Consider the following 57,671-nt stretch of genomic DNA (forward strand, 5'->3'; position numbering starts at 1 on the left):
AGGTATTTTGAGTGTGTGGTTACCTCATAAATAACCTATTTTTAAGGGGGTGGCAAGTTTTTTTGTGTTAAAACGCATAAAAACAATGAAAACACAGGTTTTTACTAAGAAACTTTTGACAATACGTTTTAGTATTAGGAGGTCATTTTATGAGTAAAGGCGTTAAAATTGTCACGATAGGGGGAGGATCAAGCTATACTCCGGAGTTAGTCGAAGGGTTTATTAAGCGGTATGATAGTTTGCCAGTTCGTGAGCTTTGGCTAGTCGATATCCCGGAAGGACAAGAGAAACTGGAAATCGTTGGTGGCTTAGCTAAGCGAATGATTAAAGAAGCTGGATTGCCAATCGATGTACATCTTACTTTAGACCGCCGGGAGGCATTGAAAAATGCAGACTTTGTAACAACCCAGTTACGTGTCGGTTTACTGGAAGCACGTGCGAAAGATGAACGTATTCCTTTAAAATATGGTGTAATTGGACAAGAAACTAATGGGCCAGGTGGACTATTCAAAGGTTTAAGGACGATTCCAGTTATTTTAGATATCGTTAAAGATATGGAAGAACTCTGTCCGAACGCATGGCTAATTAACTTCACCAACCCAGCAGGAATGGTGACGGAAGCAGTTCTTCGCCATAGTAATTGGAAGAAAATCATCGGTCTATGTAATGTCCCAGTCGGAATGAAAATGGGGATTGCCGATCAATTAGGTGTTGAGCCTGAACGAATTCAAATTGATTTTGCAGGATTGAACCACATGATTTACGGATTAAATGTCTACCTGGACGGGGAAGTTTATACCGATCAGTATATTGAAAAGATTGCTTCAGGTGATGTGTCAAGTGGGACGATGAGAAATATTGTCGACTTAAAATGGGAACCAGACTTCCTGAAAGCACTTCAAGCGATTCCTTGTCCGTATCACCGTTATTACTACAAGACCAGTAAGATGTTTGAAGAAGAAAGTAAAGCAGCGGCGGAAGAAGGGACGAGAGCAGAAGTTGTCCAAAAGTTGGAAAAAGAATTATTTGAGTTATATAAAGATGAAGATTTAACAATCAAACCACCTCAATTAGAAGAAAGAGGCGGTGCTTACTATAGTGATGCAGCATGTAGCTTAATTGATTCTATCTATAATGATCGCAGGGACATTCAGCCTGTTAATACGATTAATAACGGAGCAATTGCAAGCATTCCAGATAACTCAGCTGTTGAAATCAATTCTGTTATTACAAAAGATGGTCCAAAGCCAATCGCAATTGGTGATTTACCTGTAGCGACAAGAGGTCTTGTACAGCAAATTAAATCATTCGAAAGAGTGGCAGCTGAGGCCGCTGTAACCGGTAACTATCAAACAGCGCTTCTAGCAATGACGATCAACCCACTCGTTCCATCTGACACAGTAGCAAAAGAAATTCTTGATGAAATGCTGGAAGCACATAAAGAACATCTACCACAGTTTCAGAATAATTAATGATGAATGAGAAAACATAATAGTTAACGAGGTGTTGGGCAAAGAGTTGATTTTCTTTCATTGCCCGTCCCATACACTTACCACGTTATGATTAGAATTAATAAAATATTATTCAGGTGTGGGTAAAATGAAAATCAAAAAAATATTAAATAACAATGTGGCGCTAACTTATAATGAGAGGAATCAAGAAGTCGTCGTCATGGGTTTAGGATTAGCTTTTCAGAAAAAGGAAGGGTCTACCATTGATCCCGATAAAATTGAAAAGACATTTATTCTGGAAAATAAAGGAGTTTCCAATAAGATTGCGGAGCTGTTAAAGGAAATTCCGGAGATATATTTAGATTTAACTTATCAAATTATCGAATTGGCCAAGTCGCGGCTCCCCTATCAATTAGATGATTATTTATATGTTGCTTTGATTGATCACTTGAGTTTTGCAGTGGAGAGACATAAACAAGGTTTCGATTTAAAAAATGCTTTGCTATGGGAAATTCAGAAGTACTATAAACAAGAATACAAGTTAGCTTTAGAGGCCCTAGAAATTATTAACAAAAAACTAGATATAGAATTACCGGAAGATGAAGCTGCCTCCATCGCGTTGCATTTTGTTAATAGTCAACTTTCTGGAGATAATATGACAAAGACCGTGCAGATGACTGAAATGGTTAATGATATATTAAATATAGTAAAGTATTACTTTCAAATGGAATTAGATGAAGATTCGGTTAATTACGAGAGATTTTTAACACATCTGCGCTTTTTTGCCCTACGATTTATTCGAAAAGAAAAACTGGAAGATACGTATGATGAATTCTTATTTGAACAAGTGAAAGGAAAATATAATAAAGCCTTTCAATGTGCGGAAAGAATTGCGTCGTATATAAAAAAAGACTATAACTGGTCCATTTCACATGATGAAATTTTATATTTAACTTTGCATATTCATCGGTTAACCAATCGAATTTAGGTAGGATTATTTAAAAAACTTTAATGAATAAACTTAATAGCATTTATAAAAAATGTTAGGGAATGTAACCTTTATTGGGCATAACCCGAATGTTTTGTAAAAAGGGGATTTTGTACTTTACACAAGCGAAGAAAAGTGACTTTCCGAGCTGTAACAAAAGTGCAAACAAACATGTATGGAATCATATTTACCCTTGTTTGCAAAAACATTCGGGTTTTTATTTTAAAAAAATAGATTGAAATTGGAGGGTTTAAGATGAAGTATGAGCAGTTAGCGAAAGACATAATTGAGAATGTCGGCGGTAAAGAAAACGTTAACAGTGTAGTCCATTGTATTACCCGCTTACGCTTTAAACTAAAGGATGAAGGAAAAGCGAATACAGAAGTGTTGGAAAACATGGATGGCGTCGTTACGGTTAGACAAAGCGGCGGGCAGTATCAAGTTGTAATTGGGAACCATGTACCTGATGTTTATAAAGCGGTTGTCGCTGAAGGCGGTTTCGAATCGAATAGCCCGGTTGATGACCCGGATGATAATGGAGATAAGGGTAGCTTATTAGACCGCTTTATCGATATGATTTCTGGAATTTTCCAGCCAATCTTAGCTGTATTAGTAGCTTCAGGTATGATCAAAGGGTTTAACGCGTTATTTATTGCGATGGGATGGTTGAATGAAGCGGGTGGAACCTACCAGATTTTAAATGCGATTGGAGATGCATTGTTCTACTTCCTGCCAATATTCCTAGGATATACAGCAATGAAGAAATTTGGTGGAACTCCTTTCTTAGGGATGTTGATAGCAGGTGCACTAGTTTATCCAGCGCTTGATCCAGCTGCTCAAGCAGGTGAACCTTTATACACGTTATTTGCAGGCACTTTATTTGAATCACCGGTTTATATTGAATTCTTTGGTATTCCTATTATTTTAATGACGTATGCGATGTCGGTTATTCCAATTATTTTATCTGCATTTTTCGCTGCAAAGCTGGAAAATTATTTTGCGAAAGTGATTCCAGACGTCGTAAAAACGTTTGTCGTTCCGATGTTGACAGTACTGATCATTGTTCCATTAACTTTTATGGTCATTGGTCCAATTGCCACGTGGGCAAGTCAGTTGCTCGGGGCAGGAACCACTTGGTTATATGAACTGACTCCTGTAATTGCCGGGGCAGTGGTAGGGGCTTTCTGGTTAGTATTCGTTATGTTTGGACTGCACTGGGGACTTGTCCCGATTGGAATCAACAATATTGTCAGTCAAGGATGGGACCCAATCTTAGCATTAATGTTTGTCCATTCCTTTGCACTAGCTGGTGCTCTTACAGCAATCTGGATGAGAACGAAAAAACAAAAATTGAAAACATTAAGCCCTCCCGCTATCATATCAGCCATATTCGGGGTTACAGAGCCTGGTATGTATGGGATCGCTTTACCACTTAAAAAACCATTTATTTTCACACTGATCGCATCAGGTATTGGCGGTGCATTATTGGGGCTATTTGGTACGGTTGGTCATAACATGGGTGGACTTGGAATATTCCAAATACCTAGCTTTATCCATCCAGAAGAAGGTATGAATGCCGCATTCTTCGGTGCTCTTATCGCTGCTGCCATTGGAACGGTGTTATCTTTTGTACTGACATACTTCTTTGGTAGCGTAAATAAAGACCAGGAAGAATCAGATCAACCAGCTCCCCAAGCGAAAGATGAAACGAAACCAAGTGTCGCAAGTGAAGTAATTGAAAGTCCATTAAATGGTGAAGCTATTAAGTTAGCTGACATTTCCGATTCAGCTTTTGCATCAGGTGCATTAGGAAAAGGTATAGCAATCAAGCCCTCGGAAGGAAAGTTAATTTCACCTGTAGCTGGTACGGTTTCGGCTTTATTTGATACACAGCATGCGATTGGTATTGTAACAGAGCATGGCGCAGAATTATTAATCCATATTGGAATGGATACGGTTCAATTGGAAGGACAGTTCTTTAACGCACATGTTGCGCAGGGAGACAAAATAGAAAAAGGACAATTGCTTATTGAGTTTGATATAGAGGCAATTGAAAAAGCTGGCTATGATATTGTTACTCCCGTAGTTATTACAAACTTTGATCAATATACGTCCATTGAAACTGCAGAAGAAGGAACGATCCAGGTAGGAAAGCAAATTATATTTTTAGATAAATAAAGTAAAGCTTCTATGGTAATGCAAGAAAAGATGCACAATTAAATGCAGTAGACTTGTTATAAAAACATAGGAGAGACTAAAATGTTTTGTATCACTGTTTGAATAAAGTGTGTTATCCAAGCGTTGGGAAAAACAGCTTGGATGACGATATTAATGAAGGAGGTCATTAACATGACAAAAAATACGAGATTTCCAGAAGGATTTTTATGGGGAGGAGCAACGGCTGCGAACCAATTAGAAGGTGGCTTTGGTGAAGGGAATAAAGGATTGAATATTGCCGATGTTTTGCCAGGTGGTAAAGAAAGGCTTAAAATATTAAGTGAACCAGGATTTGACTGGGAGATTGACAAAGATAAATATTACTACCCGAACCATTTAGGTATTGATTTTTACCACCGGTATGAAGAAGATATCGCCTTATTCGCTGAAATGGGATTCAAAACATATCGCTTATCCATCGCATGGTCCAGAATTTTCCCTAATGGAGATGAGCTGGAGCCAAATGAAGAAGGACTAGCATTTTATGACCGTGTCTTTGATGAATTGGCAAAATATAATATTGAACCGTTAGTCACGTTATCGCACTATGAAATGCCATTAAACTTAGTGAAAAATTATGGTGGTTGGAGAAATCGCGAGGTTATCACATTTTTCGAAAGATATGTTGAAACGGTACTAAATCGTTATAAAGATAAAGTGAAATATTGGTTAACATTTAATGAAATAAATAGTGGATTCATGATGCCAATCATGGGATTAGGATTTTCGATTCAAAAAGAAGAAGATAGGTATCAACCAACATTTCAAGCGCTGCATCATCAATTTGTCGCAAGTGCACTTGCTGTTAAAGCGGCACATCGAATTATTCCAGAATCTCAAGTAGGCTGTATGATCATTTATGCCCCGGTTTATGCCTATGATTCCAATCCGGAAAACGTCATGTATGCACTTGAAGAAAGCCGTTTATTTAATAATTTCTGTACAGATGTTCAAGTCCGTGGGAAATATCCTGCTTTCATTAATCGCTATTTCAAAGAACATGATATCCATCTCGAAATGGAAGACGGCGATTTAGAACTAATTAAAGAAGGAACGGTTGACTTTATTTCTTTAAGTTACTATATGTCCCGTACAGAAAGAAAAGAAAAAACTGCAGATGAAGTTGGTAGGGGTAATATGATTGGCGGCGTTAAAAATCCATTCCTTGAAGCAAGTGACTGGGGATGGGAAATTGACCCAACAGGTTTACGTGTTACACTTAATGAGCTTTATGACCGTTATGAAGTACCATTATTTGTAGTGGAAAATGGTTTAGGCGCTTATGACAAAGTAGAAGAAGATGGCAGTATCCAGGATGACTATCGTATCGATTACTTAAGAGAACATATTGATGCGATTGGGGAAGCCATTGAAGATGGTGTGGAAGTAATGGGCTATACTTCTTGGGGATGTATCGACCTTGTCAGTGCATCAACGGGCGAAATGTCTAAGCGTTATGGCTTTATCTATGTAGACCTGGATAATGAAGGCAATGGTACATTAGAACGTAAAAAGAAAAAATCATTCTATTGGTATAAAGATGTTATTGCAACGAATGGGGAAAAGCTTTAATCTAGAAGAAAATCTCAATTATATGTAATTGTTGCCTCCAATTGTCAGGTACTCTGGGATAATTGGAGGTTATTTTTAACGTAGGATAAAGAGAAACTTCATTCAGTGGGGTGTCCTTCCCCCCCACTGAATGTTAGTTGAACAGAATCAGGTATTTACGGACTGTATATCCCCACTCTCACATATTGGTTTTCCCTCATGTTTAGAAGTGGGGGTATTACAGACCGTTAATACGTGATAAATGTAGTACAGGAGTTGAATGGTTTGAAGAAAATTATTTTTTTGGATATTGATGGGACACTCGTTAATGATAATGGAGTGGTCCCTGAATCAGCAAAGACTGCGGTGCAAAAAGCGAGGGAGAATGGTCATCTCGTTTTTATTTGCACAGGGCGATCAAGAGCGGAACTATATGATGATATCCTGGACATAGGATTCGATGGCATTATTGGCGCAGCAGGAGGATACATCGAAGTCGAGCAGGAAGTTATCCTGCATGAAACAGTGGATCCAGAAGATGTCCAACATCTGATTGATTACTTTAATCAGCATAGCATTGATTTTTATTTGGAGTCCAATGGGGGGTTATTTGCTAGTAAGCACTGCAAAAAGCATATACGTTCCATCATTGATAAAGTAATCGAAGCAAATCCTGAGGTAAAGGAAGAAGCGGAAAAGGGAATCCTTCCTTTCCATGATGCGCTGATTGAAGGAGAAAGTTTGCTAAGAGATGATATTAATAAGATTTCCTTTTTAGGATCAGACATACCGATCGAGAAAATAAGTGAAGAATTTGGAGCCAAGTTCAATGTTATCCCTAGCACGGTACCTATCTTCGGTGAAAACAGTGGGGAATTATCTGTTCCGGGAATTCATAAGGCGACAGCTATTGTCAAGCTGTTAGAGCATTTGAACATGGATAGAAAGAATACATTTGCTTATGGGGATGGGATGAATGATTTGGAAATGATTCAATATGTTCAGCATGGAATTGCTATGGGGAATGCTAAAGAAGCATTGAAGCTAGCAGCTGATGATATTACGGATACTCCTGATGGAAATGGGATATTTAATAGTTTTAGGAAGTATGAGTTGATATAAAAAGAAAATAATGCTTGATCGAACGGGTTTTGATACTATAAAGTCCTGCTAGAAGGCTAGAGGACTTTATAGCATAATCTGCAGTTCCGCATAAACGGCATGGAAAAATCATCCCTCTAAAGAGAATGGATGATTTTCGTGTTTTTATTACTTCAATCATCTTCGCAAATAATACAAAGCAAACTCCAAATCAGCCTTCAAATGATCTTCAATCAATCTCTCTGCTTTTTCTCCATCCCGATCTTTCATTGCTAACACAATCTCCTTATGTTCATCAATTAACCCGGGGCGTTTCTGATATAGAACGGTCTTACGGAACAAATAAATAATCGATTGCATTTGATTAAACGTCTCTATCATGAAATTATTTTTCGTGGCATTGACGATTTTTTCATGGAATAATTTGTTCGCCTCCATAACTTCTTCGCTATCGCCTGTGTAACCAATTTCCACTAAATCTTCCATGATCTTTATATCATCGTCCGTAAAAAATTGAGTAGCTTTTACAATCGCGTATTTTTCAATTAGAATTCGCAACTCGAAAATATCTTGATAATCTTGATCGGTTGGATTGGAAATTTGATTGTTACGAATTAGCTTTTCCTGTTCCAATCGCTTGATTGCCTCTCGCAACGGCGTACGACTTACTCCAAGTTGTTCCGCAAGTCTTGTTTCTACTATTTTTTCCCCATTTGTTAGTTTTCCGGTAAATATCATATCTCTAATCATTTCATAAGTTTTTTCATATATTGTTAACTTTTTGTTTGTCATTTCTATTTCCCTCTTCCTTCACTCTACTAGTAACGTATGTTTACTCTATTATACAATATAAACTGTTTAAGAAAAAACGCATTATGAATACATTTAAAATAAAAATGTATACAAATAAAATTAAATGGTGTACAATGTAAAAGGTAAACGTTTGCAAGGGGGTATTTATTATGAAAATTGGGTTTATCGGATTAGGTATTATGGGAAAACCGATGGCTAGTCATTTGATAAAAGAGGGATTTGAAACTTATCTATTGGATTTAAACAAGGATGCAGTCAATGAATTGACAGATTTAGGTGGGTATCCATGTGAATCAAATAAAGAAATTGCAGAAAAAGCAGATGTCATCATTACGATGCTTCCATCGGCAGCACATGTATCACATGTATTATTTGCAAAGGATGGAATTGCTAAAAATGGTAAGCCGAATACGATTATTATCGATATGAGTTCTGTCTCACCAGAAGAAGCAATTGAAATATCTACGAAGCTTAAAGCTTATGATATGTATAGTTTAGACGCACCGGTTAGTGGTGGTGAACCGATGGCCATTGAAGGAAAACTGGCAATCATGGCTGGAGGTGCGGAGGAACATTTTAATAAGGTTCGGCCGCTTTTTGAAGCAATGGGGGAAAACATTGTCTATGTAGGTGACAATGGTGCTGGAGCGACAGTGAAATTGGCAAATCAAATTATTGTTAACGTAAATATAGCTGCACTATCCGAAGCGGTTGTTTTGGCAAGTAAGTCAGGCGTCGATTTAAATAAAATGTTTGAAGCGATCCGTGGGGGACTAGCTGGCAGTGCCGTAATGGATGCAAAAATGCCAAAGATTATTGAAAGGGATTTCGTGCCAGGTGGAAGAATCGATATTAACTTTAAAGACTTGAATAATGTCTTATCATCTGCAAGCAAGGTCGGTGTTCCACTGCCAATTACAAGCCAAGTTAGAGAGATATTTCGTTCAGAAGTAGTGCACAACAATGCAGATAAAGATCACTCTTTTATTCTTGATTACTTTGAAAAATTAGCAAATCACGAAACACCACAAGGAGGTAAAAATTAAGATGAGGCTAGATATTCTTAATAATTATCCCGATTATGACTTAAAACAGTTAAATGAGTTATATGATCAAGCAATGAACGACTTCGATCACAAAATTGTTGTACTTGATGACGATCCAACAGGAATTCAAAAAGTTCATGGTATTCATGTGTATACAAATTGGGATGAAGCGTCGATATTAGATGGTTTCCAATCGGATGAGAAAATGTTTTTTATTTTAACGAATTCACGGGCATTTTCAAAAGAGAAGACGGAGCAGGTCCATAAAGATATTACGAATCGGGTTCAAAGAGTATCGAAGCAATTGGATAAGCCTTTTCTTATTATTAGTAGAAGTGATTCTACGCTTCGGGGACATTTCCCGCTTGAAACAGAAACGATTAATGCAACACTTGGAAACAGCGCTGATGGTGAAATTATCATTCCGTTCTTCAAAGAAGGTGGACGATATACGATTGAGAACATTCACTACGTGGAGAAAGACGGTGCATTAGTTCCGGCTGCTGAAACTGAATTTGCAAAGGATCGGACATTTGGCTTTACGAAAAGTCATCTTGGCGAATATGTGGAAGAAAAATCTCAAGGCCGATTTAAACAGAAAGATGTAACCTATATCGCACTTGACGATTTACGCGCAGTAGATATTGAAAAAATCACAGAACAATTAATGGGAATTGAAGGTTTTAATAAAGTTATTGTTAATGCTATTTCTGATGATGATTTAAAGGTATTTTCAATTGCACTTATAAAAGCAATTGAAAACGGTAAGCAATTTTTATATCGGACGGCAGCATCCTTTACAAAAATAATTGGGCATATTTCAGATAAAGATTTATTGTCCAGTGAGCAGATGATCCTTGGAAGCAAGAAATCAGGTGGATTAATTATCGTCGGTTCCCATGTAAATAAAACAACTCAGCAACTGAATGAATTATTAAAATTAGATGCTGTTAGGCCGATTGAATTTAATAGTGATCTTGTTTTAGATGAAGAGAAATTTGAAGCAGAAATTCAAGCTAGAATTCAAGAGTTGGACGAGGACATAAGAAATGGGCAAACTTGTGCGATTTATACGAAGAGAGAGCGTTTAGATCTTGGGGAAGGTATGGCAGAGAAGGAATTAGAGCTTTCTGTAAAGATTTCTGATGGTCTAACAAGGATTATCAAGTCCTTAACTTCAGTACCAAAGTATATTATTGCCAAGGGTGGCATCACCTCTTCTGAAATCGGCACAACAGCACTTGGGGTTAGAAAGGCTGTTGTGCTAGGGCAAGCTTTACCTGGGATTCCAGTGTGGAGAACGGATCGTGGCAGCAAGTATCCAAACATGCCGTATATCATTTTTCCTGGGAATGTCGGAGCAGTTAGAGACCTTTATACAATTGCAAAAAGTCTTGAGTAGATAGAAATACAGGGGGGAATATTCATGATTACTGGGAATTTATTAATCGTAGTTTTTGTCGCAGCATTGCTGTTATTGTTTTTCTTAATATTAAAATTAAAATTGGAACCATTCGTTTCATTAATAGGGGTTGCACTTTTAACCGCACTAGTAGTGGGATTCCCTATTACAGAAATATCGGATATAGTGGCTAATGGATTCGGAAGCACATTAACCAGTGTAGGTATTTTGATTGGACTAGGGATTATTTTTGGTCAATTTCTGTCCGCATCTGGTGCCGTCGAAAAAATAGCACAGGCCATTTTAAACGTTTTCGGTATAAAAAAATCACCGCTTGGAATCGGTTTGACCGGGACAGCTGTGTCGATACCTGTGTTCTTTGATGCAGCATTTGTTATTCTTAGTGGTTTAATAAAAAGTTTATCAAAGAAAACAAAAATTGTTTCCGTTTCATTTGTTACTGCCTTATCTGTTGGATTAATCGTATCCCATAGTATGGTTATTCCTACGCCGGGACCTATGATTGTTGCGGAAAATACGGGATCGGATGTAGGATTGTTCATTGTTTATGGAATTATCATTGCAATTGTTGCAACGATTGTAGGCGGTTACTACTATGGTATGTTTATCGGAAAGAGAATGGAAGCCAAGGGTGAAGTTTCATTGGCGGACGAAGTAGTAGAAGTCGAGCAACAAACGTACAAGAAAGAAATTTCAACCGGCCTTTCCTTCTTTATGTTAGGGCTTCCAATTATCTTGATTGTTGGAAACACCGTAACACAAATGATTGCACCTGGTTCGTTCTTTGGAACAATGTTCTCCTTTGTTGGTGATAAGAATGTAGCATTATTCATTAGTGTAATTGTTGCTATTATCGTGCTCAAACCTTATATTTCTAAAGGTTATGATCAGATGTTTAATGAGGCAGTTGATTCAGCCGGAGCTATTCTATTAATCACTGGTGCGGGAGGGGCATTCGGTGCTGTCATCAATGAGAGTGGAATCGGTGATCACTTGATTGGTGTTATGCAAGGCTGGAGTATTCATATCTTCTTACTTGCATTTATATTTACTCAAATATTGCGTGCTTCCCTAGGTTCGGCAACCGTTGCCTTAGTTACAACCTCAAGTATTTTAGGCCCACAAGTGGCTGCGTTAGGCGTATCACCTGTTTTACTTGGTCTAGCAATTTGTGCCGGGGCAATCGGATTATCTCTACCTAATGATTCTGGATTCTGGGTAGTTAATAAATTTGGGAAACTAACAATACCACAAACATTGAAAGCTTGGTCACTAGGAGGCTTTGTTGCCGGACTGACAGCGTTAGGTATGGTTTATGTTCTTTATCTATTAGCTCCGATTTTACCAGGATTATAGTCTCTACGTTATAACTCGAGCATGAATATTAAAGATGCAAAAGAAAATAATTATGCTGTTGGACATTTTTATATGAAAATGAAGCGATAAGTGAAGTAGTGAGTGGGACCGGGGTATAGATCTAGTGAGTAACTTTATTATGTTAAAGTAAATCACATAGGAAGGATGTTAAAGATAAAGCATCCTTCCTATTTTTTATACTCTCTACTGTAAATGAGTATAAGGTCTTTTCGATTTGATTGCAGGCAGGTATTGGTTATAAACCCTCAATGCTAGTAATAAAATGAATGCATTTTTATTAACTCTTTGTTCCAGTCATTGAGCCTCCTAAATTGTCTATATGCTCATCTACCTGTGTTTTATCTTTATTCGATTTATTGGTTAAAGATAATTCCTATTGGGATGCTAAAGAAACATTGAAGCTACTAAAAGTAAAACCCAACCATGATGAAACTTTTATTTTCTCTAATCCTTAAATTAAGAAATTTTTGTTTGCACCTGATTTTCCAGTTCTTTCCTCTCTTGTTTCTTGATAACAAAGGGAGAGGCAAATAATACTGCCATTAATACAAGACCAAGATATCCAATAAGTGGATAGAAGTATGCTACAAGATCAGTAAATCCAATAAAGCTAGCTATATACCCCGCAGCCAATATAATCGTGAGCGCGATTTTGAATTTCTTTGTTTCCATGTCCACAAAACGAGCCGTAAATGAGAAGAACATACCAATCGCTGTGTTGAAAATCATACCAAAAATTACGATAGACATAAGCAAACCTAAAAGTGGTGAAAGTTCACTAACAATTCCAAGTAGCGGCATGTCCAATCCACCAACAGTTTCAACTTGTGAGAAGATGGCAAGATGGCTTAATATGATTAGAATACCTAGAGCTAGTCCGCCGAAGAGTCCGCCTAATGCTGCTTGTTTCTCGTTCCTTTCTACTCCACCCATTACAATGGCCATTGCCGCTCCAACAGCAACATTAAAGGATACATAGTTAATAGCGGAAACAAACCAGTTAGGCAATGTAGTTGGGACCGCTTTTGCTGTTTCGTTAAGGGAAGCGAACGTTCCATCCATTGTGATAAAACTATAAATAGAGATAATGATTATGAATAAAACTAGAAACGGTGTAATACTACCAATAACTGTAACAACACGATCTACTTTTAACATACCTACTGCAAGCACTAGAAGCGTCATTAATGTCGTGCCAACAATAACCGGTAATCCGAATTGTTGATTAAGATTCGAGCCTGCTCCAGCAATCATGACGACACCTACACCAAACAATGTAAAAATGATAATATAATCAATTATAGTCCCTAAGACACGGCCGCCAATTCGATAGATGACATCGCGATGTGATTTTGTTTTTGTATGACTTCCTAGCCAAACAAGGATCATCCCTATGGAGGCGAAGAGAGCAGTCGCCACGACCGCACCGATTATTCCTAAAAGACCAAAACTTGTAAAATATTGAAGAACCTCCTGCCCAGAAGCAAATCCTGCTCCTACGATTACGCCAACAAAGGCGCTTGCAATTTTGATTATACTTTTCATCCATATTCCCCCTTGTCCGAATGCAACATACAAAGAATTCCGAAAGTTCAACCTGTAAACGAAATCTACTACCTAGAAACGCAATACAACAATATTCTTATTCTATCCCAATCATTACAAGATTCGATTGTGCTACTTAATAGAGGCTTCTATTTTCCTGTTTGGTTGCGCTTTCAAAATTAATCTTACAAGATTCTTACAACTTTCTCTACCATTATAGCAAAGGTCTAATAAATATCAATTGTAAAATATAACAAAAGGTGACAAAAATGTTGTTTAAAGACAAAGACAATGCGGCATTGAAAGCTGGTTTAAATGTAGTAGATGGTAAAGTTACATTTGAAGCAGCCGCACATGACCTTGGCTATGAATATGTTTCCGCAGACGAAGCATTGGCGGCACAAAACCACTAATATTAATTTTCTTGTAAAAATGCCCCTTTCATAATAATTATAGAAGAGCATTTTTTAAACAAATGGTAAATTGGGAGAAGTATTATGAATCATGCAAGTTTTCGAGGGGCATGGGTTGAAATATCATTAGATGCGATAAAGGATAATGTGAAGAAAACGCCAATTAGACATTGTTGCAATAGTGCGGCAACCATTGCATTCCCTTAAAAACATTTAGATATGTCGGTGCTCTATTTTTTTGATTTTGTGCTCCATAAGCTGAATGAAATACATTCGTATATACTTTCATTTCATCTTCATGTACGGTCCATTAGCGGTCATTGACACTAAATAAACTTCCGCCTATAATATAAAATATTCTAAATATAATAACCGTCTGTCTATTCAATTTAACGGTTGCATACAATGGTTTCTAGACACAGTATTGAATAGAATTTGTAGGCGGTTTCTGCACGTCATATTTTGATTCTGTAAGAGGGGATGAGGACTTGTTATATTCAATTATTCAACCAGATGATACATGGGTTCTATGGGGATTTCTAGCAGGTTGGGCTGCAATTAGTATTTATTTAGAACAAAGATATAAATGGGCCTCCAAACTATCAGGAGCAATCATTGCTCTTGTTGGTGCGCTTATTTTAGCTAACTTAAATATTATTCCTACTGACTCACCTGTCTACGATACGGTATGGGCATATGTTGTTCCACTAGCTATCCCGCTATTACTGTTTCGTTCTAATATTCTAAAGATCTGGAATGAAAGTGGAAGATTACTCATTATCTTCTTAATAAGTTCAATTGGTACGATTTCTGGAGCAATTATTGGGTTTTACCTGTTAAAAGATCATATTCCGTTACTCGATAAAATTAGTGCTATGATGACGGGTTCTTATATTGGAGGGGGCATCAACTTTGCTGCGATGTCGGCACGATTTGATGTCCCTGGAGAAACGGTTTCAGCTACAGTTGTAGCAGATAATTTACTAATGGCTATTTACTTTCTTGTCCTAATTTTAATACCAACACTGAACTTTTTCCGAAATAAATTTAAGACACCATACATGGACGAGCTGGAAAAGAAAGCGGGTGGCAATGAAAATGAGGCTGCATCTTACTGGAAAAGAGAAGACATGTCATTAAAGGACATTGCACTCGCAGTAGGTACAGCATTTGCAATTGTTGCCATATCTTTTAAACTAGCTGAAATCTTTAATGATATGATACCTTCAGGGGAGAATGTTAATGTCTTCTTAAATATTCTAAACGGAATTTTCGGTGATGAATACTTGATGTTAACAACGCTTACGATGTTATCTGTTACTTTCTTCCCGCGTTATTTCGAAAGTATAAATGGGGCGCAGGAAATCGGTACATATCTCATTTATATATTCTTTGTTGTAATTGGGGTTCCTGCTTCGATTCCACTTATTTTACAGCATGCTCCATTAATATTAGTATTTGTAACGATTATGGTGTTTATTAATATGGTAATATCCTTTACTGTTGGAAAAGTCTTTAAGTTCTCTTTAGAAGAAATTATTCTTGCAAGTAATGCAAACATTGGCGGTCCAACAACTGCCGCAGCAATGGCAATCTCAAGAGGATGGACAAAATTAGTTGGTCCCATTCTACTAGTTGGAACTCTAGGGTATATTATCGGCAACTATGCTGGTACATTTATCGGAGTCTGGTTTAGTAATTTATAAAGTTGTTAGGAGGCTTTGTTGCCGGATTGACGGCATTAGCTTGGTTTATGTTCTTTATCTATTAGCTCCGATCTTACCAGGTTTATAGTCTCTGTATTTTATAAAGTGAAACTCATTCAGTGGTGGTATCCTTACCTCCCTCACCGAATGTTAGTTGAACAGAATCAGGGATTTACGGACTGTTTATCCCAGCCTTCAAATATTGGGTTTCCCTTATGTTTAGAGGAGGGGGTATTACAGACCGTTAATACGTGATAAATCAAACATGAAAACTATTTTTAAATCGGCATATGAAGCGATAAGTAAAGTAATGAGTAAACCGTGAAAAAAGTAGTAGAATAACAAAAAACGAATCCTAACAAATGTTAAGATTCGTTTTTTCATCTATTCTCCAATCATCTTAGCCGCAATATTATTAATAATATCACCACGGCTAAGCACGCCAACTACTCTGCCAGCATCATCTACGACTGGAAGCTTTTTAAAATGGTGTTTTGATAATATGCGTATGGCTGTTTCAAAATTCTCGTCTGGCGAGACCTTTACAATATTGCGCTTCCTCATAATTGCTTTGACCTTTGTTTGTAATTTTTCCCGGAGAACATCTTCCATTTTTCCGTCTTCTATAATATAGACAAGATCAGCAAGGCCGGCTACGGGGTTAGGGGATAGGTAACGCAATACATCTCCATCAGAAATGATGCCGATTAAATGATTGTCATCATCTACAACAGGCACACCGCCAATTTGATTTTTTTGCAATATAACGAGTAGATCTTTGATGGAATTAGTTGGATTTACGGTATATACTTTTCTGATCATAAAATCCTTTACTTGCATAGTTTGCACCTCTCTTTATAGATACATGCATATAAGTCTATTTTACCACATCTTTGTTTTTCATATGTGTAAAAAAGTTCATCGTGCTATTGCTGCAAACCCAAAAAGAGGGGCCACTCCACCGAATGTATTCAGATCAGGCACTCTACCAGATGAAAAGGCTCCTTATAAGAATATTTTTCCAAATATACGGTTTACAGACATTTGGTTTCCTAAAATCATCGGCAAAACTTGAATTAGTTTGGGTAGCAGTAAGGTTCTGTTTGGAAAATATTCGATAAAAAACATAATAGCGCTTACAATTCAGTTGTGTTATGATGATAATAAAATTTTCTGTTAATAATGAGGGGGATAAATATGGAAGTACCATTAATTCTGACTCAATTTCTAGATCGAGCTGTCAAACTTTACGGGGATAAGAAAGCAATCATTAATGATGATCGTGTATATACCTATCGCGAACTAAATGAACGTGTCAATCAATTATCACGTGGTCTTAGCGATCTTGGAGTGACAAAGGGTGACAAAGTGGCATATCTTGCACCGAATACGGTTGAGATGTTGGAAGGATTTTATGGGGTTTTCCAGCTTGGAGCAGTTATGGTACCTCTAAATATCCGTTTAACATCAGAAGATTACCTATATATACTAAATCATAGTGAATCTAAGATATTATTCATTGATCAGGAATTATATCATTTAATTGCACCAATCAAAGGTCAACTGGATACCGTAGAAGATATTATTGTTCATTATCATGACGGAAGCTGTGACGAACGGGACTATGAGGAGTTTTTACGTTCTTATTCAACAAGGGAATTTGAGCGGGAATACTTAGAGGAAACGGATATCTGCAGCTTGCTTTATACGAGCGGGACTACTGGTAATCCAAAGGGAGTGATGTTAACCCATCGCAATAATTATCTTCACGCTTTAACGAGTATGCATCATTTAAGGGTTGACGATGAGGACGTGCTGGCTCATGTGTTACCAATGTTTCATGTAAATGGTTGGGGCTCTCCTTTTTATTATACAGCAAACGGTGCAACCCAAGTTTGTTTGAGAAAGGCGTCTCCTGTAAGTATTGTTGAAGCGATTGAAAGGCATGGGGTTACCGTGATGCATATGGCACCGACAGTCTTAAATTCCTTGTTGCAGTATTATGAGAACAATACTCCAATATTTAACCAGAATATACGGGTGGTTATTGCTGGCTCTGCGCCTCCACCATCGTTTGTTACAAGGGTAGAAGAGGAATTGGGCTGGGAGTTTATTCAAGTCTACGGTATGACGGAATCCACTCCTTTAACTACTATCTCAACGATTCGTTCTCATTTTCAAGATCTTCCACAAGAAGAACAATACCGGATAAAAGCGAAGTCTGGTGTTCAAATGATTGGAACAGAGGTAAGGGTTGTTAATGAATTAGGTGAAGAAGTTGCTTGGAATGCTGAGGAAGTCGGTGAACTTATTGTTCGAGGCAACGGGGTGATGAAAGGTTACTGGAAAAATGAAGAAGCGACAAGAGAAACGATACGTGACGGGTGGTTATATACTGGGGATATGGCCAATGTAGATGAAGAAGGAAATATCGAAATCATTGATCGGAAAAAAGATGTCATTATTTCTGGTGGGGAAAATATTTCTTCAATAGAAGTAGAAGGAGCCTTATATGAACATCCGATGGTTTTAGAAGCGGCTGTCATTGCTGTTCCACATGAAAAATGGGGCGAAACACCCCACGCATTTGTGGTATCGCGAGAGGGAGCAGAAGTTACGGAAGAAGAATTGATTCAATTTTCTAGAGCTAAACTTGCTCATTTTAAAGCAATTACAGGTGTCACCTTTGTAGATGAGCTTCCTAAAACTGCATCAGGTAAAATTCAAAAAGTCCGGCTGCGGCATGATTATTGGGAGTCAGTAGGTAAGAGTGGAAGGTTTGTGAATTAGAAAGTCTTTGTTATTTTAAGGGTAGTAACTGGCATCTCCACTTGAATTCCCTAGTTAAAAAGTATATCATACAAATGAACTATATATTTGCAGCTTCTATAAAGGGAATGGAGGAACGAATCTTCATGTGGCGCAGCTTTCGTATTAAATTAGTTGTTACGATGGTTATTTTTGCTGCAGTAATAGCTTTTGTTATTGCAACAATCAATCATAAAAGAATATCAGACCAGGCTATTCAAAATAATGCATTTCAATTGGAAAGCATTGAGGCTACGGTAGAGTATTCCTTAAATACAATAGATAAAGCCTATTATTATTTTGATAACGATGTAGCGGAGAAGATGAAAGCGAATACAAGGGAAATGTTAGAGCTTTATGAAAATAATCCAGCCGTCGATACGTGGGATATACAAAATTTAAAAAAGAAATACGAGATGGACGTGTATTTCATTAATCCGGACAATGTCATTTCACATAGTTCGAATGAGAATGATATCGGAATGGATTTTAATGAATGTTGTGGCAAACTTGCTAAGATACTTGACACTCGGAGGGAAGCTGGTGCATTCTACCACGATGGGATGGACATTGCTCAAGCAACCGGTGAGATAACTAAATACAGTTACATGGCGACTCCTGATAAAGAATATATCATTGAGCTTAGTTATTCCTTGCAGGAAGGGGATATTTTCAAGGATTTTAATTTCCTAACGGTGACCCATGATTTGGAAAAAAGTTACCCATCGATTAATGAAATAAATATACTGAATCTAGGTGGTCTTGCATTGGGGGATCCTGCAGAAGAGTCGAAATTATCGCCGGAGCGGAGAGCCGCTTTTGAAGAAACATTAGCTGAAGGAGAAACTACTGAAGTTCGCACCTTAAACGATAAAGGCGAAGCAGTCATTTATCATTACGTGCCCTACGATTCTGGCTATGATTTTGGTTCGACACAGAATAAAGTGGTTGAAATCGCTTATAACGAACAGGAACTTGAATCTATTCTTAAAGGGCACAAGGAATCATTTATTCTGCAACTGGCATTTATTTTAGTTATAACAATTATAATCGCTCTTATTATTTCAAAATGGGTGTCCCGTCCGATGTACATGGCGTTCCATGATAGCTTGACGGGCTTAAGGAATCGGGCGGCATTTGAAGAGGATTTAGATGGAGTTTTGTGTGAGAGTGAAGGTGAAACAGGGTTATTAATGATTGATCTGGATCATTTCAAGTCTGTTAATGATTTGTTCGGACATGCAGATGGGGATGAATTATTGAAAAACATGGCAACTTCTATTCAGTCGACTATCCATTCAGAGGGAAGGCTTATCGATTAGGCGGGGATGAATTTGCGATTGTACTTCAAAATACGAACCGAGATAAAGCAGAATTAGTCGCAAAACAAGTTATTACTGCAGTGAATGAAGCTGTAACAGAGTATTACAAAACAAGAGGTCTTGATTTAACAGCAAGCATTGGAATTGCGCTAGTTGATGATGAAGTAAAGGACGTGAGTGAGATTTACAAGCGGGCAGACCGAGCATTGTATGAGTCAAAGGGAAGAGGGAAGAATCAGTATCGGGTGTATGGGTAGAAATATAAAAGGAAACAACTATCCTACTCTTCCGGCAAATCCCAATATACCGTATGTAATTAGGTTTTCAACCCTATTTTACCAATGAAGGTAGTGGACCGCTTATACTGTTTGCCCTATTATTTTTTGCTATTGCTTATTATATTTCATTAAATCCTAAGAAGATAGTTGACCGTGTGGGACAATTGCTCACACCAATTTTACTTGTTGCTCTAGCTATTTTATTTGTGCGTGCTTTTTTCCTTTTAGAAAATGTAGCACAAATCATCGGGTTTGTGCCGTTCTTTGATCTAGGTTTAGGCTGGATTGTTCCAGCGCTTGTCGGTGCAATTGTTGGATATGTTATGGACCGGTTTGTGACAGGTTACAAGGAGACAGTGGCTCTTGATAAAAAAGTAAGCTAGGTTGAACGAGACAGCTTTGGGAGTAGGGATATATAATACTAGTTAGAGGACAAAGCCGTCATGCTTATGGTAGTGTATGATGTAACTTGAATTATTGGTAATATTGAAGGAGGAATTTTAAGTGGGCAAAAAATATACAGGTTATCTCGGGAGTTACACTAAGAAAACAAGTGAAGGAATTTATCGTTTCACCTTGGATACCGAACAGAAAAAGATAACAGACGTAGAAGTGGCGGCTAAATTGAATAATCCGACATACTTAGCTGTAAGTCATAATAATGATTATGTTTATGCTGTTTCTCAGGAAGGTGAGGAGGGCGGTATTGCGGCCTTTTCTGTTTCAAATGGCAACTTGGAAAAACTAAACAGTGAAGTAACAGCTGGTGCCCCGCCTTGCCACGTGAGTGTCGATAGTAGGAACCGTTTAGTTGTCGCGGCGAATTACCATACAAAACAAGTGGAAACATTCCTCACGAACGAAGACGGCTCCATCCAGGCTCCAAAGTCTGTAACTCATGAAGGAAGCGGCCCCCATGAGCGTCAGGAAAAACCGCATCTCCACTTTGCAGGATATACGCCAGATGAGAAATATGTTGTAGTTGTGGATCTCGGCAGTGATACGATTACAACTTACTCCCCGAATGGAGATGAATTACAAGAAGTTAATGTGTTAACTGTAAAAGCCGGCAGTGGTCCGCGCCATATTGCATTCCACCCGACAGCTCCCTATGCTTATGTAATGACAGAGATAAGCAATGAGGTTATTGTGCTTAAATATGATGAGAATACGGGATCATTTGAAGAAGTCCAGTATGTAGCAACAATTCCAGAAGATTTTACGGAAAATAACCAAGGAAGCGCAATCCATTTATCTTCCGACGGGAAATTTGTGTACGTAGGTAATAGAGGTCATGATTCCATCGCCGTTTACCGAATTGCAGCGGATTATTCGGTCGAGCTGGTTGAGTATACACATACAGAAGGAAACTGGCCTCGTGATTTTGTACTCGATCCTAGTGAGCAATTTATTGTAGCTGCAAACCAGGAAAGTGGCACATTAACATTGTTTGAAAGAGATAGCGAAACAGGAAAACTAACTCTACTGCAGAAAGATGTAGAAGCACCGGAAGCAGTATGCGTTAAATTCTTGCATGCTTAATTGATTGCGTAACTAAAAAGCTTGGCACGTTTCCTAATTATGACAAGAAAAAGTGGAAACATGCCAGCCGATGATAATCGAGGTGAAAAATCAAGTATTATATTTGATTTTTTACCTTTTCCATTATTTTTGTTCAATATTTCACAATTTGTCTACAGACTATCAATGTGAAAAGGTGTACAATATAATTGAAAGGAAAAATATTAAAGAAAAGGTGGTTATCATCATGCCCCAGAGTATATTTAAAGCAACTGCACATCTGGAAAAAGGTGTTCAAGTGAAGGTGAAATCTAGGGATTTTGAAATTACGGTTGATGAGCCTAAAAGTTTGGGCGGGACAGATACGGGAATGAATCCGGTGGAAATGATTCTAGGAGCACTTGGTGCTTGTCAAGCTATTACCGCCGCAACGTTTGCTGGAAAACATGATATGACGTTCCATAATCTTTGGGTAGAGCTGGAAGGTGACCTTGATACAGACGGATTTATGGGGATATCTGATGTTCGTAAAGGTTATTCAGAAATTCGTTATAATATTCATATCGACACAGACGAACCACGAGAAAAAGTTGAAAAATTCATTGAGTTTATCGAAGCAACCTGTCCCGTTGGTGACACCATTGCGAACCCAGTAACAATGAAATTGAATAAAGTTATTATTGAAAATAAATAATTCACCTTTTACAGTAAGAAACCCTCTGGTATAGTGAGTGAAACTAGTAATTCATTATAATTGTGAATGCGATTCCAAGATTTTTTTCGAGTAGAATAGAGCGTTTCATCTTTAATCGCCCGTTTGTCCTAGATTCGACTTCATTTCGGTTGATTAGAGGGGTTCTAATCACCTGAATAAGTCAGCATAGAAATCGTTCGGTCGATTAGAGGTGCTTTAATCCCTCGAATAAACTAGATTAGAGTTCATTCATGCAATTAAAGGTAGTTTAATCCCTCGAATAAACTAGATTAGAGTTCATTCATGCAATTAAAGGTAGTTTAATTCCTCGAATAAACTAGAATAGAGTTCGTTCATGCAATTAAAGGTAGTTTAATCCCTCGAATAAACTAGATTAGAGTTCATTCATGCAATTAAAGGTAGTTTAATCTCACTCGAAGAAACTAAGATTAGAGTTCGTTCACGCAGAGGGGTCTTATCAATTTGTGAAAAACTTTCCTTGTTCGATTCCGCCGTCCAGTAAAGCTGCACATTTATTATAGTAAGCTCATCAAGCATTATTTAAAGTCTTCCTGTACAGTGATTAGAGTAATTTTTAAGAAGAAAAAACAATAGTAAAAAAGCTTTCTTCCAAGTTCGTAATAGATTTATTGGAAAGAAAGCTTTTTTACCTGAAAAAATCATTTATCCTCTAAAAATATCCTTCCTGCCATAAAAATAATTAATCTCTATCCTAAATACATCATTAATTCCTGCACCATATCAGGAACCAATGCTTCCTGATAACCTGCTTTTTTCTTTCTTCTTAATTCATTCGCGACTGGTATTAATGCAGAGGATGTGATCGAAGCTAACTTTTGGAGACGGTCGGTGGATAGTTCTACCTCTGTTATCGATTTTTTGTACGATTCCAGATCCATTTTCCATATCCGCACATTACTTGGGTGCCGGAGCAATAATCGTTCCGCCATGTTTAAACCTTCTGGATCAATGTCACCTGCATAATGGATTGTACATCCTTCCTGCACGAGTAAGTCGATTAGAACAAGACCTGCTAATTTAAATTGTCCATGCGTGCACAGCAATGGAACACTTGGAAGCTCGTCAAGCAAGCTTGAATAGACACCCGAGTTCTCAACAATCCAAACATCGCATCCATGGTTAGCTGGGTAAGCATGTGATAAATCGACTAATTCCCGAAGTGGAACATTCATGACGCTATGTGTTTCTGCGGCTGCCTGCCACATTGGATGAGCACCACTTTCTGTTTCACCAATGATGTTCGCGCATGTAACATAATTCGTTATATCATCCCTTAAAATTCGATGAGATAATAGTAAATCATTTATGCCTTCGCTAGTCGATGGAATAAATACGTTCCTGTCGTTCATGGAGTAAATGGACAGCATATGGATAAACAGTCGTCCTAAGTTTGTATTTTGGTCAAATGCATGTGGATCACGAGTGATACGTTGACTGAACAACGGTAGTCGTTCATATTGCTCAGGTAAATGTGTAATTGCTTTTTCCAAGCGTTCCATCCATTTTATAAAGCGAGGTTTGGACTCTTCTATTAACCGGTAAATCCAGTATGTATCAGCCGGCTTTTTTCTGACATGGTTTAGCCAATCACGTAGTGCAGGGAAATTATCATTCAGTTGAATGAAAAATTGCCGGGTCTCTTCATCTTGTTTCTCTTTCATTTCCTTTTTTGAAAGAAGGGTTTCCCCGAAATACGCTTCGAGTAACTCTTTTAAATGGACTCCTTCAAATCTCGTTGATTGTAGCTGTTGCTCAAATTTCTCAAGGGAAACATTGCCCTTCCTTCTTAATTCTTTATCTGTTACACCTAAAAATCGTGCGAGTGCATCTAATTCTTCATCTGAAAAATATTCTAATTTAACTGTACCGCCAATTCTGCCAAGAGATTCATATTTTTTCTTAAAAAGAGAAAACAAGCGACGAAAATGATCTCCGTCGCTAAAATAAGCTAAAGCTTCTTTCATCATCATTGTGTCACCTTCATGTCGCTTTCTTCATCTATTTCTATTTTATCAAGTTCGATGCGTTTATTTCCATCCCAGTAATAGCCCATGACGCCGACGAAATCTGCATTCTTCGGCCTTAGAAGTTCATAAATGGAAAGCTCACTGATCGTATCATAATCTCCCCAAAGCACTTGTGAGTTCATCATATAATCAAAACCTAATTGCTCCACAATCTCAAACATTTCCCTAATATTATTTTCGTCCACTCCAGCAAAAGCTTCGTCTAGCGATATTATATAGGGTGCCTCCGGATCAGCCTCCAAGTAGCGCGAATAGCAAGCAGTGAACAGAGGAATATACATTGCCATCGCTTTTTCACCACCACTGAATTTATAAAACTGATTATTTGTCAGTTCACGTTTATTCTCTCCTTCACGGCGAAAATAGAGAACAAAGGAGAACCATTTACGATAATCAAGCACTTCTTTCAACACTTGAAGGAATGTCTGTAATTCATTTTCATTTTCGGCTACTTCTTTTGCTTTTTCTATTTTGGAGCGAAAATGCATAATAATTTTATCTCTATCTGTTTCTTTTAAAAGCTTGGCATCCTGTCTTAGTAGATGGACAAGATCCACCGTATCCATCTCAGTCTCCGAATCGGCTGTTCGGGGCTTCCACTGGATAGAGAAGGATAAGCCGGATGAGGTGTCGCGAGATTCCATTAATTTTTTCATTTGCTTCACCCATTGCTCTGCTCGGCGGATTCGTGCACGCAGCTTTTGCCCAACGGTATGGAAAAGGATTTCTTCATATAGTGCTCTGTCCTGATCGTCAAGGAAGCTTTCTTGACGAGCTTGTTCCATTTCTATTTGCTGTTTAAGCATCGAAGGACTCATCTGTTTTCCAAGATGATTCAATTCAATAAGCTGCCGGGACATTTTTTGTTTCCAATTATCAATATGAAGTTTCTGCTCATCGCTTGTCTCGATATTCATCCATTCAGGTGTCTGGTAGGGTGCACTGAAGCTGTTCAGACGATATTCCATCAAGTCGCCATGCTGTTTATAATATTCTTTTGTCAGCTGTTCTAAAAGTTTAGGACGTTCTTTCTCTTTTAAAAGATGTCCAAATTCGTTTGTAACTTTTCTAGCAGCCTCATGTGCAGGTTGATCATTTCCAGTAAGTACGAATTCCCGATGCAATTCGCTTAAGAAAGACTTCTCCCAAGTTTCCTTCAGGTGCAACCAAAATTGAACGGTTTGTCGGACATGTGTGAGTTGTTCATCGATCTGTTTTCGTTCTGTTCGTTTAACCGGCAGCTTTTCCTTCGTTTTATCGAGGGCATGATCGATTTCTTTTAACATGTCTTGTACTTCGTTGATCTGTTTACGAATATCTATTTCTCCGTGTTTTTCAAGTTCGAGTTTGATTTGTTTTAAGTTTACTTCGAGCCCTTTAATCAAGTCTTCTGCTATGTTGATGTCTCCTTGAATTTCCAATATTTCTTCTGTTAATTCGTGAAGTTGATTTTGTTTATCCTGATATTGGAGAGAAAAGTTAATGTACTGGATATGTGATTTCTCTGTTTCGGATAAATCTTTTTCATAACGCTTCATTACAACGATTGCTTCTTGAAATGAAGAGAGACTCACTTCTAAATTATAACTCCTCGTTTTTTCATCAATGGTACGTTTTACAGTTGTATATTCCGCATATATTGTCTGGATTGCAGTAGTTAATATTGCGATCTGTCCATTATGGTGATTGATCGTTAATCGAACATCTTTAATCTGGTTGAAACTTTCAGCTAAGTCTTTGTCGGGTGGAAAAGCAGCAAGTCGCGTGCTCGCTTGTTTAATAGCTGTTTCTATTTGTTCGATTCTGCTGTCCAGGGATTGTTTTTCGTTTTGTAAAGCATAGATTTCTTCCTGGATGCGTTCGATTTGTTCTGCTTGGTATCTTTTTCTTGCATTTTTACCGATATACCGAACATTTTCCACCGGGAGAGCATGCCCTTTGAGAAGTCCTATTTTATAGTTACCTTGTTCATCTACGGAGAAATGAGTTTCACCGCTTTCATCGATTAAAATACTTCTTAATATATCATCAACTAAGCTCGTTGCTAGTTTGCTGTTTGAATCAAGGTCAGGTTTTAAATAATTAGCAAGCGTGTAAGCCATCATCTGCGGATTCGCAGTCAGTACTTTATCATGTTTTATTTCGATATCTTTTTCTACAATCAATGCGTTCAGCATACCGCTATCAATCAATGCAGCTTCAATCCGCTTCTGAAGTGACGGTTCGACATCATCATGAAATTCAACTGCTGCGTATAAAGGGGAGTAGGCAATCCCCATTTCTGTTAGTTGCTGCCTAGCTTCTTTCGTTAACGGGTCAGTGGCTGGCTCGGGATCTTTTTTCGACTTCCATTCAGCCAGTTCTGCTTCCTTTGCTTCGAGCTCTTCTATTAATTGATTTTGCATAAAACGAAGCTCAGACAGTTTTTCTCGTTGGCTCTGTTCATATTGATATGTTGCTTGGCGGAATGGTTCCTTTATCGTTTCATAGGAGGTATCCTCATATAAACTTTGCAACGCACGAGCAGTTTCCTGCATAACTTCATCTGGAATATCAAGCCAAGATGTTTCATTTACCCAAGTGTGAATTTCATTCAATTTTATCTCTTTATCCTCTTCGAAAAGTCGTACCCATTCCTGTTCTTGATACAGGGCGTCATCCAATTTCTTATTTTCATCTGCCAATTGTTTGTTTTTTTCTTGGTATTTCTCTTTTAATGCTTCAAATTCTCTTAGTTTCTCTTCTATCCATTCAAGATTCGACAAATGGTTGCCTGCTTCTTTTTTCCATAAGCTGAAATCAAAGGTTGCTTGCCCGTGACGTTTAAAATCTTGTTCATTTATATGATGAGATTCCGTAAACGCAGCTTCTTCCGCGTCATTTACAAGATCGGTCAGCTTGTCTTTGATGTCTTTTTCTTGACTTGCAATAGTTGTTTCTAGTTTCTGTAAATCTATTCTTAGATTATGCTCTCGATTTCGCCTTGTTTGCAGTTGATCCGTTTTTCTGCGGTGTATCGCAGTTTCTTGTGTAAGTTTATTTTCTATTTCCGCACGTTCCTCTTCCAAGTTCCAAATTTTATGGGAGCGTAATCGCTTTTCTTGCGCCATATAGGTGGATTTTTTTAATTCTAGTTCTTTCCTGTCTACTTCCAGCTGCTCGATTTCATTTATTAGCTGTTCTTGTTTCAATTTGGTTTCCTGTTCATTTTCTTGCTCTTTTGCCAAACGTTTTTCGGCTTGTAAATATTCATGTGCCTGTTCTGCGAGTATATATTCATTATACGTTTGATAGAATTTATTTAAGCTGGTGATGGCAACTGCTTCCCGGTCTAGTTGTTCGATCTGCTGTTTTGTCTGATCCATCTGTTCAATCGTATCCGACAGATGACGCAGATCTTCGTCGGACAATGGGGGAAGAGCGGCTTCTAAAATTTCATAGATGACGGTCGGTTTAAAGTCTTTGGAAAGCTTTGGACTTCTAAGCTGGATAAGCAGCTTAATCAAGTCTTCATAAGCTTCGATTGTTTCAAAGTTGAATAGATATTTATTTACGAGCTTTGTATATTCTGATTTCGTCTGTACAACATGACCTCCATCTTGAAGAAGATTTTCGAGTTCAACGCGGGAGAGAGGGAGTTTATGTTCTTCACCCGCGCTCCGCTCCAATTTATACAGATGAAAGTCGATGGCAATCCTACGGTTATCATTTATGACAAACCCCCAGAATTTCATCTGTTTATTGCGTTTTGCTTGTAAGCCAATCCCAATTGTTAAATATTGCTCGGTGTGCTCCCGTTTAAATTCGATAAATAGGTAGCCGGTCCGTTCATCCCGATTGACGATCTCTTTTTCACCTAAAAGATAATCTTCCATCTTTCTTGCTTTGGAACCGAATGGATCTAAACGGTCAGGCGATGTTCTTCCGTCGAGAAGTACAGGGAGGAAGCTTTGCATGGTCACGGATTTTCCGGAACCATTACTACCTCGGAGCAATAGTTTTCCATTAGAAAAATTAAAAATTTCTTCATCGTAATACCAGAAATTCAGTAACCCAGCACGGTTCATTTTCCATTTATTCATTTTAATTGTTCACCTCGAAGTCTTTAGGATAATGCCCGACCATTCTTGCAATAGCAGGTTTTAATATGATCATGTCTGAATCGGCTTCGACTGTCGCTAATTCCCAATCTTTATAGAGCTGTAAAAGTTCTTCAGCGATCAAGTTATAGGACATATCTCGATATTTTTTACTCCAGCCCTGTCCGTAAATCCCTTTTACCGTTCCTGTTATTTGGCTGAATTCTGCCATCGTTAATTTAACTTCACCAAGTGCATTAATGGAATAAGCCCCTATTTCACCACGCAGATACGTTTGAAAATGGAGCGCGACATTCATAATTGCTTTCTGGTCAGGAAATAGGGTATAGCGCTGTTTTCGTTCTGGCATGACGAGCATAGCTGCATTTTTAAATACTTCCAGTTGAAACGGTGTATGTGATTCTAAATCTTCACGCAGTCTGTTTCTGAAGCTCCGGATATAACCGAAATCAGGATCTTCCTCGCTCTCACGATAGACAGCGGGGGAGAAAAGCAGTTTCCGATATACCCGTTTACGACGTACATCATCTTGATGTCTCAGCCATTCGCTCTCCAGTATTTCCTCCGTTGTTTGGTAGCGGAATAAATCATCTGGATATGAGCGCATGAAATAGCGGGCGTAAACTGTCACTTCATAAAGAACTTCATGCTCCTCATTACCTGCAAACAATTCAATATCGCCATCGACGACTTTAATAATATCGAGTTCAACCATTTTCTTCAGTGCACGTACAAGTGATTTACGCTGCTGATAATTCGTCCAATCCAGCGGAAAATCTCCTGGATAGAGATCCTCGATTTCTTCCGTAATATCGGATAATAAAAATTGCTCCTCAACGGATCGCTGTTCGGTGAAAGACAATCCACAGCAAAAAATTGCATAATCAAGTGGCTCAGTAAAATCTTGAATTCCCATCCATCCTTTTGGAGTAACTGGTATTTTTTCCAATTTGATAAAATGTTGGTGAACGATTAAGTCAAATCCCAATTTATCGGAAATATATCGTTTCAATGTTTTTTCCCGTTCACGGATGAATTGGTATGTAGCAGGTTCTTTCGTGCGTAACACCCAAAACTGTTCAAATAATATGCTTAAAGCTTCAATTGTTTCTTCATCAAATCCGGTCTGATTCATGATGCTGATCCCTCCAGATCTATAAATTGAAAGGTTACATTAGGCATTTTGAGGACGCCGTCTTTTGCTCGTAGTAAAACTCGACCATCACGGATAACTACACGTACCTTTACACCAAGCTCTGTTTTTATCGTCCGATCTTTGCGAACCATCGCTTTACCGATCCAGGAGAGTAACAGTTTTCTAACATGGGATTCAACAAGCGGAAGATTTTCAATGTGGATTTCGTTTCCTTCAATATATTGTTCGATTAGTTTCTTCTCCTGTTGCTTCTGTTCTAAATATTGTTTTTTTAATTCTTCTTTCTTTTTGGTATTACTGGTAACTGCACCAGGTCTTGTTTTTTCCCGGTAGTTCCGTGTGATCGGTTTTGTTTCGTGTTCCATTGGTTCCTCGTCCCAGACGTCGGTATAAATGTTTTCCGTTGGGATGTGATCGATGTGGAAATGACGAGTATGCAAGACACCAAAGGCCACAGAGGAAAGCTGATGTGCTTCCTCCAAGTCTTCCAATGAGCTAAACCATTTTGCGAGATGAAGGTAATCTTTTTTCCTGCTCCGGAAATATTGATGTCTCTCCCCAAGTCGCTGAACTACTCGAGTAATCCGACGAATGGATTCGGTTGTACGTTGTTGTAACATTTCGTATTGACTTTCCCCGTGTTCGTTCCCGAGAAACCAATCTTTAATGCTTGCCCATTTTTCCTCCTGTTCTTTATATGGATCTGTTTCTTCTTGTTCTTGCTCAAAGCGGAAAACTTGATCTTTATGCTGGATGACCTTTTGAAGAAAGGCGCGCAGTTCACTTTTTGTGATTGCAAGTAAAATATCCTGAATTTGCAGGGATGTTCCTTGCAGCGCTATAATAAAGTCTCTTAAATAGGTAGTAAACTGATCCTTGTAAACGAGAAAAGCTTCCGTTTGCATTTGCTCTTCAACTTCTTCACTATTTAGGTAGGCAATATAGTCGGATGTGTTCTGGGTAATTTGCCGGAAATAGGAAAGAGTATCATCCCAAAGTTGAGCGCATTCTTCATTTTTTTCCGTTAAGTTTCCTTTGATAATACGTTCAATTTTTGCAAGAGATTGATAAAGGCGTTCAAATTGGGATTTTTCAAGAGAGCCGCCAAATACTTCTCCCATGCCTTCAAGCTGGATGAGCATTCTCTCAAATTCGATGGTATAAGGTGTGGATTGGTAACGAAATCGCTTCTTTTTAAATTCTTCAACGGTTCGCGATTTACCCAATTCTTGTCTAGCTATGAGGTTTCCCCATTTCACCAGCGTGTCGAGGTCAATGTGAAGGGCTTCAATTGGATAGTCTTTGAATTCGTCATATTGGATAAGGTATTCATAGATTTCTTCTGGGAAAAGAAATTCTCTCATTCTTTCATGCTGAATAAAAAAATAGCGGAGAATTGCCCGGTAGCTCCACGCCTTTTCAGCCGTCAAATAAGTTGCTTCTTTTACACGTTTAAACATATTATCACCACTCGGTTCATAGTTAGTTCTATTCTAACATGGTTCAGGTATATGTCACTACTCGAATTGTGTCGAATGGTTGTGGGAATCAGTGGAGAATAGGTTGCCTCTAATAAGTAAATTCTAAGTTAACCAAACAAGAGAGATAGATTATTTAAGTTGTTAATGATATAATAAAACTTATATGTTCAATAATTCACAATAAATTTAACTAATAATAATAACGGAGGTTTTCATATGATAAAAACAGCAATCATTACAGGTGGTGGTAGTGGCTTTGGTAGGGAAACAGCTTTAAAACTTGCGGAGAAAGGAACAAACCTTTCTATTGTTGATCTGTCAAAGGAAAGAGGAGAAGAAACAGTAAGGCTATGTGAGGAGTTAGGAGTGGAAGCAATTTTTGTTGAAGCGGACGTGAGCATGATGGAAGATGTTCAGCGTTATGTTGCCGAGACAATAGACAAATTTGGAAGAGTAGATTTATTCTTTAACAATGCAGGTATCTCTGGTTCAGGAGTTCGCACACTGGAATGCTCGATTGAAGAATTTCATTCCATCGTCAATGTGAACTTGAATGGTGCTTTCTATGGATTGAAATTTGTTGTGAATGAAATGCTGAAGACTGGCGGTGGCGTGATAGTGAATACGGCTTCCTTGGGTGGCGTGGCCGGCATGCCAACACTTGGGGCTTATTCTGCAACGAAACATGCGATTATTGGTTTAACCAAAACAATTGCTGGTGAATATGGCCGGGATAATATCCGTATTAATGCGATTGCACCAGGGACGAACAAGATACCGATGGCATTCCCACGGGGAGAGATTGATGCAATGGCCGAAGAAGTACCGACGGATAGATTAGGTCAGCCACATGAAGTAGGGGATGTCGTAGCATTTTTATTAGGTGAAGAATCATCTTATATTCATGGAGCGGTAATTTCGATTGATGGGGGAGCAGCTGCATTATAAATGGAAAAGTAGGACCTTATAAGAGCTAGTGAATAATATCTGAAGAGAATTGTTTCATCTGGGGCCACTCAACTAGTTTTTATAATGCCTTAGTGTTAATGTGCTTAATATATCGAATCAAAATTAGTGGCATATCGAAAGACACCTATACTTGATTTTTCAACCAAGATAAAGGTGTCTGATGATACGTCTAAAAGTGGTTTGTAGACGCTATTTATATATTCTTTTTGTAGATTTAAAGCGATGTCTAATGCTTTAAGGTATTCTTTTCGTTACTAAAGATATTATTCTAAGCACGCTTTAATACTTTCTACAATAGCTGCATGAATATCATCTTCGTTATACTGTAAAATTGGCATTGTATCTGCTGGATCTAAATAAGCATCACGGTTTTGTATCTCTGCTGTTAATTCTAGATGGATACCATGTTCTTTCCCTTCTTTTGCAGCTTGTTCATCACCTTGTATATATCCTGGCTTCATCTGCTCTAAATCGACAACTTGAACAACCGTATTTTTTTGACCTAATACTTCCGCAATGATTTCAAAGAAGGCTTTATGTTTCATATTCGTTCCAGAAATTGCATACGTTCCACCATGTTCGCCATGTTCTAAGGCGCCGATCGCTGCTTCTGCGACTTGTTTCACGGTAACCATTGCTGAACCGCCACCTAAAACTGGTACAAATTCATTACCTTGAATTTGTGGTAAAAACATTTCCCATAAAGGCTTGCGACCAGGCATTGTTCCAAATATATATGGCAGACGGAGGATCATAACGTCCATCACTCCTGATCCTTCCATGATCGCAACTTCTTCCTGTAAAATTCTAGTACGTGGATAGGCTTGCTCCATTAAAGGCAAATCTGTCCATTGTTCTGCGAAATGAGCAAAATACGATCCGAATATAACAAATCGTTTAATCCCAGCTTTTCTAGCAAGACGTGCAATTCGTTGCGTTGGTAATACGTTTTCACGATAAAAGAAAGCATCAGCAGGTGCATCAGGTACAACTCTCTCGTCGACACCAGCTGCATATACAAACATGTCTATACCCTCAAATAATTTTAATACTTCTTCATCTGACATCTCATTTATATTGCCAAGCCGACAATTGACTTTTGCGGGTAATATATCTTCTGATGGCATAGGTGGTAAAGCAATTGTCGAAACTTCATAACCTCTTCCAAGTAACTCCATAACTGTGTGATATCCTAATAGACCAGTTCCTCCAAGTACAAATACATTTTTCATGAGATAACCTCCTAAAGTTTACTAGAAACTTTACTCATCGGTGAGCATTGATTCTATCTTTATTATATACGCTTAATAAGCCAAAAGCTGTGTATGATATGTGAACAATTTCACTAACCTAACTCTAGGAATTTGAAGTAAGGGACGCTTTAGCATTTTTATTCGGTGAAGTATCATATGATATTTATGGTGCTGTTGGTTAATGCTTTAGAAACACCTACATATGGAAGAGTAATCGTGAAAGATAAAGAGCTTGGTGCCTTACATAATTAGGAACTGTCGCAAGTGAAAATGAATATAAGCTTGATTTTCCAGCAGGAAACATTGAGATAAAACGTCTGGTATTTCCTGAGAGATGGTGAAATATGTAATATGAAAGACCACTTCATCCTTGATATGGACTGAGGTGGTCTTTTGCATTATCGCCCATTGAGAGTCATGATGATGAGTGGATAGGTAGCTGAAGATAACTTATTCAGCTATATCTTTTTGAATTTCAAGTACTTCCTCTTTTGATAGCCCTGTTATATTCATTACGTATTGGATTTCTGTACCATCTGAAAGAAGACGTTGGGCTATTGATTTTTTAGCTTTTTCCTCGCCCCGTTCCATTCCCTGTTCTATTCCACGTTTCATTCCTCGTTTCATGCCACGTTCCATACCATCTTTCTCTGCTTCCTGTGCTCGGAGCTCTGCCTCCCGCTTTGCCGCTTCTTCATCCAAAATATGCTTTAAGCGAGATTCATAAGCTAAATACTGTTCTGGTGTCATGCTGAGCTCTTCCCAGTTATGAAACGCTTTTTGAAGTGTCTTATCTTCCATTGCAATCTCCTCCAATTCATGATAAATATCTTCATAGAATTTTTTATTCCGATGATCAACCATCCCGAGCAGCAATTGCCATCTAGCTAAAACGTCTTTCCAAGGATCCAGTTTATCTTCTTTCCAAGCTTTCAACAGTTTCGGCATTTCAATATAGTGAAACTCCATGGCATTTGTCAGTTTGAATTGTTCTTCATCCTCAAATAGGTGATACATCGTATGGAACCGTTCCGTCTGATCAAAAATATTAAAATTCAACAGGTTGATGGAAATAACATCGCTTAGCTCTTCGTATCCCATTCCCGAAAGCAACTGGCTGCGGTAGATTCCTGACCAATAATAGATAGAGCGTCTAATCATGTTATATCGATCGGTAAACTGAATTTCAACATTGATTTTTTCACCAGTAGTGGTGACGACTAATAAGTCAAGTCTTGATTGCTTATCATCGACATGTTCTCCGCCTGCTTCGATATTATTGAAAGTAATGTCTTTAATCGGATCTCGTCCCGTTTCCTGTAAAAAAGCATTTAAAAATACAATGGTAATTTGTTTGTTTTTTTCGATACCAAAAAGTTGCTTAAAAGCATAATCAATCTTTAAATTCATCAACCTTGGCAGCGGTATCCGTTTTAATGCTCTGAATCTTTTGTTGCTTTGGAAATCTGATTCGTTATTGCTGTAGTCTGTAGGCTCGTCTCTTACTGTATCGTGTATGATGCTTTCTAGGGGGTACTGGCGAAGTGATTTTGTTAATTCCATTATAACACATCCCTTTTGAAGTTTTTAGAATTTAGCGAGAACTTACCGAGATGTGATTCTAGATATAGCATAACAGAATTAAAGGTTAAGAACAAGTGTTCCGTTCTTTAATTTCTATCATCCTTTAAATTTTTGTCGAAACTATCTTAGTTATGCGATAATAAGGGATGGAGAAAAAGTGCGCATATGAGGGAGGGTAGGTTACCTTGCAAAATGCAATACAACGAAAAGAACCACATTTTTTAATAAATATTTTACCCGGTCTTCTATTATGTCTTCTGATCATGCTTAGCGGGATGTACGGTGCTCAGCTCATTGGGACAGGTTTAAAAGCTATCGGTTTATTATCTGAAGGCAGCGAAACACCAATCTCAGGAATTTTTGTTGCAATTATACTTGGTATTATTATTCGGAATTCAATCGGGCTCTCCGATATTTTTACAAAAGGAATCTCCTTTTCGATGAAATATATCTTACGGGCAGGGATTATTTTACTCGGTCTCCGATTGAGTTTGATGGAAGCTTTAAAACTCGGGGCATTCGGAATCCCGCTTATTGTTGCATGTATATCTGTCGGTTTATTAGTAACCTTATTCTTAGCTAATAAAATGAATCAGTCCATACGTCTGGCAACTTTAATTGCAAGCGGAACGAGCATTTGTGGTGTCACTGCAATTATGGCGACATCTCCTGTAATAAAGGCGAAGGAAAATGAAATTTCTTATGCGGTAGCGAATATTACCATCTTTGGTTTAACAGGGATGTTGTTGTATCCATTTCTCGCTCATTTCTTATTTGCGGAGGATGCGATTAAGGCTGGGTTATTCTTAGGTACCGCTATCCATGATACAGCGCAGGTGACCGGAGCAGCGCTAATTTATGATCAGCTGTATCAGATGCCGCAAGTGGTGGATGCAGCAACCGTTACGAAATTAACGAGAAATTTATTTATCATTGCGATCATTCCTTTTGTCTCTTATTTATTTTTTAGCAAGTCGAAGGAGCTGGCTGCTCAGGTAGAAAATAAAGAGGACAGTTTGCCGAAATGGTATACATTCATTCCGTTATTTGTCATTGGATTTCTGATTCTTTCTATTATGCGAACGATCGGGGATGCAACATTGGAAAGTACAGGAAATGCATTTGGTATTTTCGCGTCTGATAGCTGGAGCAGTATCTATACAAATCTTAGTTCATTTGGAACGACCTATCTCCTTGGGATGGCGATGGCTGGAGTTGGACTATCAACGAATTTCAAGATGTTTAAAGGATTAGGGCTAAAGCCGTTTTATATTGGGTTTGTCGCAGCGATTTCTGTGGGAGCGGTTAGTGGAGTGCTGATTTGGTTATTTGGTGGGTTTGTTCAGCTTTAATGAAATGTCTGTTATATGTTGTTTAATACTGATTTGAGTGGGAATGCTGTATTATTAATTAATAGAAAAATTAAAACATAAGGATATGGTCTGTCATGGATAGTAAACTTATACAAGAGAATAAGCGGTTGATTAAAGAGGTAGGAGAATTAAAAGAGGAAAATAGGCAACTAAAGCATCTGGTGGAATACTATCAATCTAATATGAAACAGCATATAGAACCGAATCTGAATAAAGAAGCGATGATTCAAGCTAAAATGAATGAAAGAATTCAATTGTTTTCTAATTTGTTTAAAGGTCGCAAAGATATTTATGCCTATAGATGGGTAAGTAAAGACGGAGATTCTGGCTATGCACCTGCTAAGAATTCAAAGTCAAATTCTTATTATCCATTAACTAAAACGGTGATAGAGGGACATCTAACCGGTGATCTTACGCTTGGTATATACCCTCTTTTAAGAAATAATACTTGCTGGTTTCTTGCAATTGACTTTGACAAAAATGACTGGAAAGAGGATGTAAAACATTTTATTGGCACCTGTAAACAACTTCGCATTCCTGCATATATGGAACGCTCTCGCTCTGGAAATGGCTGTCATGTATGGTTCTTCTTTACGGAGCCAATATCGGCAACACTGGCTAGGGAATTTGGAACTCTTTTACTAACCTATACTATTGATCGGAGAAATAAACGAGAATTAAAATCCTTTGATCGCATGTTTCCAAATCAGGATGAATTAACGAAAGGCAAGTTTGGTAATTTAATTGCTTTACCATTACAAGGCCAATCCCGAAAAGAACACAATAGCGTGTTTATAGACGAGAACTTTAATCCGTTTAAGGACCAATGGGATTACTTGGCGAAAGTGAATAGAATAAGTAAAAAAGAAATACAGAGTTTAATCAATACCTCTTCAAATAAAAATATGTTTATTCAAGAAGGACCAGTCGTAGCACCTCTTTCAAATAAAATAAACATTATTTGCACGAATGGGATCTATATTAATACAAATGAAATCTCACAACATATTTTAGAGCAAGTAGTTGGATTGGCAAAGTTCAGTAACCCAGATTATTATCGTGCTGAAAAGAAACGCCATTCAACAAAAAGAATTCCTAGAGTGATCGATTGCTCTGAGCGAGATGGTAATTATTTAATTTTGCCAAGAGGTTGTTTGGAGGACTTAAAAGAGTTGTTAAAGAAAGCATCTATCGACTATACGTTAGTTAATAATACTTATTTGGGAAGTAGAGTAGATGTAAATTTTACAGGAAAGTTATCGTTCCATCAGGAAGAGTCTTTAGGATCGATGACTAAATTTAACACAGGAATATTGGAAGCGGCAATGGGATTTGGAAAAACAGTAATTGGCGCAGCACTTATTGCTGAGAGAAAAGTAAATACTTTAGTCATTGTTCATCGAAAGCAATTGATGAATCAATGGCGAGAACAATTAGGTGCATTTTTGGACATACAACCAGAACAAATTGGATTAATTGGAGGTGGTAAGAATTCCCGTCAAGGTAAGATAGACATAGCAATGATCCAATCAATTAAAGATGAAAAGAAATTAAAGGATTTAAATAAATATGGTCAAATAATTGTGGATGAATGTCACCATTTTCAGCTTATACATTTGAAAAAGTATTGAAACGATTTGATTCAGCTTATGTACATGGTCTAACCGCAACTTCTAAACGTAAAGACGGACATGAAGCAATTATGCGTATGCAATTAGGTCGAACAAGATATAAAATCAGTGCTAAAGATCTATCAAAACTTCGCCCATTCAAACACATTTTAATTCCCCGTTATACATCGTTTAAAAGTAAGTTAATAGATAAGGGGAATACGAATGAAGGACTGTATAAGGAACTAATACTGGACGAAAAAAGAAATACGATGATATTTAATGATGTACTAAAGGAGTTAGAGCAGGGGGCCGCACCGATCATATTAACTGAAAGAGTGGACCATGTGAAAATTCTGGCCGATAAATTTGCGGGTTTTACTAAGAATCTATTTATATTAACCGGAAACTTAAGTGACAGAGAGAAAGCAAGTAGATTAGATGCACTAAATAAGTTACCAGATGAAGAAGAACGTCTCATCATAGCCACCGGAAAATATATAGGAGAGGGCTTTGATAATCCCCGGCTAGATACTCTGTTTTTAATTTTCCCTTTTTCTTGGAAAGGTACTTTGCAACAGTATGTCGGAAGATTACATCGTATCCATGAACAGAAATCAGTTGTGAAAGTCTATGATTATATTGACCGTAAAGAAGGTATATTTGAAAATATGTATGAGAATAGGAAGAAGGGCTATAAAGCTTTAGGCTATGTAATGCCTAAGGAAGGGCAAGAAAAGTTAACTGAGCAGATGAAGTTATTTTAATAAATCTTGTTATACTAGGAATAAAAAGCTAGAACTCGTGTGTTTTACTTACATATCACAGTTCTAATTAAATTTCTACTTTTGGATAATTTCCATAAAAATAGATAGTGAACCCAAAAAAGAGTGAAGATCAAATCATCTTCACTCCTTTCCCACTCCAGCAATCACTCCATCAAACATAGTCTGCACCACCTTCTGCAAAACAAAAGGGGTATGCACGAAAGCACTTTGCTTATGAAGCCGTTCTGTCAATTTATGAGCATCTTTCCCGAAAGGTCCAATATTTAAGACCGGTGCTTGAAGCTTCTGCATTTCATCAAATGGAATCGTATATAAGTGATCCCAAACTGGAGTATTATTTTGATAAGATTCCCAGCCTTTATCATCCTTATCGTAATTCACATAACTCAAATCAGAAATTCCATTAAAATAATGCACTTGCTCTGCCTTAACATTAAAATGATCTTGAAGCAGCTGCTTCGTTAACAGAATTTTCTCCTGAACGAGCGGGTCATCTGAAGAATTTATTGCCGGATAATACGGCGGCGCAAAGAATAAAATGCATGCTGGTGCAAGTTCTTGGCAATGAGCCATTATTTGATCGCATACTTTCATGGAAATTTCCCGCTGATCCAAATTGGGAAGTGCGACGGTTTCTTTAATTATTTCCTCCGTCTTTTCTTTGCCAAGTTTACCCCTAGCATAATTCAATAGTTCTTCATATTCCCATACATCTATGTTGAAGTGCTCCTCACTATTTTCTTCCCTTGCTAACACACGTCTGTATTCTTCTGCGCATTCCTCCATAGCCTTTGTTGCGACTTCACGGAAAGAAGTCATCGTCTCTTTCGCATTTCGTTTCATTAAAAAGACGTTGTAAAGCGCTGCAACGTGGTTGGATGTTTGTGTGGAATAATCCGCTTTCAAATCATAGGTTTTTAAGCAAAGTGGAAGCGGTGTGCGCTCGCCATATACTTCCTCGTTAAACGCTTGATTATATTCCATTTTCTTCGTCAAAAAACTAGCCATATAGTGTGCATTGATTCCTTGCAAAGGTTCGCCGGCATGGGTTTCTCGCCCATAAAAAAGCGCTGAGGGCATGATTTTTCCAATCGTTCCGGAATATATATAATACTGCGCGTCTTGTGGCTGCATGGAAAAACTCGGTTCACTGTTTAAAAATAGGGTGTAATTTAAATCATAACGCTCCCGGATATCTACAAGTCCTTTAACAGCGGTAAGCATACCGCTTGAATTTACTTCTTCATCGGGAACGGTGACAAGGAGCAGGTTAATCGACCACTTTTCATAAATGGCTTGCTCAAGCAGATGAAGGTGCAGAACGAGACCCATCTTCATATCCATCGTACCACGCCCGAACAAATAATCACCGGATGTAACGTCACTTTGCACATCTTCTGGCAGCGAATCAAGCATTTCCTTAAATTTCTTTGTTAGTTCCCGAGGTTGAAAAGCTAAATCACCAAGTGCACCGAATTCCTCTGTATGTACCGTGTCGAAGTGGCTAATGAGTACGATTGTTTTTTTGATGTTTTCCTGTTTGTATAAAGCCGTTACGGCATTTCGTTCATTTCCTGCATCATGAAATTGAATGAGAGTGGGCCTTTCCTTAAAGTATTCTAACTCAAGCAGCTTACCTTTTATTTTTTCAGCAAACTGGATTTCCCCTTCTGTTCCAGTCCGACTATCCCAGCTAACAACTTCACATAGTAAATCTTCCAATTGTTGTTCCGTTTGCCAAAGCATGATAGATACCTCCCTGTATAGGCTAATTCTTATTTTCCGCGTGGTCATAGTAGCTTAAAAAACGTTTTTTAACATTGCTCATATGAATAAGCATACTGTTCCTCGCTGTAACGACATCCTTTTGTTCTAATGCTTGCAAAATTTCTTGATGTTCCTTGTAAGCATCCTCCGCACTCTTAGGAACGGTGCTGGATAGAATAAGAAATGCTCGGTTAACACCTGTATTCATGCGATGAATGACTTTTTTTATTTCCTCATTGTCATTGCAAGCTGCCAACAGTAGATGAAAATCGCGATCAAGCTCAATAAACTCGTTATACTTATTTTCATTAATTGCTGTGCGCTGGCTTGCTAGATTTTCCTGCAATTTTTCAATCATCTCGTCACTCATTTTTACCGTTATCTTTTCAACATTGTATACCTCAAGTAAACTACGGAGTTCCATATAGTCAAGAGAATTCTTTTTCGTAAAGCTAGCAACGATTGCCGGTGCTCCCTTTTGTTGAATGATTAGTCCTTCTGCCGCGAGTCGTGCAAAGGCGTCACGAAGCGGGGTGCGGCTGATTCCCAAATCTTTTGCGAGCTTTTCTTCTGGCAACGATTCTTTATCTTTCAATCTTCCATCCGTGATCGCTTGTTTAATAATCCGGTATGCTTGTTCAGACAGGGTTTCACGTTGAACTACTTTTTTCATCTTTTTCTCCTTTTCCTTCCATTATTTCTTAACGAAACGCTCTATCCTTGCGAGGCCCTCTTGTAAATTTTCCATTGAATTAGCGTAAGAAATTCGAATAAACCCTTCACCATTCCCCGTGAATGAACTTCCTGGAACGACGGCAACCTGTTCGTTCTCTAATAGTTTGGTCGCAAATTCCATTGAAGTTAAGCCAGTTGATTGAATCGATGGGAAAAAGTAAAACGCTCCGGTCGGGAGTGTTGTCTCAAGTCCCATTTCCTTTAGCCGCTTGTATACAAAATCTCTTCGTTCGATGTAAGCCTTGTTCATTTCAGCAGGTGCTTCCTTTGCAGCTGTAAGTGCTTCGATTGCTGCGTATTGACTTGGTAGGGAAGCACAAATCGAGTTGTTTAAATGTACTTTCAATACATGCTCCATTAAATTTTTACTTCCGAGCACATAACCAATGCGCCAGCCTGTCATTGCATGGGATTTCGATAGTCCGTGGATGAGAAATAATTGCTCCCGGATCTCCGGGAAAGAAGCGAACGAACAATGTTTGCTATGGAATGTGTTTTCACTATAAATCTCATCAGAAATAATAAAAATATCATGTTTTTTTAAAACAGCAACAATTCCTTCCATCTGTTCGCGGCTAAGTGTGGCTCCGGTCGGATTCGATGGATAGTTAAGGATAATTGCTTTCGTTTTATCTGTTAGTGCTTGTTCCAAACGTTCGGGATCGAGAACGAATCCAGTGTCTGTCGTATTGATTGTGACAGACTTTGCGCCATTTAGATGGATAATCGATTCGTATCCAGAATAGATCGGGGAGGTCAAGATGACTTCATCTCCACTTACTAAAATAGTACGCAACACCGAATCAATTGCTTCACTAGCCCCGTTTGTTATAACAATTTCATTTGCTGGATCGTAATAAAAATGATACGTTTCCTCAAAAAAGCGTGAGACCGCTTGGCGGACGTTTAATAGCCCAGCATTATGGGAATAGCCGGTTAAGTTGTTTTTTATCGCTTCTATTCCAGCTTGTTTTACATTTTCGGGTGTTGGAAAGTCAGATTCACCGATCGTAAAATTGATGCCGTTTTCATATTCATTGACTTTATTTGCAAAGACACGAATGCCTGGTACGGAAATCTTTTTTACGCGAGCGTTTATTTTGCTTAGCATGTATTTTATCTCCTTTATTCTAAAGCTGTGCGTGTACGGACCTTGTATACAGTATACATGTTTAGTCATTATCATACATTAAATAAAATATTTTGTAAACTCAAGAAATAAATTTGACTCCGTTAAATGTAGGAACATGGCTATAAAGTGTTATTTACATAATGTTTTCTGTTTATTCAAATGGTATTGGCTTTTATATTTATGTATTGTAGTATACAGTATACCAATATTTCAGCACGCAAATTAAATGATAGACAAACGTTAATTTTCGACTTGAAATACATAGGATTAATGCTTTCTGGTAGTTCGTTTTCTACAAAAGAGGGGAAAGTGAATGTTATGAATAAATGGAAGATGGTTTTATTAACTGGTTCGCTGTTCATTATACTATCAGCTTGTTCTAACGCGAATGCCGATCAAGCTGATACAGTTACACTTCAGCTCGGGCATGCCTTAACAGAAGGCACACCAGCATCTGATTTGATTGAAGATATGGCAGCGGAGGTTGAAGAAAAAACAGATGGTCGCATCGTATTTGATATCTATCCGAATAGTTTGCTCGGTTCGGAAACAGAGATGCTTGAACAAGTGCAGTTAGGTGCTATGGATTCGGCAGCAATTATGGTTGGTTCGATGCAGGCGTTGGATATGCGAATGGCTATTGAAGATCTGCCGTATATGTGGAAGGACATCGACCATGCGCGGGCAGCTTATAAAGGAGAATTTGGTGAGTATCTCGCAGACATTATGGCCGAACAAGGGATGACAAAAATTGGCTATCTGGAATGGGGTTACAGGCATATTACAAATAATCGGGGGCCGATTGTGGAGCCTCGAGATATGGATGGTCTTAATATTCGAGTTGCGGAGACAAAACTTCGGGTTGACGCGTTTGAGCAAATGGGTGCAATGCCTACTGTAATGGCGTTCAGTGAAGTGTACGGGGTGCTTCAACAAGGCGCGATTGATGCTCAGGAAAATCCGCTCGCAAATATTGTTTTACCGAAGCTTTATGAAGTACAGGACTATTTCTCTTTGACCGGACATTTTTATAACACGGTTATGCTCGTTGTGAAGACGGATGTGTGGGAAGAAATTTCTTCAGAAGATCAGGAAATCATTTTAGCGGAAGCAGAACGGATTCAAGAAGAAGTGAACGCAAAAAATGATGAACAACAGGAAGCGTATATCCAAGAACTAAAAAGTCAAGGGATGCAAGTGAATGAAGATGTGAACATAGAGACATTCCGTGAACAAATGCTACCAGTATATGAGAAATGGGAAGAAGACGTTTTTGGCGAGGAAATGATGGATGTTTATCGCAAGGCGTCTGGCTGGTAAGTGATGAAGAAGAGGGATAAAGTTCTCTTCCTTTATTCTTTATCACGTATTAACGGTCTGTAATCCCCCCACCTCTAAACAAGAGGGAAAACCAAAGTGTTAAGTGGAGGATATACAGCCCGTAAATACCTGATTCTGTTCAACTAACATTCAGTGGGGGGAGGAATTCCCTACTGAATGAAGTTTCACTTTATGCACCACTAGAAAAATAAGGGGAAGAGGTACCTATGAAAGCAAAAGAAATCATAGCAAAAATATTAGTTTACTTATGTGTAATAGCAATTACTGGATTAACAATAATTGTGTTTCTACAAGTCGTTACAAGAATGATGAGTATTTCTTTCCCAGCGGCAGATGAACTTGCTCGTTTATTAGTTGTCTGGCTCACCTTTTTAGGTACGAGTTTAGCAATCTATGAAAAAATGCATTTAGCTGTGACATTTTTCGTGAAACGAGCAAAGCCGAAGCTGCAAAGAATTATTTATTTTTCTGTTCATGTTCTAACGATTCTTTTCTTTGGGGTTTTAGTCTACTATGGATTCGGATTAACAATGATGGCTATGGCAAAAACATCATCGACGCTCCAGTTGCCGATGGGATTATTCTATTTGGCGATTCCGCTTAGTTCTCTCTTTTCCATTTATTTTATTATTACAGACATGTTTAGTCCTACAGGAGAGGGGGAACCAAGCGTATGATTATTTTGATTCTAGCAATCTTTTTTGGACTTCTATTTTTAGGAATGCCAATCGCTTTTATCCTTGGTATTGTTAGTGCGGGATTGATGATTTTCGGAAATGTTCCGCTGGAAATACTTGTACAGCGAATGTTTGCTGGTGTAAATAATTTCTCTTATCTTGCTATTCCACTATTTATTTTGGCCGGGAACATCATGGGAGAAGGTGGCCTGACCCGCAGGTTAATGGAGTTTGCTCGGGCCTTTGTCGGTCGTTTAACTGGGGGGCTAGGCATGACAACCGTTGTAACAAGTGCGTTGTTCGGAACGGTATCCGGCTCAACAGTTGCTACGACGTATGCGGTCGGTTCAGTTCTAGTACCGCGACTGAAAGAAGAGAAATATAGCAATTCGTTTATCGCAAGTATTATTGGACCGGCAGGGGTGCTTGGGCTGATTATTCCGCCAAGTATTACAATGGTTATCCTTGGAATTACAGCAAATATTTCAATAGGAGATCTATTTATCGCAGGTGTCTTGCCGGGGATTGTACTTACTGTGCTTCTCTGTATTTACGTCGCTTTTATGTCGAGGAAGAAAGGTTTTGGTGCGGACAAGCCCCCTTCAATGACAGGAAAAGAGTTTTTTAGAATTAGTCTGAAAGCATTCTTCCCGCTGTTAACACCAATCTTTATTTTGGGAAGTATTTTCACCGGTTTTGCAACGGCTACGGAAGCGGCAGTACTTGCTGTTGTGTACAGCTTTATCTTGTCAATGTTTTACAAAGAACTTACATTTACCAAGTTTAAAAAAATCATGGCTTCATCAGCAGTAACGTCAGCAACGATTTTAATAATTATCTCAGTAGCGAATGCATTTACATATGTATTAACGGTAAATAAAATTCCTGCAATGATTTCAGAATTTTTCTTGCAGTTTGCAAATACGCCACTGCAATTCTTATTAGTTGTGTCGGTTATCCTCCTCATTCTTGGGATGTTGACAGAAGTAACGTCACTTATTATTTTACTGAGCCCAATATTTATGCCCATTGCGATGGAGTACGGAATTGATCCGATTCACTTTGGAATGGTGCTCATTATGAACTTCGCACTGGCGAACGTAACGCCTCCAGTAGGTTTGTCTTTAATTGCCGGAGCAAGTGTGACGGATAGGAATATGGGGATTGAAGATACCTTGCCTTATATTTTACATGTAATTGGTATTCTTGTTGTTGTTATTTTATTAATTATTTTTGTACCAAGTATTTCTACATTCCTGCCAAGTCTTTTTAATTAGAGGGTGATAAGATGATTAAACGTTCAGATACAGTAGAATCATTGGAGAATATGTATGGTGGAAAAGGTGTCGTGGATATATCTCGTAAATTGACAAAGGAAGATCAGATTGCTGGTCTTGATATGTTTGCAGAAGTCAGCATACCAGTTGGAGGCTCGATTGGTTTCCATCTGCATGATAAAGATGCGGAAGCCTACCATATTATTGAAGGAACTGGCAACTTCCAGGATGATGAAGGAAAACATGTCGTGTCGAAAGGTGATCTCTGCCTTATTACGAAAGGCGGGAGTCACGGCTTGGTTAACACAGGAGACCAGCCATTAAAAATAATTGCGGTTGTCTGGAGTTGAATAAGCGCCTGTCGCACCTTGCGTTTTATTGAAACTAAAACGTTGTGCTGACAGGCGCTTTCTCACTTGTTTTGTTTATTTACTTGACGCTTTTATCTGAGTTTCATAAAGTAGGTAATAACGGTAAAATTAGATGAGAAGAGGAACATATATGCATACCTATACAGAGGAGAAAATTCAAGCGTATCAAAAAGATAATGAAAATCGGGCACGTCTACTAATCCGTTGTCCGGATCAGCCGGGAATTGTCGCTACAGTATCCCAGTTTCTTTATGAACATGGGGCAAATATTGTAACATCAGACCAATATACCCTAGATCCAGAGGGTGGACAGTTCTTCATGCGGATTGAATTCGAATGTCCGGGTTTGATGGATAAAAAAGCAGATTTGGAAAAGGATTTCACTCCAATCGCTGAAAAATTCGATATGCACTATGATATCATGTACGTGCATGAGCTGAAGAACGTAGCAATTTTCGCTTCAAAAGAGCCGCATTGCCTGCTCGAACTTTTGTGGGAGTGGGAGAGCGGTGACTTGATGGCGAATATTGCTGTTGTCGTCAGTAACCATGAAGTTGTAAGAGCGATGGTAGAATCCCGTGGCATTCCGTTCCACTATATTCCAGCAAACAAGGATATTCGTACCCAGGCGGAAGCGCAACAAAAAGAGATTCTAAAGCAGTATGATGTGGATCTCGTAATTCTTGCACGTTATATGCAGATTCTAACGCCTGATTTTGTGAAAGAGTACAATAACCAAATTATCAATATCCACCACTCCTTCTTACCAGCGTTTATTGGTGCAAATCCATATGAGCGTGCGTTTAATCGGGGTGTGAAGATGATCGGTGCGACGTCGCACTATGTGACGGATGATTTGGATGAAGGTCCGATTATTGAACAGGATATCGGCCGCGTGGATCATCGTGATGATGTGGCAGCGATGAAGAAGATTGGACAAGCGATTGAGCGTAGTGTGCTTGCACGTGCGGTGAAGTGGCATTTGGAAGACCGGATTATTGTGCATGGGAATAAGACGATAGTGTTTTAATTGGTTTTCGTTTGAAGGTTAAATTTTAAACAAAAAACATCAGCAAATTTCTAGCTGATGTTTTTTGTATTCTTGATAGGCATAGGTTGGATTTTAAACAATTTTAGATGCTATAAATTTCTTTGACGATATTAACGAATTCTTTTAGGGCGGGGGATTGGTAAGCACCCTTTTTAGTGATGATTCCTATATCCCAACTCATTTTTGTGTCTTTAATACGTAAATCTACTATATCTACACCATTTAATTTCATACTAAGTTTCTTAGGGATGATTGCTATTCCAAGTTGTGCAGAAACGAGTTCCAATATTAAATTCCATTGCGTGCTGTGAAAGGCGATATCAGGTGAAAAACCTGCTTCCAGACAATGATTTCTTATAAGGTTGTATAATGCAAAAGATTTATCAAAGAAGATGAACTTTTCATCTTTCAAATCTGCTAGACGGATTTCATTTACTTTAGAAAGCGGGTGGGATGATGAAACGCAAACGATGAATTCGTCTTGATAAATGAGTTCGGCATCTAGTGTGTTGGCAGCAGGAAGCACAACAAACCCGACATCTAAGTCTCCATGTGATACAAGGTTTTCTACTATGACACCCCCGTGTTCCTCCGTTTGAAGTATTACTTTCGGATATCTTTTTAAAAATTGATAAGCCACTTCTGGGAAAAAAACAGATCCAATGATTTGTGGAATACCAACTTTTAATTCTCCGATAATTTCCTGGGAAATTTTATTTAAGGCTACTGGAATGATGGAGATTTTTTCTAGAATGTTTTTGCTTTCGTGATAAAGTAATTTCCCTTCGTTGGTTAATTGAATTTTTCTGCTTGATCGATCAATTAATGGTACGTCCAATTCCTTTTCCAATTTTTGGATGGTTTTACTCAAAGCTGGTTGACCTATGTACAGTGCTTCAGCGGCTTTTGTAAAACTTCCGTGTTCAGCTACCGTTACAAAAACTTCTAATGACCTTAATTGCATATTATCGCCCTCATTCAATTCCTCAAAGGAATAATTTGAATTCCTAATTTGTATTTTACTTCATAATTTACAGAATGTAAAATTAATTCAACAACCTTTAAAGAGCTAGATGAATCCAGGAACTTAAAGGAAGGAGAAATATCATGAGAAAAAAACACGCAATATGGATTACCGGCTTCTTTATTATTTATTTCTTAACATTTTTACCTAACTTTGGGGTTATGAATGAATTGAAGTTTATCGGTTTTTTACCTCAACCTTTAGCATGGGTGCTTTTCTTGAATCTAATCAATACGGTTATCATATTTGTTATTTATTTTAAGTTCTTCAAGCCTTTTGCTTTAAATGTGGAACGGGTGATGCAAAAAGATGAGGAGAGTGACCAAGTATGAGTCAGGTAGCTATTACGATAATTGTGTTGATTCTTTTTCTTGGTATTTTACTTTGGATTAGCGGTTTAGCTTCAAAGTCAAATATTGCAACGCCAAGTGATTTTTTCTTAGCGAATAGAAGTCTTGGAACGATTGTAATGACGATGACTACAGGGTCGAGTTACTTTAGTACATGGACATTACTTGGCTCCATTGGAAATCACTACAGGGATGGCGTCTGGTTTTCAGCTTTTGCCGCTTGGGCTGTTGTGCATGCACTATTTATCTGGCTATTTGGATCGCGAATTTGGTATCTCGGTCGTAAACATGACTTTGTAACGCCCGGAGATATGATGGAAAAGTATTATAAAAGCCCTTTCTTGAGGTTGTTGTTTGCTTTCGTTGGAATGATAGGACTCATTCCATATATGTTGATTCAAATTACTGGAGGAGCATTTTCATTGAGCAGCTTGACGAACAATGCAATTCCATATTGGATTGGAATATTAATAATGGGAGTTTTTGTCGGGATTATTGTAACGCTGAGTGGTGGCCGGGGTGCAGCGTGGGCAGATACATTTATGGGCTTTTTCTTCGGTACTACATTACTTATAATCACGCTCATTTTCATTTATAGTGCGGGTGGGTTTAATGCCTTTGTAAACTTGCAGTCTGTGGCTCCAGATATTCTAGTTAATAAAGGAGATTTCGCGGGTATAGCGGAAACGGCTGTCGGGTTAATGTTTGGTTTTTGGATTATGCCACATATGTGGCAGAAATTCTATTCCGCTAAATCCCCGATGATCTTGGCGAAAACGTCAATTATAACCCCTTTCTGGAATTCATGGTTGATGGCACTTGGGGCATTGTTTATCGGGATGCTAGCACACACTCGTGGCCTTGTACCAGGATTGAGTTTAAAAAATAGTGATACGATTATCCCTTTATTCTTTTCATCTTATGCACCTATCTTTGGTGCTATCGTTGTAGCTGCGGTAATTGCTGCTGGGATTTCGACAATAAATAGTGCCCTATTATCATCAGCGAGCTTGCTCGTTAATGACATTTACGTACGTTTTATTGATAAAGATGTATCACCTGAGCGCACAACATTTATAAGTAAAATTACAGTCTTATTGATGACGTTAATTGTTGTAATTTTTGCGTTTATTCCGGCCGCCCAAGGATTTCTCATTCCGGTTGCAGCATTAGGTTACGGGATTGTCTTACAATTAGTTCCAGCAGCAATTGGGCGATTATTTTGGAGGAAAGGAACATTGGCTGGAGCAATTTCATCAATTCTGGTTGGGGAAGCGGCACTAGTTCTTATCTATATTTTCGGATCTCCATTACCGTTTGGACCGGCCACAACTGGTTTTATTTTAGGAACTATCACCTTTTTGGTTGTTAGTATGCTAACAGTAGATAGCAATGAAGAGGATAAATATAAACATCATAGGGAAATGGTGGAAATTTATTTCCCTTCTGAGAGTACACGAAAGGATGATTACAATGGCGAAAGACAATCCGTATAAAGTAGCAGTCGTTCAAGCTGGATCTGTAGTTATGGATAAAGAGGGGGGAGTAAAAAAGACGATTCGTTTAATTGAAGAAGCGGGTCAAGAAAATGCAAAAATTATTGTTTTTCCGGAAGCTTTCATTCCGGCATATCCGAGAGGGATGTCCTTTGGGGCTGTGGTAGGATCACGGTCTGACGAAGGACGGGAAGACTTTTTTAGGTATTGGGATAATTCAATTACTTTACCTAGTGTGGAAACAGAGGCGATTGGAAAAGCAGCGAGAAAGGCAAAAGCATATGTAGTGATAGGCGTGATTGAAAAGGAAAACGAATCAAGTCAAGGAACTTTATACTGTACGGCATTATTTTTCGGGCCAAACGGAGAATTACTCGGTAAGCATCGAAAATTAAAGCCGACTGGTTCGGAGCGACTGATTTGGGGAGAAGGAGATGGCAGTACACTTCCCGTTTTTGATACCCCATATGGAAGGATTGGTTCGCTTATTTGTTGGGAAAATTACATGCCACTTGCTCGTGCTGCAATGTATGAGAAGGGGGTACAGATTTATATTGCGCCAACCGCAGATGGGAGAGATACTTGGTTCTCAACAATGCGACATATTGCAGTTGAGGGGAGATGCTTTGTTCTGTCATGTAATCAATATTCCACGAAAGATATGTATCCTGAGGATATTTCATCTCGTAAGGAATTTGAAGGTTTGCCAAATGAAATGACGCGGGGTGGAAGTTGTATTGTGAACCCACTAGGCGAATTTTTAGTAGAGCCTGTGCTTGGTAAAGAAGAAATTTTATACGCGGATATAGACCTTGGAAAAATTGCAGAAGCTCAATTTGACTTTGATGTAGTTGGTCATTATGCGCGACCGGATGTATTTCAACTTGTTGTGAATGAACAAGAGCAGAAAAATACAATTTGGAAAAAATAGTGCTATAGTGCTTGTCATTCCTCGAGTTTTGTTGAATCCGAATTTATAATTAGAAAAATCTCCTGATGTTCCCCCATCAGGAGATTTTTATTTTCAGCGTGAGTTATTATAATAGGATATAATAAATGGTAAATGTTCGGAAGGTGGCAATAGAATATGCAAAAACGAATTTATTTCATTAGTAATCTTTTATTCATATTTCTATTATTAGTCGCATGTTCTAATACTAGTAATTCTGCCCAAGACTCTGCAGACGGAGAAAACGAGGGAGTAGCTGGAAATGTTGAGTTAACGATTTCTGCGGCAGCAAGTTTGAAAGAGGCGTTAGATACAATTCAAGTGGCGTTTCAAGAGGAACATCCAGAAGTAGTATTGACCTTTAATTACGGAGCCTCGGGTTCACTGCAACAGCAAATCTCTCAAGGTGCACCAGTGGATCTATTTTTCTCAGCAGCTGAAGATAAGTTTGAACGTTTAGTTGAAGATGGAATGATTGCCGAAGAAGACGGGGTAGACCTGCTTGGAAATGAATTAGTATTAATTGTTCCAAAGGAGGACCAAACAATTAAGGAATTTAAGGATCTTATAAAAACGGGGATAAGTAACATTTCCATCGGTACACCTGAAACCGTGCCTGCGGGAAAATATGCGAAAGAAGCGCTGGAAGAGATGGATTTATGGGATGAGCTGGAATCAAATATCATTTTCGCAAAGGATGTTCGGCAAGTTTTATCCTATGTTGAAACCGAGAATGTTGAGGCTGGACTCGTGTATCAAACGGACGCCCTCACCTCGGAAAAAATAGATATTGTTGCCTCTCTGGATGCCAAGACACATACACCTATTATTTATCCGGTCGGAATAATCAAGGATTCTGACCAGTATGAAACGGCAAAAGTCTTTTTTGACTATGTCCAAAGCGATGAAGCCTTAAAGGTATTTGAAGAATATGGATTTACAATTAAATAATGCATTTATGCAAGAATTTCTAAGCCCGATCTGGTTGTCGCTTAAAGTTGCTACGATATCAGGTGTTATCGTTATTATAATGGGAACGTTAATCGGGAAAGCTCTTGCAAGAAGAAAATTCAAAGGAAAGGCCGTTGTAGAGACAATTCTAATGCTTCCAATGGTACTACCTCCGACGGTTGTTGGTTTTTTATTGATCGTTGTTTTCGGAAAAAATAGTATTATCGGTCAAGCGATTGAGTGGATTTTTAATCAACCAATTATTTTTACGTGGTGGGCCGCTGTAATTGCGGCAGTTGTTGTTGCCTTTCCGCTCATGTATCAGTCGGCGAAGTCAGGATTCCAGGAAGTGGATCACGATATTGAAGAAGCTGCAAGAATTGACGGCGCGAGCGAGTGGAAAACCTTCCTCTTTATATCCGTTCCTTTAGCTTCTAAAATGCTACTTGCTGGAAGTATTTTAAGTTTTGCCCGCGCGTTAGGCGAGTTTGGTGCAACTTTAATGTTTGCTGGAAATATCCCAGGTGTCACGCAGACCATCCCAACGGCGATTTATATTGCGCTGGATTCAGGGAATATGGTGATGGCATGGATGTGGGTGATTGCGATTATGATTCTTTCGTTTGGTATGATGTTGATTGTACGGATGAAGCAGGATGAATGATTTTTCACTTAATTGAAAGTCGTGAATATGAACAAAGATGAGAAGAAAAGATTAGGAGGATTTCGTGAAAGAAATTTATGATGTCATTATAGCTGGAGCGGGATCAATGGGGATGGCTGCTGGATATTATTTAGCGCGTCAAGGGGTAAAGGTTTTATTGATTGATGCATATGATCCGCCGCATGACCAAGGAAGCCATTACGGGGAAACACGAATTATCCGTCATGCATATGGCGAGGGAAGGGAATATGTTCCGCTTGCTCTCCGGTCCCAAGAATTGTGGGAAGAACTGGAGAGAAAGAGTCACTTGAAAATATTCACTCAGGCAGGTGCAATGGGATTTGGACCAAAAGGCAATGCACCATTTATTGATGAGGCAATAGCGAGTGGGAAAGAACATAACTTGAATATAGATTTTCTTAGTAGCACTGAAATCACTCAACGGTTTCCGGGGCTTAATCTACCAGATGATTATATCGGGTTTTATGAGGAAAATTCTGGGTTTTTATTTAGTGAGAATTGTATCACTGCATATAAGGAGTTGGCTGTTCATCACGGTGCGAAACTATCCTTTCAAAATCCAGTAATAGATATAGAGACAAGTGATAAGTCGGTGAAAGTTATAACGGAAAACGCTACGTTCACTGGAAAAAAGCTGATTATTAGTGCAGGTGCTTGGAGTGGAACGTTATCGAAAAAAGTAGGCTTAAAGCTTCCATTAAAGACAACTCGCCAACCGATCGCGTGGTTTGAAGCGAATGAAGCGTTATTTAGTTTGAACAACTTTCCAACATTTGCAGCGGAAGTAACTTCTAATGATTCAAGCGCGATGTACTATGGTTTCCCGTCATTTGGTAAGTGTGGCTTGAAGATTGGGCGTCACGATTTTGAAGAAGAAATTGATCCGTCTACGATGAACCGTGAATTTGGTTCGAATATTAGTGATGAAGGTCATTTACGGAAGTTTTTGGATGAATTTATGCCCGAGGCTTCTGGGGAATTAAAGAAAGCGGCGATTTGTATTTATACGCGAACGCCTGACGGACATTTTATTATCGATCAGCATCCTGAACATTCCCATGTATTGATAGCGACAGGATTCTCTGGTCATGGATTTAAATTCGCTAGTGTAGTAGGAGAAATCCTGTCCCAACTAGCTATGACCGGAGAAACGGAACATGATATATCGTTATTTAAGATGGATCGATTCGGCGATCTTACCTTTTGATGTGACTGTTTTTTCGAGTGAGACGATTTGGATGATATCGAATAAGATTGTAATAAAAGAGTTTTGATTTCTAGTTTGGAGATCAGAGACTCTTTAGTTTTACCTCGCAGTACAACTTTGCTTCAAGGAAGGTCATAGTGTTACCGTAAAGATATTTTTCCAAAGGTATCCATCCTTTCTGAGAATGTAATCCCGCTAAAATAAGAAAAAAGCGGAAAGCTATACGCTATTCCACTTCCCTTCATAATTTTTTATGTGCATTCTAGATGTTTCACGATTGTGATTAAAAAGCTATGTCTAGCTTTTTACCATCTTTATTTAAAGTTAGGATTTTAGAAGTTTCATCAAATGTGACGCCTTGTATGGATTGTTCATTTCCGAAACTAATCATCGTCAGGTAATTCACGTTCTCACCCGTTTTTGAAAACTCCAATTGTGATATATCGATTAATTCATTGAAACGTTCGGACATGATTGCTCTCGGTTCAGTTCGATCCGCTTGGAAACTCGTAACGGAACTTGTTCCGAGCAGTTGCTCGATTTCAATGATATCGGCACCTGATTTTATTTTTGCGTAATTATCTTTTGTCTCAAGGATTTCAATATGTGGGGCAAGGTTGTACAATTGTAAAAATTTCTGATCTTCGTCACTTACAGCTTGGTCGAAAATAATTATGACATCCGGCTTGAAAAAGATAAGTGTCCGCTTTAGTTTCGCTCCGTTATATGCTTTATTTTCCCCTTGAATTAGTTCATAGTGTAACGTTTTGTGATAACCGGTTATTTTAATTTTATCGCGGTAGACTAGCGGATCGCCTAATTTATATTCTTTTCCATCGATTGCAAGGGTGTTGTGTGCAATTGGAGAAAGGACATATTGTCTGATCTTATCACTTTTAACATAATTATATTTTCCCGAATCAACGAAAATGTCTTTGCCATTATAAAACAGGTTGAACGATAAATCATCGAAATGTTTATGAGTCTTACTCCCATAACCACAGATAAAAGATAGCCAAGTTGATCTTTCTGGCTCCTCATGCTCATCTTGAAGGATTGCAATACCCGCTTCTTCATCAATGAAGGAATCAAATTTCTTTTTCTTCCGTTTTAAATGACCGGAAGAGGTGTCTCCAATGGTCGGGACTTTTAGGTTTGGCTTTAAAAAATAGTGAAAATAATCATCCGCTTGCTCTAATCTTTCTACGATGTCCTTTCCGAGGGTCAAATTATTTTTTACCAAGAAGCTTTCGACGGATTGAATAAGCCTCATCACCATACTATGATAGTCCGGCGAATTCTCTAAATGGACATTTTTGTAACTGAAATCTCTATTGAAAGCTTCCCTGACTCTATAAATTGCTTTCTCTTTCCAGTGTTCTGCTTCTGGATATTCGGACAAAACTAATGCAATCGATAGTAAAGCCCTGTCGACCATGATTCCATGGTTATTTTTCCGATAATTTTGGTCATCATTTAAAAATCTAGCATGCTTCAAGAGAAGATTATAGATCAGTTCCTCATTTATTTTTATTACATCTACAGCGGAAGTGTATAGATAAATAATTGCTAACGCACGCGTTGCCGTTGCGTGATCACTCCAGCGGGAACGGTAATTTTCCTTTGGATGGGCTTCGTCGTGTTTAGCCCAATCTTGTAAAATTTCATAAGCTTTTTTTAATGATTTTTTGTCTTTCTTTTTCTCGTAATGATTACAAAGATGATGAATGGTTTCCAACGAATGAAGATAAAGTTGATAAGTATTTGCACCCGAATGGTGCTGATAGTTCCAGTCAATTCCTTTTTTAAAATCAAGAACTTCTAAAGATTTTATAAGAAAGTACTGCCCTTCAAACAAACCTTCGACAATTTTATCTGTGTCTTTTGTGTAGTTAGTTTTCTTGATTGGTTCAATTATATTTAATGTAGGTTGCACGCTTTTCTTAAAAGGCCACAAAAAGATCCCTCCCCTATGTATAATGTAGTAATCTAAGTTTAATTGATATAAAGATAATAATCCATTCCAACCAATAAAACCTAAACATAAATTAACAAACGGATCCCAGTTCATTTCTTTGCAAAAAAAGATTGACAAGAATTCTTTAAGATGGTATTATAGTAAATCGAGTAACAAATAAGCACTCTGGCATTCTACAATGTTTTTGAAGATGCTTATTCAAACTGGAGCGACTAAGGGGTCGCAAGGACGCAAGAGCAGGTAGGGCTTGCGTTGCTTAAGTTAGAGAACACCCAGTGGAACACGTACCGCGGTTAAGTGAAATTCTTGAATTAACACGATGATTCATGCTGCGTTTTGAAAAAATCACCCAATAATTAAAACGAAAAAGAAGAATTTCCCACCCGAGATATTCGGGATATAAAATATTAAAAATAAGCTTATATGTTACTGAAAGATAAAAGGGATACTCCTTAAAGAGGGGTATCCTTTTTCCCATGGAGAAATAAGGTTGAACCATTTGACTAAAAGAAGTAACTTAATAAATTCTCTCTTCCGTCACCGCATCAAAGAAATGTGCTTTATTCATCTCAAAACCTAATTTCACGGTATCTCCAGCTTTAACATCAGAACGGGAGTCGACTCGGGCAATAAAGCTTTGATCCGCGACTTTCGAGTAAAGGAACGTCTCTGCTCCATTCAGCTCGGCAACTTCAATGCCAGCAGATATCGTAGACTCTAGATTTGCCTCTAGAAAGACAAGTTCATCTTTAATATCTTCCGGGCGAACACCGAGAATGACTTCTTTATCAAGGTAGCCATTATCCTTTAATGGTTTCAGCTTGCCTTCAGGAATTTTTATTTTCACGTCCCCCATGGTAAAGTAAGAATCCTTCACGATGCCTGTAAAGAAGTTCATTGCTGGTGAGCCGATGAAGCCACCGACGAATACGTTATTAGGGTTCTTATACACTTCTTCAGGAGAACCGATTTGCTGGATTTCTCCATCCTTCATAACAACGAGACGGGTAGCCATTGTCATTGCTTCCGTCTGATCGTGTGTAACGTAAATAGTAGTTGATTGCAGACGCCTGTGCAGCTTTTGAATTTCTGTACGCATCTGGACACGTAATTTAGCATCAAGGTTTGATAAAGGTTCGTCCATGAGAAACACTTTCGGATCGCGGACAATGGCTCGTCCTAATGCAACACGCTGACGCTGACCACCAGAAAGTGCTTTAGGTTTACGAGTTAAGTATTCCTCCAAGCCTAAAATTTTAGCTGCTTCATTTACGCGCTTATCGATTTCCGCCTTCTTAAATTTCCGCAGTTTTAATCCAAATGCCATATTATCGTATACACTCATATGCGGATAGAGGGCGTAGTTTTGGAAAACCATTGCAATATCACGGTCTTTTGGAGAAACATCGTTCATCCGCTTATTATCAATGTACAGGTTTCCTTCCGTGATTTCCTCTAGACCTGCAATCATTCGTAGTGTAGTAGATTTACCGCAGCCGGATGGTCCAACGAATACGATAAACTCCTTATCTTCAATATGCAGGTTAAAGTCTTTAACCGCTACGACATCTTTATCATACTTCTTTTGAATATTTTCTAATACGAGTTCAGCCATTATGAGATCCTCCTTCAAATATATGAAAACGTTTTATTCACTGATTTCATTATAGTGAAGAACGATTACTCATTAAATGGTAAACGTGCACAAAGCTTTGGACATGTTTTAGGCAACTTTACAAATGGATTCACTTGACCAATAAAGCCAGGTAAACAGTTAGTGCATGATGGAAATTTCGGATATCGAGACCCGTTTTTTCCTTGAACTTTTCAATTCGGTATTGAAAACTGTTACGGTGCATATATAGCTTTTTAGCCGCTACTGAAACATTTAAATTGCTTTTCAGAAAAACTTCCATCATCTTTAGGAACCCCTTATCGTGTTGAAATTCCTGTGGGATGAGCTGCTGCAGATCGTCTCTTAATTTCGGTGTTAGTTGATCGATAAGCAGGTAAGGAATTGCTTCTATATAAGAAATCACATTA

General features: G+C 38.3%; 47 protein-coding genes and 1 pseudogene (1 of these 48 running past the window's edge). 32 read left to right on the plus strand and 16 right to left on the minus strand.

The window, feature by feature from the left end; genetic code table 11:
* Positions 1 to 149: 149 nt before the first annotated feature.
* From GN217_RS08950 to GN217_RS08970, 5 genes are all read left to right on the plus strand, one after another.
* A complete protein-coding gene (locus tag GN217_RS08950) occupies positions 150 to 1,472 on the plus strand; it encodes a 6-phospho-beta-glucosidase (RefSeq protein ID WP_156856346.1) in 1,323 nt (440 codons plus the stop codon).
* A gap of 127 nt (positions 1,473 to 1,599) precedes the next feature.
* Entirely contained in the window at positions 1,600 to 2,439 is an 840-nt protein-coding gene (gene licT / locus GN217_RS08955; RefSeq protein WP_156856347.1) for a BglG family transcription antiterminator LicT, read from the plus strand.
* A 255-nt stretch (positions 2,440 to 2,694) separates the two neighbouring features.
* A complete protein-coding gene (locus GN217_RS08960; protein WP_156856348.1) occupies positions 2,695 to 4,617 on the plus strand; it encodes a beta-glucoside-specific PTS transporter subunit IIABC in 1,923 nt (640 codons plus the stop codon).
* Positions 4,618 to 4,788: 171 nt separating this feature from the next.
* Positions 4,789 to 6,228, plus strand: coding sequence for a glycoside hydrolase family 1 protein (locus tag GN217_RS08965; protein ID WP_156856349.1), 1,440 nt, complete (start codon positions 4,789 to 4,791; stop codon positions 6,226 to 6,228).
* A 264-nt stretch (positions 6,229 to 6,492) separates the two neighbouring features.
* Positions 6,493 to 7,329 carry a Cof-type HAD-IIB family hydrolase gene (locus GN217_RS08970; protein WP_198042618.1) on the plus strand — a complete coding sequence of 279 codons (837 nt, stop codon included), beginning with the start codon at positions 6,493 to 6,495 and terminating at the stop codon, positions 7,327 to 7,329.
* A 156-nt stretch (positions 7,330 to 7,485) separates the two neighbouring features.
* On the opposite strand, the gene GN217_RS08975 is transcribed toward GN217_RS08970, so the two are convergent.
* Positions 7,486 to 8,100, minus strand: coding sequence for a GntR family transcriptional regulator (locus tag GN217_RS08975; RefSeq protein WP_156856350.1), 615 nt, complete (start codon positions 8,098 to 8,100; stop codon positions 7,486 to 7,488).
* Between the two features lie 170 nt (positions 8,101 to 8,270).
* On the opposite strand from GN217_RS08975, the gene GN217_RS08980 reads away from it, so the two are divergent.
* From GN217_RS08980 to GN217_RS08990, 3 genes are read left to right on the plus strand one after another with little or no spacing between them, the layout of a single operon-like run.
* Positions 8,271 to 9,167 (plus strand): 2-hydroxy-3-oxopropionate reductase, encoded by an 897-nt coding sequence (locus tag GN217_RS08980; RefSeq protein ID WP_156856351.1) that lies wholly within the window; start codon positions 8,271 to 8,273, stop codon positions 9,165 to 9,167.
* A complete protein-coding gene (locus tag GN217_RS08985) occupies positions 9,163 to 10,569 on the plus strand; it encodes a four-carbon acid sugar kinase family protein (protein WP_156856352.1) in 1,407 nt (468 codons plus the stop codon). The genes GN217_RS08980 and GN217_RS08985 overlap by 5 nt, the downstream gene beginning before the upstream one ends.
* 24 nt (positions 10,570 to 10,593) lie before the next feature.
* Complete coding sequence (locus tag GN217_RS08990; protein ID WP_156856353.1) at positions 10,594 to 11,946, plus strand: GntP family permease; 1,353 nt, start codon at positions 10,594 to 10,596, stop codon at positions 11,944 to 11,946.
* A 477-nt stretch (positions 11,947 to 12,423) separates the two neighbouring features.
* Here the strand turns inward: GN217_RS08990 and GN217_RS08995 are convergent, their stop codons facing one another.
* A complete protein-coding gene (locus GN217_RS08995) occupies positions 12,424 to 13,512 on the minus strand; it encodes a YkvI family membrane protein (RefSeq protein WP_156856354.1) in 1,089 nt (362 codons plus the stop codon).
* A gap of 287 nt (positions 13,513 to 13,799) precedes the next feature.
* On the opposite strand from GN217_RS08995, the pseudogene GN217_RS09000 reads away from it, so the two are divergent.
* The 3 genes and pseudogenes from GN217_RS09000 to GN217_RS09005 all read left to right on the plus strand — a co-directional run.
* Positions 13,800 to 13,925, plus strand: a pseudogene (locus GN217_RS09000) (alanine dehydrogenase); the annotation flags it as partial.
* A gap of 84 nt (positions 13,926 to 14,009) precedes the next feature.
* Positions 14,010 to 14,132: a hypothetical protein gene (locus tag GN217_RS19185; RefSeq protein WP_255454366.1), complete on the plus strand. Its 123-nt coding sequence runs from the start codon at positions 14,010 to 14,012 to the stop codon at positions 14,130 to 14,132.
* Between the two features lie 281 nt (positions 14,133 to 14,413).
* The gene (locus GN217_RS09005) at positions 14,414 to 15,631 is read left to right on the plus strand and encodes a DUF819 family protein (RefSeq protein WP_156856356.1); all 1,218 of its coding nucleotides are present in this window, start codon (positions 14,414 to 14,416) and stop codon (positions 15,629 to 15,631) included.
* 384 nt (positions 15,632 to 16,015) lie between these two features.
* On the opposite strand, the gene GN217_RS09010 is transcribed toward GN217_RS09005, so the two are convergent.
* The gene (locus GN217_RS09010; protein ID WP_232334385.1) at positions 16,016 to 16,453 is read right to left on the minus strand and encodes a CBS domain-containing protein; all 438 of its coding nucleotides are present in this window, start codon (positions 16,451 to 16,453) and stop codon (positions 16,016 to 16,018) included.
* Between the two features lie 375 nt (positions 16,454 to 16,828).
* Here GN217_RS09010 and GN217_RS09015 point away from each other — a divergent pair, with 375 nt between their 5' ends.
* The 6 genes from GN217_RS09015 (at position 16,829) to GN217_RS09040 (ending at position 22,254) form a co-directional block, all read left to right on the plus strand.
* Entirely contained in the window at positions 16,829 to 18,421 is a 1,593-nt protein-coding gene (locus GN217_RS09015; protein WP_156856358.1) for a long-chain-fatty-acid--CoA ligase, read from the plus strand.
* Between the two features lie 107 nt (positions 18,422 to 18,528).
* Positions 18,529 to 19,761: a GGDEF domain-containing protein gene (locus GN217_RS19190; RefSeq protein WP_198042620.1), complete on the plus strand. Its 1,233-nt coding sequence runs from the start codon at positions 18,529 to 18,531 to the stop codon at positions 19,759 to 19,761.
* Between the two features lie 17 nt (positions 19,762 to 19,778).
* The gene (locus GN217_RS19195) at positions 19,779 to 20,018 is read left to right on the plus strand and encodes a GGDEF domain-containing protein (protein ID WP_255454368.1); all 240 of its coding nucleotides are present in this window, start codon (positions 19,779 to 19,781) and stop codon (positions 20,016 to 20,018) included.
* Positions 20,019 to 20,125: 107 nt separating this feature from the next.
* The gene (locus GN217_RS09030; protein ID WP_483310467.1) at positions 20,126 to 20,422 is read left to right on the plus strand and encodes a branched-chain amino acid transport system II carrier protein; all 297 of its coding nucleotides are present in this window, start codon (positions 20,126 to 20,128) and stop codon (positions 20,420 to 20,422) included.
* Between the two features lie 121 nt (positions 20,423 to 20,543).
* A complete protein-coding gene (locus GN217_RS09035; RefSeq protein WP_156856362.1) occupies positions 20,544 to 21,581 on the plus strand; it encodes a lactonase family protein in 1,038 nt (345 codons plus the stop codon).
* A gap of 226 nt (positions 21,582 to 21,807) precedes the next feature.
* The gene (locus tag GN217_RS09040) at positions 21,808 to 22,254 is read left to right on the plus strand and encodes an OsmC family protein (RefSeq protein ID WP_156856363.1); all 447 of its coding nucleotides are present in this window, start codon (positions 21,808 to 21,810) and stop codon (positions 22,252 to 22,254) included.
* 728 nt (positions 22,255 to 22,982) lie between these two features.
* On the opposite strand, the gene GN217_RS09045 is transcribed toward GN217_RS09040, so the two are convergent.
* From GN217_RS09045 to GN217_RS09060, 4 genes are read right to left on the minus strand one after another with little or no spacing between them, the layout of a single operon-like run.
* Positions 22,983 to 24,263, minus strand: coding sequence for a TIGR02679 family protein (locus GN217_RS09045; RefSeq protein ID WP_198042621.1), 1,281 nt, complete (start codon positions 24,261 to 24,263; stop codon positions 22,983 to 22,985).
* Positions 24,263 to 28,405, minus strand: a complete 4,143-nt coding sequence (locus GN217_RS09050) for a TIGR02680 family protein (protein WP_156856365.1) — start codon at positions 28,403 to 28,405, stop codon at positions 24,263 to 24,265. The genes GN217_RS09045 and GN217_RS09050 overlap by 1 nt, the downstream gene beginning before the upstream one ends.
* Before the next feature lies 1 nt (position 28,406).
* The gene (locus tag GN217_RS09055; RefSeq protein ID WP_156856366.1) at positions 28,407 to 29,558 is read right to left on the minus strand and encodes a TIGR02678 family protein; all 1,152 of its coding nucleotides are present in this window, start codon (positions 29,556 to 29,558) and stop codon (positions 28,407 to 28,409) included.
* The gene (locus tag GN217_RS09060; protein ID WP_156856367.1) at positions 29,555 to 31,039 is read right to left on the minus strand and encodes a TIGR02677 family protein; all 1,485 of its coding nucleotides are present in this window, start codon (positions 31,037 to 31,039) and stop codon (positions 29,555 to 29,557) included. The genes GN217_RS09055 and GN217_RS09060 overlap by 4 nt, the downstream gene beginning before the upstream one ends.
* Positions 31,040 to 31,276: 237 nt before the next feature.
* On the opposite strand from GN217_RS09060, the gene GN217_RS09065 reads away from it, so the two are divergent.
* On the plus strand, positions 31,277 to 32,008 hold the full coding sequence (locus tag GN217_RS09065; protein WP_156856368.1) for an SDR family NAD(P)-dependent oxidoreductase: 732 nt from the start codon (positions 31,277 to 31,279) through the stop codon (positions 32,006 to 32,008).
* 284 nt (positions 32,009 to 32,292) lie between these two features.
* On the opposite strand, the gene GN217_RS09070 is transcribed toward GN217_RS09065, so the two are convergent.
* Both GN217_RS09070 and GN217_RS09075 read right to left on the minus strand, forming a co-directional pair.
* Positions 32,293 to 33,261, minus strand: coding sequence for an NAD-dependent epimerase/dehydratase family protein (locus tag GN217_RS09070; RefSeq protein WP_156856369.1), 969 nt, complete (start codon positions 33,259 to 33,261; stop codon positions 32,293 to 32,295).
* 471 nt (positions 33,262 to 33,732) lie between these two features.
* Positions 33,733 to 34,845, minus strand: coding sequence for an Rpn family recombination-promoting nuclease/putative transposase (locus GN217_RS09075; protein ID WP_232334386.1), 1,113 nt, complete (start codon positions 34,843 to 34,845; stop codon positions 33,733 to 33,735).
* 206 nt (positions 34,846 to 35,051) lie between these two features.
* Here GN217_RS09075 and GN217_RS09080 point away from each other — a divergent pair, with 206 nt between their 5' ends.
* From GN217_RS09080 to GN217_RS18945, 3 genes are all read left to right on the plus strand, one after another.
* The gene (locus GN217_RS09080) at positions 35,052 to 36,218 is read left to right on the plus strand and encodes a YeiH family protein (protein ID WP_229782558.1); all 1,167 of its coding nucleotides are present in this window, start codon (positions 35,052 to 35,054) and stop codon (positions 36,216 to 36,218) included.
* Between the two features lie 95 nt (positions 36,219 to 36,313).
* Positions 36,314 to 37,870 carry a TOTE conflict system archaeo-eukaryotic primase domain-containing protein gene (locus tag GN217_RS09085; RefSeq protein WP_232334387.1) on the plus strand — a complete coding sequence of 519 codons (1,557 nt, stop codon included), beginning with the start codon at positions 36,314 to 36,316 and terminating at the stop codon, positions 37,868 to 37,870.
* Positions 37,831 to 38,616 carry a DEAD/DEAH box helicase gene (locus GN217_RS18945; protein ID WP_229782556.1) on the plus strand — a complete coding sequence of 262 codons (786 nt, stop codon included), beginning with the start codon at positions 37,831 to 37,833 and terminating at the stop codon, positions 38,614 to 38,616. The genes GN217_RS09085 and GN217_RS18945 overlap by 40 nt, the downstream gene beginning before the upstream one ends.
* A 141-nt stretch (positions 38,617 to 38,757) precedes the next feature.
* Here GN217_RS18945 and GN217_RS09090 read toward each other — a convergent pair whose 3' ends face one another.
* From GN217_RS09090 to GN217_RS09100, 3 genes are read right to left on the minus strand one after another with little or no spacing between them, the layout of a single operon-like run.
* A complete protein-coding gene (locus tag GN217_RS09090) occupies positions 38,758 to 40,383 on the minus strand; it encodes a M20/M25/M40 family metallo-hydrolase (protein ID WP_156856370.1) in 1,626 nt (541 codons plus the stop codon).
* Positions 40,384 to 40,405: 22 nt separating this feature from the next.
* Complete coding sequence (locus GN217_RS09095; protein ID WP_156856371.1) at positions 40,406 to 41,077, minus strand: GntR family transcriptional regulator; 672 nt, start codon at positions 41,075 to 41,077, stop codon at positions 40,406 to 40,408.
* Positions 41,078 to 41,098: 21 nt separating this feature from the next.
* Complete coding sequence (locus GN217_RS09100) at positions 41,099 to 42,250, minus strand: aminotransferase class I/II-fold pyridoxal phosphate-dependent enzyme (RefSeq protein ID WP_156856372.1); 1,152 nt, start codon at positions 42,248 to 42,250, stop codon at positions 41,099 to 41,101.
* A gap of 339 nt (positions 42,251 to 42,589) precedes the next feature.
* Between GN217_RS09100 and GN217_RS09105 the strand changes: the two genes are divergently transcribed.
* The 5 genes from GN217_RS09105 (at position 42,590) to purU (ending at position 46,967) form a co-directional block, all read left to right on the plus strand.
* Positions 42,590 to 43,591 (plus strand): DctP family TRAP transporter solute-binding subunit, encoded by a 1,002-nt coding sequence (locus GN217_RS09105; RefSeq protein WP_156856373.1) that lies wholly within the window; start codon positions 42,590 to 42,592, stop codon positions 43,589 to 43,591.
* Positions 43,592 to 43,818: 227 nt separating this feature from the next.
* A complete protein-coding gene (locus tag GN217_RS09110) occupies positions 43,819 to 44,289 on the plus strand; it encodes a TRAP transporter small permease (protein WP_156856374.1) in 471 nt (156 codons plus the stop codon).
* A complete protein-coding gene (locus GN217_RS09115) occupies positions 44,286 to 45,566 on the plus strand; it encodes a TRAP transporter large permease (protein WP_156856375.1) in 1,281 nt (426 codons plus the stop codon). Before GN217_RS09110 ends, GN217_RS09115 begins: the two co-directional genes overlap by 4 nt.
* Before the next feature lie 11 nt (positions 45,567 to 45,577).
* Positions 45,578 to 45,916 (plus strand): cupin domain-containing protein, encoded by a 339-nt coding sequence (locus GN217_RS09120; protein ID WP_156856376.1) that lies wholly within the window; start codon positions 45,578 to 45,580, stop codon positions 45,914 to 45,916.
* A 151-nt stretch (positions 45,917 to 46,067) separates the two neighbouring features.
* On the plus strand, positions 46,068 to 46,967 hold the full coding sequence (gene purU, locus GN217_RS09125; RefSeq protein WP_156856377.1) for a formyltetrahydrofolate deformylase: 900 nt from the start codon (positions 46,068 to 46,070) through the stop codon (positions 46,965 to 46,967).
* Positions 46,968 to 47,070: 103 nt separating this feature from the next.
* On the opposite strand, the gene GN217_RS09130 is transcribed toward purU, so the two are convergent.
* Entirely contained in the window at positions 47,071 to 47,952 is an 882-nt protein-coding gene (locus tag GN217_RS09130) for a LysR family transcriptional regulator (protein ID WP_156856378.1), read from the minus strand.
* 143 nt (positions 47,953 to 48,095) lie between these two features.
* Here GN217_RS09130 and GN217_RS09135 point away from each other — a divergent pair, with 143 nt between their 5' ends.
* From GN217_RS09135 to solA, 6 genes are all read left to right on the plus strand, one after another.
* The gene (locus GN217_RS09135) at positions 48,096 to 48,344 is read left to right on the plus strand and encodes a hypothetical protein (protein WP_156856379.1); all 249 of its coding nucleotides are present in this window, start codon (positions 48,096 to 48,098) and stop codon (positions 48,342 to 48,344) included.
* Positions 48,341 to 49,858 (plus strand): sodium:solute symporter family protein, encoded by a 1,518-nt coding sequence (locus GN217_RS09140; RefSeq protein ID WP_156856380.1) that lies wholly within the window; start codon positions 48,341 to 48,343, stop codon positions 49,856 to 49,858. The genes GN217_RS09135 and GN217_RS09140 overlap by 4 nt, the downstream gene beginning before the upstream one ends.
* Positions 49,836 to 50,789 carry a carbon-nitrogen hydrolase family protein gene (locus GN217_RS09145; RefSeq protein ID WP_156856381.1) on the plus strand — a complete coding sequence of 318 codons (954 nt, stop codon included), beginning with the start codon at positions 49,836 to 49,838 and terminating at the stop codon, positions 50,787 to 50,789. Before GN217_RS09140 ends, GN217_RS09145 begins: the two co-directional genes overlap by 23 nt.
* A gap of 156 nt (positions 50,790 to 50,945) precedes the next feature.
* The gene (modA, locus tag GN217_RS09150; RefSeq protein ID WP_156856382.1) at positions 50,946 to 51,758 is read left to right on the plus strand and encodes a molybdate ABC transporter substrate-binding protein; all 813 of its coding nucleotides are present in this window, start codon (positions 50,946 to 50,948) and stop codon (positions 51,756 to 51,758) included.
* Positions 51,739 to 52,422 (plus strand): molybdate ABC transporter permease subunit, encoded by a 684-nt coding sequence (modB, locus tag GN217_RS09155; protein ID WP_156856383.1) that lies wholly within the window; start codon positions 51,739 to 51,741, stop codon positions 52,420 to 52,422. Before modA ends, modB begins: the two co-directional genes overlap by 20 nt.
* A 64-nt stretch (positions 52,423 to 52,486) precedes the next feature.
* Complete coding sequence (gene solA / locus GN217_RS09160) at positions 52,487 to 53,650, plus strand: N-methyl-L-tryptophan oxidase (RefSeq protein WP_156856384.1); 1,164 nt, start codon at positions 52,487 to 52,489, stop codon at positions 53,648 to 53,650.
* A 283-nt stretch (positions 53,651 to 53,933) separates the two neighbouring features.
* Here the strand turns inward: solA and GN217_RS09165 are convergent, their stop codons facing one another.
* From GN217_RS09165 to GN217_RS09175, 3 genes are all read right to left on the minus strand, one after another.
* Positions 53,934 to 55,607 carry a heparinase II/III domain-containing protein gene (locus tag GN217_RS09165; RefSeq protein WP_198042623.1) on the minus strand — a complete coding sequence of 558 codons (1,674 nt, stop codon included), beginning with the start codon at positions 55,605 to 55,607 and terminating at the stop codon, positions 53,934 to 53,936.
* Between the two features lie 538 nt (positions 55,608 to 56,145).
* Positions 56,146 to 57,243 (minus strand): ABC transporter ATP-binding protein, encoded by a 1,098-nt coding sequence (locus GN217_RS09170; protein WP_156856386.1) that lies wholly within the window; start codon positions 57,241 to 57,243, stop codon positions 56,146 to 56,148.
* Positions 57,244 to 57,373: 130 nt separating this feature from the next.
* Positions 57,374 to 57,671 carry the final stretch of a PucR family transcriptional regulator gene (locus GN217_RS09175; protein WP_156856387.1) on the minus strand. Its footprint extends 581 nt past the window's final position, so only the last 298 of its 879 coding nucleotides appear in the window; its start codon lies off the right edge, out of view; it ends in the stop codon at positions 57,374 to 57,376.

Origin of the sequence: Oceanobacillus sp. AG, assembly GCF_009746545.1 — a bacterium.
GTDB classification, from domain to species: domain Bacteria; phylum Bacillota; class Bacilli; order Bacillales; family Amphibacillaceae; genus Oceanobacillus; species Oceanobacillus indicireducens.

Excerpts from the sequence above, each read along its gene's own strand:
- GN217_RS08950 (WP_156856346.1), top strand. The coding sequence starts at position 150 with ATGAGTAAAGGCGTTAAAATTGTCACGATAGGGGGAGGATCAAGCTAT.
- licT (WP_156856347.1), top strand. The coding sequence starts at position 1,600 with ATGAAAATCAAAAAAATATTAAATAACAATGTGGCGCTAACTTATAAT.
- GN217_RS08960 (WP_156856348.1), top strand. The coding sequence starts at position 2,695 with ATGAAGTATGAGCAGTTAGCGAAAGACATAATTGAGAATGTCGGCGGT.
- GN217_RS08965 (WP_156856349.1), top strand. The coding sequence starts at position 4,789 with ATGACAAAAAATACGAGATTTCCAGAAGGATTTTTATGGGGAGGAGCA.
- GN217_RS08975 (WP_156856350.1), bottom strand. The coding sequence starts at position 8,100 with ATGACAAACAAAAAGTTAACAATATATGAAAAAACTTATGAAATGATT.
- GN217_RS08980 (WP_156856351.1), top strand. The coding sequence starts at position 8,271 with ATGAAAATTGGGTTTATCGGATTAGGTATTATGGGAAAACCGATGGCT.
- GN217_RS08990 (WP_156856353.1), top strand. The coding sequence starts at position 10,594 with ATGATTACTGGGAATTTATTAATCGTAGTTTTTGTCGCAGCATTGCTG.
- GN217_RS08995 (WP_156856354.1), bottom strand. The coding sequence starts at position 13,512 with ATGAAAAGTATAATCAAAATTGCAAGCGCCTTTGTTGGCGTAATCGTA.
- GN217_RS19185 (WP_255454366.1), top strand. The coding sequence starts at position 14,010 with ATGAATCATGCAAGTTTTCGAGGGGCATGGGTTGAAATATCATTAGAT.
- GN217_RS09010 (WP_232334385.1), bottom strand. The coding sequence starts at position 16,453 with ATGATCAGAAAAGTATATACCGTAAATCCAACTAATTCCATCAAAGAT.
- GN217_RS09015 (WP_156856358.1), top strand. The coding sequence starts at position 16,829 with ATGGAAGTACCATTAATTCTGACTCAATTTCTAGATCGAGCTGTCAAA.
- GN217_RS19190 (WP_198042620.1), top strand. The coding sequence starts at position 18,529 with ATGGAGGAACGAATCTTCATGTGGCGCAGCTTTCGTATTAAATTAGTT.
- GN217_RS09040 (WP_156856363.1), top strand. The coding sequence starts at position 21,808 with ATGCCCCAGAGTATATTTAAAGCAACTGCACATCTGGAAAAAGGTGTT.
- GN217_RS09045 (WP_198042621.1), bottom strand. The coding sequence starts at position 24,263 with ATGATGAAAGAAGCTTTAGCTTATTTTAGCGACGGAGATCATTTTCGT.
- GN217_RS09050 (WP_156856365.1), bottom strand. The coding sequence starts at position 28,405 with ATGAATAAATGGAAAATGAACCGTGCTGGGTTACTGAATTTCTGGTAT.
- GN217_RS09055 (WP_156856366.1), bottom strand. The coding sequence starts at position 29,558 with ATGAATCAGACCGGATTTGATGAAGAAACAATTGAAGCTTTAAGCATA.
- GN217_RS09060 (WP_156856367.1), bottom strand. The coding sequence starts at position 31,039 with ATGTTTAAACGTGTAAAAGAAGCAACTTATTTGACGGCTGAAAAGGCG.
- GN217_RS09065 (WP_156856368.1), top strand. The coding sequence starts at position 31,277 with ATGATAAAAACAGCAATCATTACAGGTGGTGGTAGTGGCTTTGGTAGG.
- GN217_RS09070 (WP_156856369.1), bottom strand. The coding sequence starts at position 33,261 with ATGAAAAATGTATTTGTACTTGGAGGAACTGGTCTATTAGGATATCAC.
- GN217_RS09075 (WP_232334386.1), bottom strand. The coding sequence starts at position 34,845 with ATGGAATTAACAAAATCACTTCGCCAGTACCCCCTAGAAAGCATCATA.
- GN217_RS09085 (WP_232334387.1), top strand. The coding sequence starts at position 36,314 with ATGGATAGTAAACTTATACAAGAGAATAAGCGGTTGATTAAAGAGGTA.
- GN217_RS18945 (WP_229782556.1), top strand. The coding sequence starts at position 37,831 with ATGTCACCATTTTCAGCTTATACATTTGAAAAAGTATTGAAACGATTT.
- GN217_RS09090 (WP_156856370.1), bottom strand. The coding sequence starts at position 40,383 with ATGCTTTGGCAAACGGAACAACAATTGGAAGATTTACTATGTGAAGTT.
- GN217_RS09095 (WP_156856371.1), bottom strand. The coding sequence starts at position 41,077 with ATGAAAAAAGTAGTTCAACGTGAAACCCTGTCTGAACAAGCATACCGG.
- GN217_RS09100 (WP_156856372.1), bottom strand. The coding sequence starts at position 42,250 with ATGCTAAGCAAAATAAACGCTCGCGTAAAAAAGATTTCCGTACCAGGC.
- GN217_RS09105 (WP_156856373.1), top strand. The coding sequence starts at position 42,590 with ATGAATAAATGGAAGATGGTTTTATTAACTGGTTCGCTGTTCATTATA.
- GN217_RS09110 (WP_156856374.1), top strand. The coding sequence starts at position 43,819 with ATGAAAGCAAAAGAAATCATAGCAAAAATATTAGTTTACTTATGTGTA.
- GN217_RS09115 (WP_156856375.1), top strand. The coding sequence starts at position 44,286 with ATGATTATTTTGATTCTAGCAATCTTTTTTGGACTTCTATTTTTAGGA.
- GN217_RS09120 (WP_156856376.1), top strand. The coding sequence starts at position 45,578 with ATGATTAAACGTTCAGATACAGTAGAATCATTGGAGAATATGTATGGT.
- purU (WP_156856377.1), top strand. The coding sequence starts at position 46,068 with ATGCATACCTATACAGAGGAGAAAATTCAAGCGTATCAAAAAGATAAT.
- GN217_RS09130 (WP_156856378.1), bottom strand. The coding sequence starts at position 47,952 with ATGCAATTAAGGTCATTAGAAGTTTTTGTAACGGTAGCTGAACACGGA.
- GN217_RS09135 (WP_156856379.1), top strand. The coding sequence starts at position 48,096 with ATGAGAAAAAAACACGCAATATGGATTACCGGCTTCTTTATTATTTAT.
- GN217_RS09140 (WP_156856380.1), top strand. The coding sequence starts at position 48,341 with ATGAGTCAGGTAGCTATTACGATAATTGTGTTGATTCTTTTTCTTGGT.
- GN217_RS09145 (WP_156856381.1), top strand. The coding sequence starts at position 49,836 with ATGGCGAAAGACAATCCGTATAAAGTAGCAGTCGTTCAAGCTGGATCT.
- modA (WP_156856382.1), top strand. The coding sequence starts at position 50,946 with ATGCAAAAACGAATTTATTTCATTAGTAATCTTTTATTCATATTTCTA.
- modB (WP_156856383.1), top strand. The coding sequence starts at position 51,739 with ATGGATTTACAATTAAATAATGCATTTATGCAAGAATTTCTAAGCCCG.
- GN217_RS09170 (WP_156856386.1), bottom strand. The coding sequence starts at position 57,243 with ATGGCTGAACTCGTATTAGAAAATATTCAAAAGAAGTATGATAAAGAT.